At 47.4% G+C, this 57,671-nt stretch carries 53 protein-coding genes, 2 pseudogenes and 1 riboswitch (1 of these 56 running past the window's edge); of the genes and pseudogenes, 9 read left to right on the top strand and 46 right to left on the bottom strand.

Features of this window, described 5'->3' with window-relative positions; translation table 11 throughout:
• The 4 genes from topA to ylqF all read right to left on the bottom strand — a co-directional run.
• Positions 1–113: the start of a type I DNA topoisomerase gene (topA, locus tag BVJ53_RS11355; RefSeq protein WP_129302494.1), read on the bottom strand. Its footprint begins 1,972 nt before the window's first position; the window shows 113 of its 2,085 coding nt (coding positions 1–113); it begins with the start codon at positions 111–113; the stop codon falls past the left edge of the window.
• A 250-nt stretch (positions 114–363) separates the two neighbouring features.
• Entirely contained in the window at positions 364–1,179 is an 816-nt protein-coding gene (dprA, locus tag BVJ53_RS11350) for a DNA-processing protein DprA (protein ID WP_129302493.1), read from the bottom strand.
• A gap of 44 nt (positions 1,180–1,223) precedes the next feature.
• Positions 1,224–1,979 (bottom strand): ribonuclease HII, encoded by a 756-nt coding sequence (locus tag BVJ53_RS11345; RefSeq protein WP_129302492.1) that lies wholly within the window; start codon positions 1,977–1,979, stop codon positions 1,224–1,226.
• Positions 1,963–2,823: a ribosome biogenesis GTPase YlqF gene (gene ylqF, locus BVJ53_RS11340; RefSeq protein ID WP_129302501.1), complete on the bottom strand. Its 861-nt coding sequence runs from the start codon at positions 2,821–2,823 to the stop codon at positions 1,963–1,965. The genes BVJ53_RS11345 and ylqF overlap by 17 nt, the downstream gene beginning before the upstream one ends.
• Before the next feature lie 588 nt (positions 2,824–3,411).
• Here ylqF and BVJ53_RS15350 point away from each other — a divergent pair.
• Entirely contained in the window at positions 3,412–3,651 is a 240-nt protein-coding gene (locus tag BVJ53_RS15350) for a hypothetical protein (protein ID WP_238150171.1), read from the top strand.
• 72 nt (positions 3,652–3,723) lie between these two features.
• Positions 3,724–4,317, top strand: coding sequence for a hypothetical protein (locus BVJ53_RS11335; protein ID WP_238150170.1), 594 nt, complete (start codon positions 3,724–3,726; stop codon positions 4,315–4,317).
• A gap of 93 nt (positions 4,318–4,410) precedes the next feature.
• On the opposite strand, the gene BVJ53_RS11330 is transcribed toward BVJ53_RS11335, so the two are convergent.
• The 7 genes and pseudogenes from BVJ53_RS11330 to BVJ53_RS11300 all read right to left on the bottom strand — a co-directional run bounded on the left by BVJ53_RS11330 (position 4,411) and on the right by BVJ53_RS11300 (position 9,736).
• Positions 4,411–4,746: a DUF6176 family protein gene (locus tag BVJ53_RS11330; protein ID WP_129302491.1), complete on the bottom strand. Its 336-nt coding sequence runs from the start codon at positions 4,744–4,746 to the stop codon at positions 4,411–4,413.
• 91 nt (positions 4,747–4,837) lie between these two features.
• Positions 4,838–6,279 (bottom strand): annotated as a pseudogene (locus BVJ53_RS11325) (S41 family peptidase).
• A complete protein-coding gene (locus BVJ53_RS11320) occupies positions 6,248–6,490 on the bottom strand; it encodes a YozE family protein (protein WP_129302490.1) in 243 nt (80 codons plus the stop codon). The pseudogene BVJ53_RS11325 and the gene BVJ53_RS11320 overlap by 32 nt, the downstream one beginning before the upstream one ends.
• A 2-nt stretch (positions 6,491–6,492) precedes the next feature.
• Positions 6,493–7,011 carry a peptide-methionine (S)-S-oxide reductase MsrA gene (msrA, locus tag BVJ53_RS11315; protein ID WP_129302489.1) on the bottom strand — a complete coding sequence of 173 codons (519 nt, stop codon included), beginning with the start codon at positions 7,009–7,011 and terminating at the stop codon, positions 6,493–6,495.
• A 24-nt stretch (positions 7,012–7,035) separates the two neighbouring features.
• Positions 7,036–7,677 carry a YpmS family protein gene (locus tag BVJ53_RS11310; protein ID WP_129302488.1) on the bottom strand — a complete coding sequence of 214 codons (642 nt, stop codon included), beginning with the start codon at positions 7,675–7,677 and terminating at the stop codon, positions 7,036–7,038.
• Between the two features lie 5 nt (positions 7,678–7,682).
• The gene (locus BVJ53_RS11305) at positions 7,683–8,528 is read right to left on the bottom strand and encodes an SGNH/GDSL hydrolase family protein (protein ID WP_129302487.1); all 846 of its coding nucleotides are present in this window, start codon (positions 8,526–8,528) and stop codon (positions 7,683–7,685) included.
• A 365-nt stretch (positions 8,529–8,893) separates the two neighbouring features.
• The gene (locus tag BVJ53_RS11300) at positions 8,894–9,736 is read right to left on the bottom strand and encodes a DegV family protein (RefSeq protein ID WP_129302486.1); all 843 of its coding nucleotides are present in this window, start codon (positions 9,734–9,736) and stop codon (positions 8,894–8,896) included.
• Positions 9,737–9,929: 193 nt separating this feature from the next.
• On the opposite strand from BVJ53_RS11300, the gene trhA reads away from it, so the two are divergent.
• Positions 9,930–10,571, top strand: coding sequence for a PAQR family membrane homeostasis protein TrhA (trhA, locus tag BVJ53_RS11295; RefSeq protein ID WP_129302485.1), 642 nt, complete (start codon positions 9,930–9,932; stop codon positions 10,569–10,571).
• A 140-nt stretch (positions 10,572–10,711) separates the two neighbouring features.
• On the opposite strand, the gene BVJ53_RS11290 is transcribed toward trhA, so the two are convergent.
• The 5 genes from BVJ53_RS11290 to BVJ53_RS11270 all read right to left on the bottom strand — a co-directional run bounded on the left by BVJ53_RS11290 (position 10,712) and on the right by BVJ53_RS11270 (position 16,053).
• Entirely contained in the window at positions 10,712–11,203 is a 492-nt protein-coding gene (locus BVJ53_RS11290) for a dihydrofolate reductase (RefSeq protein ID WP_129302484.1), read from the bottom strand.
• A gap of 106 nt (positions 11,204–11,309) precedes the next feature.
• Positions 11,310–12,260 (bottom strand): thymidylate synthase, encoded by a 951-nt coding sequence (locus BVJ53_RS11285; protein WP_129302483.1) that lies wholly within the window; start codon positions 12,258–12,260, stop codon positions 11,310–11,312.
• A gap of 27 nt (positions 12,261–12,287) precedes the next feature.
• A complete protein-coding gene (locus BVJ53_RS11280) occupies positions 12,288–14,180 on the bottom strand; it encodes an ABC-F family ATP-binding cassette domain-containing protein (protein WP_129302482.1) in 1,893 nt (630 codons plus the stop codon).
• A 95-nt stretch (positions 14,181–14,275) separates the two neighbouring features.
• On the bottom strand, positions 14,276–14,731 hold the full coding sequence (locus BVJ53_RS11275) for a hypothetical protein (RefSeq protein ID WP_025013426.1): 456 nt from the start codon (positions 14,729–14,731) through the stop codon (positions 14,276–14,278).
• Positions 14,732–14,856: 125 nt separating this feature from the next.
• Positions 14,857–16,053 (bottom strand): CCA tRNA nucleotidyltransferase, encoded by a 1,197-nt coding sequence (locus BVJ53_RS11270; protein WP_129302481.1) that lies wholly within the window; start codon positions 16,051–16,053, stop codon positions 14,857–14,859.
• A gap of 417 nt (positions 16,054–16,470) precedes the next feature.
• On the opposite strand from BVJ53_RS11270, the gene BVJ53_RS11265 reads away from it, so the two are divergent.
• On the top strand, positions 16,471–17,349 hold the full coding sequence (locus BVJ53_RS11265; RefSeq protein WP_129302480.1) for a YitT family protein: 879 nt from the start codon (positions 16,471–16,473) through the stop codon (positions 17,347–17,349).
• A gap of 9 nt (positions 17,350–17,358) precedes the next feature.
• On the opposite strand, the gene BVJ53_RS11260 is transcribed toward BVJ53_RS11265, so the two are convergent.
• The 8 genes from BVJ53_RS11260 to BVJ53_RS11220 all read right to left on the bottom strand — a co-directional run bounded on the left by BVJ53_RS11260 (position 17,359) and on the right by BVJ53_RS11220 (position 26,235).
• Positions 17,359–18,627, bottom strand: coding sequence for a tetratricopeptide repeat protein (locus tag BVJ53_RS11260; RefSeq protein WP_129302479.1), 1,269 nt, complete (start codon positions 18,625–18,627; stop codon positions 17,359–17,361).
• 429 nt (positions 18,628–19,056) lie between these two features.
• The gene (locus tag BVJ53_RS11250; RefSeq protein ID WP_003658248.1) at positions 19,057–19,332 is read right to left on the bottom strand and encodes an HU family DNA-binding protein; all 276 of its coding nucleotides are present in this window, start codon (positions 19,330–19,332) and stop codon (positions 19,057–19,059) included.
• A 233-nt stretch (positions 19,333–19,565) separates the two neighbouring features.
• A complete protein-coding gene (gene der, locus BVJ53_RS11245) occupies positions 19,566–20,873 on the bottom strand; it encodes a ribosome biogenesis GTPase Der (RefSeq protein ID WP_129302478.1) in 1,308 nt (435 codons plus the stop codon).
• Positions 20,874–21,015: 142 nt separating this feature from the next.
• Positions 21,016–22,329: a 30S ribosomal protein S1 gene (gene rpsA, locus BVJ53_RS11240; RefSeq protein WP_129302477.1), complete on the bottom strand. Its 1,314-nt coding sequence runs from the start codon at positions 22,327–22,329 to the stop codon at positions 21,016–21,018.
• Between the two features lie 88 nt (positions 22,330–22,417).
• Positions 22,418–23,083 (bottom strand): (d)CMP kinase, encoded by a 666-nt coding sequence (gene cmk / locus BVJ53_RS11235; RefSeq protein ID WP_129302476.1) that lies wholly within the window; start codon positions 23,081–23,083, stop codon positions 22,418–22,420.
• Between the two features lie 65 nt (positions 23,084–23,148).
• Entirely contained in the window at positions 23,149–23,799 is a 651-nt protein-coding gene (locus BVJ53_RS11230; protein WP_129302475.1) for an SAG1386/EF1546 family surface-associated protein, read from the bottom strand.
• A 59-nt stretch (positions 23,800–23,858) separates the two neighbouring features.
• The gene (locus tag BVJ53_RS11225) at positions 23,859–25,268 is read right to left on the bottom strand and encodes a RecQ family ATP-dependent DNA helicase (protein ID WP_129302474.1); all 1,410 of its coding nucleotides are present in this window, start codon (positions 25,266–25,268) and stop codon (positions 23,859–23,861) included.
• The gene (locus BVJ53_RS11220) at positions 25,255–26,235 is read right to left on the bottom strand and encodes a helix-turn-helix domain-containing protein (protein WP_129302473.1); all 981 of its coding nucleotides are present in this window, start codon (positions 26,233–26,235) and stop codon (positions 25,255–25,257) included. Before BVJ53_RS11220 ends, BVJ53_RS11225 begins: the two co-directional genes overlap by 14 nt.
• An 82-nt stretch (positions 26,236–26,317) precedes the next feature.
• Here BVJ53_RS11220 and BVJ53_RS11215 point away from each other — a divergent pair, with 82 nt between their 5' ends.
• Entirely contained in the window at positions 26,318–26,575 is a 258-nt protein-coding gene (locus tag BVJ53_RS11215) for a ferredoxin (RefSeq protein WP_129302472.1), read from the top strand.
• 168 nt (positions 26,576–26,743) lie between these two features.
• On the opposite strand, the gene BVJ53_RS11210 is transcribed toward BVJ53_RS11215, so the two are convergent.
• The 11 genes from BVJ53_RS11210 to dnaE form a co-directional block, all read right to left on the bottom strand.
• Positions 26,744–27,322: an ECF transporter S component gene (locus BVJ53_RS11210; RefSeq protein ID WP_129302471.1), complete on the bottom strand. Its 579-nt coding sequence runs from the start codon at positions 27,320–27,322 to the stop codon at positions 26,744–26,746.
• A gap of 95 nt (positions 27,323–27,417) precedes the next feature.
• Positions 27,418–27,536, bottom strand: a riboswitch (FMN riboswitch).
• 76 nt (positions 27,537–27,612) lie between these two features.
• Entirely contained in the window at positions 27,613–28,359 is a 747-nt protein-coding gene (locus BVJ53_RS11205) for a pseudouridine synthase (protein WP_129302470.1), read from the bottom strand.
• A complete protein-coding gene (gene scpB / locus BVJ53_RS11200) occupies positions 28,349–28,960 on the bottom strand; it encodes an SMC-Scp complex subunit ScpB (RefSeq protein WP_129302469.1) in 612 nt (203 codons plus the stop codon). The genes BVJ53_RS11205 and scpB overlap by 11 nt, the downstream gene beginning before the upstream one ends.
• On the bottom strand, positions 28,960–29,685 hold the full coding sequence (locus tag BVJ53_RS11195; protein WP_129302468.1) for a segregation and condensation protein A: 726 nt from the start codon (positions 29,683–29,685) through the stop codon (positions 28,960–28,962). The genes scpB and BVJ53_RS11195 overlap by 1 nt, the downstream gene beginning before the upstream one ends.
• A complete protein-coding gene (locus BVJ53_RS11190) occupies positions 29,660–30,046 on the bottom strand; it encodes an N-acetyltransferase (RefSeq protein ID WP_129302467.1) in 387 nt (128 codons plus the stop codon). The genes BVJ53_RS11195 and BVJ53_RS11190 overlap by 26 nt, the downstream gene beginning before the upstream one ends.
• A gap of 66 nt (positions 30,047–30,112) precedes the next feature.
• Positions 30,113–30,994: a site-specific tyrosine recombinase XerD gene (xerD, locus tag BVJ53_RS11185; RefSeq protein ID WP_129302466.1), complete on the bottom strand. Its 882-nt coding sequence runs from the start codon at positions 30,992–30,994 to the stop codon at positions 30,113–30,115.
• A gap of 1 nt (position 30,995) precedes the next feature.
• Positions 30,996–31,880: a CvfB family protein gene (locus BVJ53_RS11180; RefSeq protein WP_129302465.1), complete on the bottom strand. Its 885-nt coding sequence runs from the start codon at positions 31,878–31,880 to the stop codon at positions 30,996–30,998.
• 53 nt (positions 31,881–31,933) lie between these two features.
• A complete protein-coding gene (locus BVJ53_RS11175; protein ID WP_129302464.1) occupies positions 31,934–32,395 on the bottom strand; it encodes a DUF441 domain-containing protein in 462 nt (153 codons plus the stop codon).
• Between the two features lie 364 nt (positions 32,396–32,759).
• Positions 32,760–34,526 (bottom strand): pyruvate kinase, encoded by a 1,767-nt coding sequence (pyk, locus tag BVJ53_RS11170; protein WP_129302463.1) that lies wholly within the window; start codon positions 34,524–34,526, stop codon positions 32,760–32,762.
• Positions 34,527–34,585: 59 nt separating this feature from the next.
• On the bottom strand, positions 34,586–35,545 hold the full coding sequence (gene pfkA / locus BVJ53_RS11165) for a 6-phosphofructokinase (protein ID WP_129302462.1): 960 nt from the start codon (positions 35,543–35,545) through the stop codon (positions 34,586–34,588).
• Positions 35,546–35,656: 111 nt separating this feature from the next.
• Positions 35,657–38,953: a DNA polymerase III subunit alpha gene (gene dnaE, locus BVJ53_RS11160; protein WP_129302461.1), complete on the bottom strand. Its 3,297-nt coding sequence runs from the start codon at positions 38,951–38,953 to the stop codon at positions 35,657–35,659.
• Between the two features lie 95 nt (positions 38,954–39,048).
• On the opposite strand from dnaE, the gene BVJ53_RS11155 reads away from it, so the two are divergent.
• Positions 39,049–39,243 carry a YjzD family protein gene (locus tag BVJ53_RS11155; protein ID WP_129302500.1) on the top strand — a complete coding sequence of 65 codons (195 nt, stop codon included), beginning with the start codon at positions 39,049–39,051 and terminating at the stop codon, positions 39,241–39,243.
• Positions 39,244–39,427: 184 nt separating this feature from the next.
• Here the strand turns inward: BVJ53_RS11155 and BVJ53_RS11150 are convergent, their stop codons facing one another.
• The 10 genes from BVJ53_RS11150 to obgE all read right to left on the bottom strand — a co-directional run bounded on the left by BVJ53_RS11150 (position 39,428) and on the right by obgE (position 51,637).
• On the bottom strand, positions 39,428–40,288 hold the full coding sequence (locus tag BVJ53_RS11150; RefSeq protein WP_129302460.1) for a hypothetical protein: 861 nt from the start codon (positions 40,286–40,288) through the stop codon (positions 39,428–39,430).
• 90 nt (positions 40,289–40,378) lie between these two features.
• Entirely contained in the window at positions 40,379–41,932 is a 1,554-nt protein-coding gene (locus tag BVJ53_RS11145; protein WP_129302459.1) for a bifunctional metallophosphatase/5'-nucleotidase, read from the bottom strand.
• Positions 41,929–42,483, bottom strand: coding sequence for a DUF1836 domain-containing protein (locus tag BVJ53_RS11140; RefSeq protein WP_129302458.1), 555 nt, complete (start codon positions 42,481–42,483; stop codon positions 41,929–41,931). The genes BVJ53_RS11145 and BVJ53_RS11140 overlap by 4 nt, the downstream gene beginning before the upstream one ends.
• Positions 42,484–42,822: 339 nt before the next feature.
• Positions 42,823–43,014, bottom strand: a complete 192-nt coding sequence (gene rpmF / locus BVJ53_RS11135; RefSeq protein WP_005686472.1) for a 50S ribosomal protein L32 — start codon at positions 43,012–43,014, stop codon at positions 42,823–42,825.
• Between the two features lie 180 nt (positions 43,015–43,194).
• On the bottom strand, positions 43,195–45,801 hold the full coding sequence (gene clpB, locus BVJ53_RS11130) for an ATP-dependent chaperone ClpB (protein ID WP_129302457.1): 2,607 nt from the start codon (positions 45,799–45,801) through the stop codon (positions 43,195–43,197).
• Between the two features lie 113 nt (positions 45,802–45,914).
• The gene (locus tag BVJ53_RS11125) at positions 45,915–46,241 is read right to left on the bottom strand and encodes a LapA family protein (RefSeq protein WP_129302456.1); all 327 of its coding nucleotides are present in this window, start codon (positions 46,239–46,241) and stop codon (positions 45,915–45,917) included.
• A 13-nt stretch (positions 46,242–46,254) separates the two neighbouring features.
• Positions 46,255–47,040 (bottom strand): SDR family NAD(P)-dependent oxidoreductase, encoded by a 786-nt coding sequence (locus BVJ53_RS11120; RefSeq protein ID WP_167470196.1) that lies wholly within the window; start codon positions 47,038–47,040, stop codon positions 46,255–46,257.
• Positions 47,041–47,151: 111 nt separating this feature from the next.
• On the bottom strand, positions 47,152–48,111 hold the full coding sequence (gene rnz / locus BVJ53_RS11115) for a ribonuclease Z (protein ID WP_129302454.1): 960 nt from the start codon (positions 48,109–48,111) through the stop codon (positions 47,152–47,154).
• 195 nt (positions 48,112–48,306) lie between these two features.
• On the bottom strand, positions 48,307–50,310 hold the full coding sequence (locus BVJ53_RS11110) for an acyltransferase family protein (protein ID WP_129302453.1): 2,004 nt from the start codon (positions 50,308–50,310) through the stop codon (positions 48,307–48,309).
• 40 nt (positions 50,311–50,350) lie between these two features.
• The gene (gene obgE, locus BVJ53_RS11105) at positions 50,351–51,637 is read right to left on the bottom strand and encodes a GTPase ObgE (RefSeq protein ID WP_129302452.1); all 1,287 of its coding nucleotides are present in this window, start codon (positions 51,635–51,637) and stop codon (positions 50,351–50,353) included.
• Positions 51,638–51,884: 247 nt separating this feature from the next.
• On the opposite strand from obgE, the pseudogene BVJ53_RS11100 reads away from it, so the two are divergent.
• From BVJ53_RS11100 to BVJ53_RS11090, 3 genes and pseudogenes are all read left to right on the top strand, one after another.
• Positions 51,885–52,624, top strand: a pseudogene (locus BVJ53_RS11100) (DeoR/GlpR family DNA-binding transcription regulator).
• Positions 52,621–53,535 (top strand): 1-phosphofructokinase, encoded by a 915-nt coding sequence (gene pfkB / locus BVJ53_RS11095; protein ID WP_129302451.1) that lies wholly within the window; start codon positions 52,621–52,623, stop codon positions 53,533–53,535. The pseudogene BVJ53_RS11100 and the gene pfkB overlap by 4 nt, the downstream one beginning before the upstream one ends.
• A gap of 9 nt (positions 53,536–53,544) precedes the next feature.
• Positions 53,545–55,515 carry a PTS fructose transporter subunit IIABC gene (locus BVJ53_RS11090; RefSeq protein ID WP_129302450.1) on the top strand — a complete coding sequence of 657 codons (1,971 nt, stop codon included), beginning with the start codon at positions 53,545–53,547 and terminating at the stop codon, positions 55,513–55,515.
• A gap of 109 nt (positions 55,516–55,624) precedes the next feature.
• On the opposite strand, the gene uvrC is transcribed toward BVJ53_RS11090, so the two are convergent.
• Positions 55,625–57,433: an excinuclease ABC subunit UvrC gene (uvrC, locus tag BVJ53_RS11085; RefSeq protein ID WP_129302449.1), complete on the bottom strand. Its 1,809-nt coding sequence runs from the start codon at positions 57,431–57,433 to the stop codon at positions 55,625–55,627.
• Positions 57,434–57,671: the final 238 nt, after the last annotated feature.

Below are 57,671 nucleotides of genomic sequence, written 5' to 3'. Positions count from 1 at the left end.
AAATCACGAATATGCCCTAAGCTAGCAACAACTTTATAGGTGCGGCCAAGATATTTTTCAATGGTCTTGGCTTTGGCTGGCGATTCAACAATGACTAACTTCTTGTCGGCCATGAACGCGCTCCTTCCGGTGGCATTGCTACAACAGCAAGCCCTGATTAATTTGTGCGGGCTGACGTGTTACCGTCAGTGCTTCATGATTCAGCAGGTTGCTACGATCGGTCACAATAGCGGATACACATCCATCCAAAACCATCTGATCACACCTGCTGGCTCAAAACAGTTGCTATCATAAGCTAGTCATTTTGCTCTTGTCAAATTAAAGGAAAATTTTTCTACTATAGAAAGGGCATTTTTTGGCACTTTATGGGTAATAATGCAGATTCTCGATCAACGTTTTCGGACCGGTCACAATTGCTGCGCCTGCCTGAATTAGTGCATTGGTTCCAGCGCCTAAACGCTCGCCAAAACGATTGGGCAAAGCAAAAACTTCACGATTATGCTGCAGGGCATAATTGGCCGTGATCAAACTTCCGCTTTTGATTTCCGCTTCAGTCACCATCACCCCGTGTGCCAAACCAGCAATAATCCGATTACGCGCCACAAACTGAAATCGTTGCGGAGACGTTCCAGGCGGGTACTCGCTCACAATCAACCCAACGCGGCCAATTCGTTCCTGCAACAAGCGGTGCTTAGCCGGATACACTTGATCAATGCCATTGGCGATCACCGCAATCGTCGGCAAGTCGGCTGCAAGCGCCGCCTCATGGGCCATACTGTCGGCGCCGGTTGCCAAGCCGCTTGCAATCGTTATTGCCGGCAGTTGCGGGAATAATTGCGCCAAGGCGGCCGCGGAATAACCGGTGGCCTTCCGCGAACCAACAACCCCCAGCGTCAATTGCTGAAATAACTTTATCTGACCGCGATAAAAAAGCACCAGTGGCGGCTGGGGAATTTCACGCAGCCGTGGTGGATAGGTAGCATCGACATAAGTGACGTAAGGTGACTGCCGCGCTACCGCCAATAAAGGTTCCACCGACTGAGTCATTTTCTTGTCAAGTTCACGTTGGAATGCCGTTAAATCGGCTTTTGCATGAATAGCTTCCTCCAAAGCGACCGCCAAACGCGGATTCTGATGGGTCGCCAGATGCCAAGTTAATAAAAAGTCGCGTAATGTCATGCCAGAAGTTCCTCCTGTCAATACATTACGCGACTTAACGACGATCACTTCAAACAATCACGCACTGGCCCGAAACTGCGCCGGTGAATCGGCGTAACGCCATGAACTGCCAAACCTGCCAAGTGTGCTTTCGTTCCGTAACCCATATTGTGCTTAAAATCATAGCCAGGATAAACCTGGTCATACATCACCATCAGCCGATCCCGAATCACCTTCGCAACAATGCTAGCTGAAGCAATGCTAATACTATTGGCGTCGCCTTTTATTAAGCGCTCCTGCGGCAAATCGACCGGCACATGCATCGCGTCTACCAGCAAAAACTCCGGGGCAACGCGTAAGTGACTCACCGCCTGTGCCATCGCAAGTTCAGTCGCATGGTAAATATTCTCCCGATCGATCTCGCAATTGTCGGCAATGCCAATGCCAACCGCGATGGCTTCCGTCAAAATGTGCGGGTATAACACGTTGCGTTCATGAGCCGTCAGTTGCTTTGAATCATTCACCGGCCATTGAAAATGATGCGGCAAGATGACCGCTGCTGTCACAACCGGACCAGCTAGCGGCCCTCGCCCTACTTCGTCTAACCCAGCAACATACTGATACGTTCTCCATAACTGGCGCTCATACCTACTGCGATATCGTAATGCCACCTCCTCGGCCGCGCGATGATCCTCGCGTCGTTGATAGGCTGCCAGCAGTTTACCCGCACCAATGCGACTATCATTTTTGAGCGCCGTCAAGATTGCCGGATCAACATGATCGACCTGCAACAGCGCCTTATACTCACTCAATGTCGGCATCAGTCTCACCAGGCTTTTCCAAGGTAAACCGGCCTAATTTCCCCTGCCGTGCATCGAAAATCAGCCGTTCCGCCATTCGATTGAATTCTTCTCCGAATCCCTGCGTCTTTGTCAGCTTCACCAACAAATCATGCGGTGCGGCTTGTAAGTCGGCATCTGTGAGATGGTAGGCTTTTTTCAGGGCGTCCGGATAATGTGCCATAAAATAAGTTAAGCCATACAACCCAACCACATCCTCTTGGAATACAGCGTCGGCAATCGCACCAGTAAACGCCAGACGCATCCCGATCGTCTGTGAGGCAAATTTAGGCCACAAAATCCCGGGGGTATCCAGCAACTGAAAATTATCACTCGCCTTTAGCCATTGTTGATTCTTGGTCACACCGGGTTTGTTACCGGTGACCGCAATATTGCGATGAACCAGCCGATTCAGTACAGTTGATTTGCCGACGTTGGGGATGCCAATACACATCGCCTTGATCATGGGATTGCGAATCCCTCGCGCCTTCTTCCGCGCAATTTTCTCCGCCATCAATTTGGTGGCCAACTGGGGAATCTGCTGCAGCCGTTTAGCATGTTGCGCATCAATCGCAATCGCGGCAAAGCCTTGATCTTGATAGTATTGCACCCATTCGCGTGTCAAGGTTGGATCCGCCAAATCTTGCTTATTGAGGATCACCATGCGCGGCTTTTCGCCAATGATTTCATCTAACATGGGGTTGCGCGATGACTCAGGCGTGCGCGCGTCAACGACTTCAAGAATGAGATCGACTTGTTTAATTTTTTCCTGTACCTGTTTACGGGCCTTCGCCATGTGACCCGGGAACCATTGAATTGCCAAGATTTTCAGACTCCTTATAGACAAAAAAGAGTTGCCTGTTTCTGTATCGTGCAAAGTTTGTTTAAAACTTAATGCTAAAAGATACCACTATTCATGGTACACGAGAAAACAGGTACTGCCAATGCAACTTTGCTTGACAGAGGGGGGTATTACCAGAAATTAGTCACTCCTATTATTTTTACAACCAGTCGATTTCATGATATACTTTTTCCAAGTTGAAAAGAGACCACCGAGTTGCGCCTCGACGGCCTCAAGCGCAGTTCAGAAGACTGGGTCAAAGCTAGTTCTTACGAGCCGGCTTTTTTAGTATCTGGCGAGCCTTGACGTAATTGAGATACGCCTTGGACAAGATCCAGACAGCAATGGCGAAATCAACCATCGCGAACCCTTCAGTCACTCCGATTTTGCATTGACCTCACCTCCGCCTTCAGATAAATAGTTGAGGGGTGATGTCCAGCAAAACTGCTGGGCTAGATATCTTTCGAGAGCTACCCTCGTGATGCTAGCTTATCGTTAATATAGCAAATTACTAAGACATAACATAGACTTTGCTCCAAAACTTCAATCAAACAACTAAGCGAGGAATCCAGCATGGCACAACAACCACTTAGAAGGATTGAAAGTATGATCCAGAAATTCATGGTCTCACCCATACCAGAGAAACTGTTGCCCTATATCGACGACGATACGATCGAAGGTACGTTAGAAAAGTTTGGTACGGCCATGTATATGCAGACGGGGCGGGATTGCACAGGCTGGACAGACGTCAATCGAATTTTAAGCGTGATGGAAAACCAGCTTACACCTTTTCACTCTGACTCAGTCCAGTAAGCCTGCCACTCGGCGATTATTCAGCTTTTTCTGACCTTCGTCGTACAACCTCGTTTGAAAAACCCTTCTACTTTGATCAAGGGAATTCAAACGCTTGCGCATCAACAAAACGTCACGGTTACTGATGATAATTTCGACATTGATAAATTGAAAGTAATTGCTGGTATTGATCAATCGCCAACAATCCCTGAAGTAAAGTTTGCGGCGGCGAGGGGTATTAAAATTAGTTTTGAAGGCGAATATGTTATGCGAATCGAAAGACCTGAACGATTACCGCATGCTACCCATTTAGGTAAATATGACTGGAAAAGCCTCACAGCTGAACGTACAACCACACAAGGCTTCTGGTTCGCCTTGGACTTGGTTGAACGAAAAAAGGATCTGACTGCCAAGAACGTTTATGGCATGCCACCCCCTATCTTCATTGCTTTGGTAACGACCTTTTATACCGCCATGTATGCTGACGCAATTGAAACGCCCAAACGCTGGTCCTCTCCTGCACTTGAGCTTCACATGCAAAAGACACGAAACGAGTTACCTAAATCAGCATGGAAACGCTATTGGCAGGTCGTTGATCTTGTCATCAGCAGTTTAAGAAACAACCAAACACTGGCAGCAAAACAGGCGGACGAGCTTGAAGGCGTTGTGATCAACGCGCGACCTTAGCTGACAATTTCAAAAATTAACCGCGACACATCCAAAAGCTGCGAAATTTCTCGAGAAATCAGAAACTTCACAGCTTTTGTCTTGGACATTTATTCACTCGCTAATCATATCCGGATTAACAAATTCATTTTCGAGCCGAAACTTCAAGCTTGGAACCGTTTCATCAATACATTCACGCCAAAAAGCGACATGAACCTGATCAATTGGGTTGGTACTTTCAGCAACATCAGGACTCGGTGCTGTTTGTTCAGAATACCAGCACAGATATAGCCGATCATTGAACGAAAGCGAAAAGATTCGCTCAACGGTAATGTGTTCCGGTGCCAAGGTTGCATTGACGGCATCCTGATGTTCCTTTAAAAATGCCATCCATTCCTGCGCGCGCTCAATTTTGTCGAGATACACAGCAAAGCCTTCTAACTCAATCAATGTTGTTCACTCCTATGATTATTTCCTTAACCTTACAGAAAAGCGCACGCCCAATCAAGGCATGCGCACATCTAAACAACTTCAATCTAACTTACTTCGTGACTTCCCGCACCGCAGCTTTCACCATCGGATCATCTTTCGTTAGCTGATCACTCAACTTCTGTGCAAGGGCTGCCAGTGTTTCCTGATCGGCCGTTCCGGTTGCGTTGAGTTTGTTGGCTTGCTGGAAGGATTTGACGGCAGCTTGAGTAGTATCGTCATACTGGCTGTTAACTGTGACTGAACCTACTTTCAAAGCCTTCAACATTTGCTGCAAAGACTTCACATCGCTACCTTTGTCGCCAGGCTTGAGCTGGGTCGCATTGATTAACGTGATTTTGGCCGCAGCCGGATAGTCGACCTTCACATCAGGCGTTAAGCCTTGTGGTTGATCCATGTGCCGTCTGGTGTGAGCCATTTGGCAACCGTCAGCTTGAGTTCCTTGTTGCTGCCCATTTCGCCAACGTTTTGAACGGTCCCTTTGCCAAAACTCTTTTCACCGACTAACGGGATATTGCGGTTTTGGTGCAAGGCCGCTGCCGTGATTTCGCTGGCTGAAGCCGAATTGCCGTCAATCAGCACCGCGGTTTTCTCGGTGATCTTAAAGCCGCCATCGAGTTTCTTACCAGCTTTGTAAACCTCTTTAGCGCCGTTTCGGTCTTCAACTTGCATCACGGTTTGCCCGTTCTTGCAAAACATCGAACTGATCGACAAAGCGGCCGTCATCATGCCGCCGGGATTTTGACGCAGGTCAAGCACAAATGACTTTGCGCCTTCTTTACGCAATTTCTTAACAGTTGCTTTAAATTGCTTCACAGTCGGTTCACTGAACGTGGAGATCGTGATGATACCAACCTGCTTATTTTCCGGCGCAAGCTTGCCAGTCACGGTATCAACCGTAATCTTCTTGCGCTTCATGGAAAATGTTGCCTGCTTGTTACCGCGCTTGACCGTCACTGCAACGGTGGTTCCGATTTTACCGCGAATTTTGTTGACCGCTTGCGTAACGGTTTTTTTGGCGACATCTTTCCCGTCAACTTTGAGCAGAACGTCCCCTACCTGCATGCCTGCCTTTTTGGCGGGCGTGTCTGGCAAAATGCTGGCAATCGACAGGCTGTCGTGATTTTGTTGAATCGTGGCGCCAATTCCGCCAAACGAAGCAGAGATGGTGTCGTCAAGGTCGGTTTTGTCATTGTTTTCCAGAAAGACCGAGTATGGGTCGTCAAGCGTCCCCAACATTCCCTTGATTGCCCCGTCTGCCAGCTTGGTTGTGTTCACCTTTTTGTAGTAATTATTAGTGACTGTTTCGTACGCGGAAACAACTGGCGCCAATGCTTTAGGGATGCCGGTTTTCAGCACACTTTGTTGGGCCTGCTGATACGACAAGGCATAGCCGCCTGCTGCACCGCCGCCAAGCGCAACCACAAAAATCACGATGACCGCCCACAGTGGAACCTTGTGTTTATTGATGAGAATCGCCTCCCGTACTCTCACTGGCTTGATAATCGCGGTATGTTTCGTCAAAGATTGCCATCGTTGGCAGATAATTGCCGTTTAATTCCAGGTAATCACTTAGCCGATGGTAATCTTTCTCCTGTTTCGGAAAACTTTGATCCAAAAAGGCGTTCTTGGCAAACTCGGCAATTTCACCGTGGTCGTTGGGATTCCGCAGTGTCATAAGATATTCGTAAAAAGTCCGATGCATGATTAGTCCTTCCAGTTTTTGTCAATAAAAGCCTGGCGTTGGGCATGTTCCATCGCATACCGCCGCGGATTTTTGGCGTAAAATTGCTGATGCTCCGGTTCCGCCGGATAAAAAGGCTTGGCCGGTTCAATCTGGGTCACAATCGGATCGGTGAAGCGTCCACTTGCCTCTAGCGCTGCCTTCGATGCTTCGGCAGCTTTGCGTTGCGCCTCATCTTTCACGAAAATAACCGGCCGATAATTGTCGCCACGATCCTGAAACTGTCCCATGGCATCAGTCGGATCAGTTTGTTGCCAATAGATTTCCAGCAATGCCGGATAGTCAATAACGTCTGCATCGAAAGTGATTTCAACCGCTTCGGTATGGCCGGTCGTATGCGAAGAAACCTGTTCATAAGTTGGATTAGGCACATGACCACCGGTATAGCCGGAAACCACATTTAAAATGCCAGGTTGTTCCTCGAAGGGTTCAACCATGCACCAAAAACACCCGCCGGCAAAAATAGCAGTTTCTTTTTTCATGTTTCATCAACCTCTTTCTAATGGTTACGACTCATCAGGCAGATAAACCGCAAATTCAAGATCGTCATTGGTGAGATCCAATTTGGTGGCCTTTAACGTCATCCCATTTTGGAGTTTAAATTGGCTCAATTTTAGCACAACAGTTCCGGCCTTACTATTCAGACTTACCCAGCGCGGGATTTTATAGCTATTACCGATATAGCTCATAACAAAACTGATCGGCACTGGTAACGCACCAACATTCAGATCCTTCGCTTTAAGAAGCACATCGCCGTTTTTCAGAACTAATGGGTCAAACGTTAACTGAAATTTAACTGAGTTACCAAGAAATTTGAACTTACCGCTTAGTGCTGCTTCGTTCGTACCTAACGTCACCGTATATTTGACATTGCTGTCACGCAAGTAATCTTTTAAGTAGTGGGCCATAATGCGATTGGCACTGGCTTTGGTGAGCTTGACGGTAAAAACCGACTCATGTGTAGTTGTAACGGTTCTAGCGGTTGTGTTGATGTTCACTGGTGTCAAAATTGTTTTTGCGAACCAGATACCGGTTCCCAACATCAACCCGACTAACACAAGCAATAACCATTTCCACCAATTAATGCCGGTCTTAATTTTTTTCTGTTGCGTCGTGTTCCGCTGACGTGATCGTTTCTTTGCTTCCATCCTGATTACTCCCACTCTTTCTTTGTTGCCTGTATTTGTTTCATGAGCTGCTTCGTCATCTGGGCATAACCGGCATTATTGGGGTGAAAGTGATCCTGAGAGAAAATAAGCGGATTACCTTCACCGGAAGTTGCTTCTTTAAGCGCCTCTTTAGCCGAAGACTTGTTTGCCGCAGTGTCTCCGCTTGACAAAACACTGTCAATATCTACGTAGTAAACGTCCTTAAACTGATGCAAGGTTTTTTGAGTGGCCTGATTCCATGCAGTGACGCTATTGGTCATGGCCGTCATTTTTGGAAAATAAACGTAAAATGGGTTATAAATGCCGAAAACGTAAATCGGCGCGGATGGGTTTTCCTTGCGAATCGTGGTAAGCAGCGTTGTCAGACGTTTTTGAAACGCGACACTTCCGGCAGTAATTTGCTTTTCGGACAACGTCAAAAAATGCTTTTGGAGGACATGCATTAAATCATTTCCACCGACAGTCATGGTAATGATATTGGCGCGTTTCAGGTCAGCACGAATCTTGGGTTGTTTATTGATACGGTTAAGAATTTGCGTGCTAGTGTCACCGCTAACCCCGTAATTTTTCGTGGTCACCTGGTACTGGCCCGATGCTTCTAAATCGCTTTTTGTTAACCCGACATAACCACCATTATTGGTTGCATCACCGACACCATAAGTTAACGAATCGCCAACCGCCGTCAGCTGGATATGCTTAGGCGTGCTCGAGGCAACTTTAACCTCACTGGGATTGGTTGCCGGTCCAAACAGCTGCCACCCGCCAAACGCCAGCAGGCAGGCAACAAGCACAACGCTACAAGCTATAAAAATATTTTTTAATTTAGCCATATTGCCTCCCATGAACGCATGTTTTGTTAGTCATAATAGATTATTGTACTTGACCGTGGGTGAATAAACAAAGGTGAATGCTTTTTGATAGATTCTTATGGTATCGGTACCAGTTGTTTGGCAGGTTTTGATGGTAGGGTTGGGTTAGCGGTGTTCAATTGCGGGCAAATGTGTATTGGGCTTTCGCTTTCTATAACGCACTCACAGGCGCAGGAGCCTACACATAAGGACCTCAAGCCTAAATGGCCAAAGATCAGCCATTTAGCTTGAGGCCACTTAGGCTCCGGCTCCTAACCGCACCGGTTCACGCTCACAATAAAAAAGGCCGACGCCTCTGCGCCAACCGATTGAAGTTTATTTTAAATTTAATCAACGTAATAAATGATCGCAATGGCACCGGGACCAGTATGGGTTGCAATGACCGGATCAGTTGGCCGCACCAGAACCGGAACGCTTGGTAAGACTTCCGCAATGCGCTTGCCAACGTCCTCACCTAACTCGGTTGCGCCTGCCGTTGAAATGCCGACACTTTTAATATTCGGCATTTTAGCCATTTGACTGATCGTTTCAGTAATAAAGTTATTAATGGTCTTCATGCCTCGGCCTTTGCGTAGCGCTGACAGCTCACCTTCTTTCAATTGCAAAACAACTTTGATATTCAAGAAAGATGAAATCAAACCGGAAACGCGACTAATCCGTCCGCCTTTAACCAAGTTATCCAGACTCGTTACGCCTAAAACCAACGTTGTGTTGTCGCGGATTTGCTTGATTTTGTCAAGAATTGCCTGCAGATCCTTACCGGCCTTTGCCATTTCCGCAGCTGCCAAAACCTGAAAGGCAAGCCCCCGATCCGTCGATAGCGAATCGACGACCGTCACCTTGCCCTTTGCAAGCTGCGCCGCCTGCCGTGCAGAATTCACTGTTCCGCTAATGGTCTCCGTCATATGAATCGCCAGCACCTGGCTCCCATCAGCAGTCAATTTATCGAAAACATCCGTAAAGGTGCCGATTGCCGGTTGGGAAGTTTTGGGCAGGTTCTGCGCCGCTGCCATTTCATCCATAAAGTCTTCCCGAGTGATCGTTTCACCGTCAATGTAAACCGTATTGTCAATCATAATAGTCAACGGGACAACCGTAATATGGTACTTGCTAATCTCTTCTGGGGTCAGTTGAACGGAAGAGTCCGTGACGATCTTGATATTTGCCATGTCTGAGCCACGCTTTCTGTTAGGTTCGTCTACTTTCACATTATAGCAAACTCCCCAATCAATGTCAGTATACATTACCTAGTTATCATAACTACATTGTGTTGTGTTGTAAACCGCAACATGGTAGAATTTGATACGAAGCAGTGATGGTCGCATTCAAAAATTTACGCGGCCGTCATCAAGGAGGTTGGCAATGCGCGTGTCAAAATCAAGCCATTACGAATTTAACAATGAAATGTTTAGTGCCATCACCCATGCGTTTGCACTCGGCTTGGCCGTGATGGGAACTGTCCTTTTGGGCGTTAAAGGGGTACATAGTGGTAATCGGATCGAATTGCTCAGCCTCATTGGGTTCGGCATTTCGCTGATGTTGCTTTACACCGCTTCAACTGCTTTTCATGGTTTTTATTTTAGCAAGGCCCGCCATGTTTTGCAGGTGTTAGATCATTCCGGCGTCTTCATTTTAATCGCTGGTTCCTACCTGCCTTACTGTTTGGTAGCTATTGGCGGAAAACTGGGGACCGGTCTTTTGATCGCCATCTGGGCCTTATGTCTCGGGGGAATTGGCTATAAGCTCTTTTTTCTGAACCGCTTTAAACATTTGGAAACCATGATTTACGTGGTGTTAGGTTGGCTCTGCGTGATCGGCATGGTCCCGCTTTGGCATCACCTTGGTCCGGTTGGATTTGGTCTATTAGTGGCTGGTGGTCTGGCTTACACTGGCGGCGCTATGCTCTACTTGCAAAAAGGCATCCCATACATCCACGTTATCTGGCATCTCTTCGTCATCCTTGGCAGCTTGTGCATGTACTTATCAATTTACTTTTATCTGTAAATCGAAAACAGCCACGCAAAAACGTCTCTTCCACAATGATGGAGAGACGTTTTTGCGTGGCTATTGTTGCCGTGATTTTTTCCTCGGCACGTTTTGCTGGCAAATCATACATCAAGAGTTACCGAACTTACCGCATTAAATTAAGCTTTCTTTTTCCAAACTTCATACGTGTGGGTCAAGTCTGGGTTGGCGTCTTCAACGGTACGGCTGGATACTTTAGTGAAGGCATCCCAGTCCAACGGGATCATTTTTGTATCACCATCAAAACTTCCGTCCAATCGCGTGACCAACAAGGTATCAACGTCATCTTTAAAGGCCGTAAAGATTTGCGCGCCGCCTGCGATGACAAGATCCTGGTCAGGGTGCTGCTTAGCGTAAGCAAAAACCTCAGAGACATCGTGCAGCACCACGGCTCCTGGCGCCTGATAATTGGCTTGATAGGTCAAAACAACATTCGTGCGCTCAGGCAGCGGCCGCTTCGGAAAGCTTTCGTAAGTACGCCGCCCCACAACCATGATTTTTCCCACTGTTTGTGCCCGAAAATAATGTAAATCATCTGGCAGATGCCAAGGTAAACGGCCGTCCTTACCGATAACGCCATTGCGATCCTGTGCCCATAAAAATTCGGTCATATACAACTCCTCCTTGATCGTTGAAAAATCCCCAAGTCCCTAGATAAGCAACTTTGCTATCAATGGTCAAACCGGACCCTACCCTACGAATCTCCTTACAAGCCAGTCAAACCGCGACGGGCGCTTTGATGGCCGGGTAAGGATCATAGTTCAGCAGTTTGATATCTTTCATCTCAAAATCAAAAATATCGTGCTTATCTGGATTTAAAAACAATTTTGGTGCCGGACGCGGGGTGCGTGTCAGTTGTTCTTTAATTTGATCAATGTGATTGACATACAGATGTGCATCGCCGAATGTATGAACGAACTCGCCGACTTTTAGCCCGCACTGATGCGCGACTAAATGCGTCAATAGCGCATATGAGGCAATGTTAAAAGGGACACCCAGAAAAATATCGCCTGACCGTTGGTAAAGTTGCAAAGACAACTTACCATCATTAACATAAAACTGATAAAGCGTGTGGCAAGGCGGCAATGCCATGGTCGGAACATCCTCGGGATTCCAAGCTGACACAATCAAGCGCCGCGAGTATGGATGGTTCTTGATCTGCTCGATAACATCCCCTAGCTGGTCGATGGTTTGCCCGGTACTAGTGCGCCAGGCACGCCACTGGGAACCATAAACCAAGCCTAGATCGCCATATTTCGCAGCGAAGTCATCATCAGTTAACACCTTTTCATCGAATTTGGCCATTTCTTCCTGATAAACTTTTGCAAACTCAGGATCTTTTACCCGGCGATGACCAAAATCCGTCATATCCGGCCCATGGTACTCCGGGCTGCCAACCCACTTTTCAAACGCCCATTCATCCCAAATGTGGTTTTTGTGTTGCAGTAAGAACCGAATGTTGGTGTCGCCACGCAAGAACCATAATAGTTCACTTTTAATCAAACCAAACGGCACTTTTTTAGTCGTCAGCAACGGAAATCCCTTGCTGAGATTAAAGCGCATTTGATGCCCAAAAATACTGTAAGTTCCGGTGTGGGTCCGATCGGGTTTGAAATGTCCTTCATCCAGGACTTTTTTTGCAAGATCGAGATATGGCTGCTCTAACATCGTCTTTCCCCTTCTATCGTTCATTGCTCATACATATTGATCCAGCTCGGCGAATCGGTCGAACTTCTGGTCAATCGTCTGGTTGATTTTGTCAATTTTTGCCTGAAGATCACCTAATTTAACGTAATCTTCGCCGTTGACATCCGCCATTTCCGCCTTCACTTTGGCCAAGCGCTCATCTAGTTCATCAAGTTCTTGTTGGAGTTTATCATACTCTATTTTTTCAGCGTATGTGAGCTTCGACTTCGCTTTCGGCGCAACTTTTTCCGGTGCCGGTTTGGATGTGGCAAGCTTAGGCTTTGGTGTTGCCGATTGCGCGGCTTGTTTGGCCAGGTAATCGGAAAATTCACCCACGGCACTGTCAATCTGGCCATTACCAATGAAGATCAGCAACTGGTCGGCCACTTTATCAAGAAAATAGCGATCATGCGATACGGTGATCACGGTGCCGGGAAAATGATCCAGATAGTCTTCCAAAACAGTTAACGTTGCAATATCCAAATCATTCGTCGGTTCATCCAACAGCAAAACATTCGGTTGTCGCATGAGCACCTGCAACAAATACAACCGCCGCTTTTCACCACCGGAAAGTCGCCCGATTAACGTGCCATGCATACTGCGCGGAAACAGAAACTGTTCCAGCATCTGGGTCACTGATACCCGCTGACCATCTGCTTGCACAACTTCTTCGCCGACTTCCTGTAGATAGGTAATGATCCGTTTATTTGGATCGAGATCGGTATTCATCTGGGTGTAATATCCCAACTGAACCGTTTCACCTAACGAAATCGTGCCGCTATCCAGTTTCTGCTTGCCAGCAATAATATTGAGTAAAGTGGACTTGCCGGCGCCGTTTTGTCCGGTAATACCAATACGGGTTCCCGGCTGCACCAACCAGTTAAAATCATTTAATATGACCTGATGACCGAAACTCAGGTTGGCGTGATGCATTTCGATGACTTTTTTGCCAAGGCGTGTACTGGCAATCTGGATCGAGTCCAATTGTTGATCAGGCGCAGGGGCATCCTCTTTAGCCGCTTGCAGCTCTTTGAATCGATTGATCCGCGCCTGTTGCTTGGTTGACCGTGCTTGGGCGCCTGCGTGCATCCAAGCCAATTCCTGACGATAAAGTTGCATCTGTTTGTGATTAGCTGATTTCTCGGCTTCCAGTTGATCAGCCTTTTTGGCAACATATGCCTGATAGTTGCCTTGATACTGGAAAAGTTGGCCGCGATCCAGCTCAAAAATGCGGTTGGTTACGCGATCCAAAAAGTAGCGATCATGAGTGACCACGATTAAGGCGCCGCGATAATTGCTTAAATATTTTTCGAGCCAGGCAATGGAATCAAAGTCGAGATGGTTCGTCGGCTCATCCAACAGCAAAAGATCAGGTGATTCAATTAAAACCTGCGCCAGACCAACCCGCTTTTGCTGCCCGCCGGAGAGATTGCCGACACGGGCCGACAAGTCGTCAATATGCAACTGTGTCAGAATCGTCTTAATATCGGTTTCAGCCGACCATGCGTCTTCCTGGGTCATGCGGGCGTCGGCTTTGGTGTAGGCATCGGTTTTCGCTTGATTCAGCGGATCCTTGGTGTAAGCCGCCAATGCCCGTTCATATTGCCGAATAGCTTGAAAAACCGGCGAATCTCCGCGATAGATGGCATCCATAATCGGCAAATTAGGATCAAGATCAGGCACTTGGGCCAAATAGCTGATGCGGTAATTCTTCGGCGTTTTAACCGTGCCGGCATCTAATGCTTCCAGCCCGGCTAAGGCGCGAATCAACGTAGTCTTTCCGGTACCGTTCACCCCGATCAATCCGATCCGTTCGCCTTCATTGACTAGAAAATCAATTTGTTTGAATAATTGTTTGTCACCGTATGCCTTACTCAGGCCCTCTGCTGTTAGCGTCTGCATGTTGTCCCTCATTTCCTTTGTATCGTTGTCCATCTTAGCAAGAAGCAAAGCACAAGAAAAGGCCGACTCACTTGTCGACCTGCCTGTTTGCTGCCTTAAATCCGCGGATATTCATCGTCCACGGTATGTTGGGCATCGATAACGATGTAAAGATGGCCATTCTTGGCGAGCTTGCTGGTTTGATACTCATTATCAAGCCCGCTCGGATCTTTTTGCTTAAACGGGAAGTATATTTGAACCTGCTTTTTGGCTTCAGCGTCGAATACCAAGTCCATTTTTTCAATGTCCTGATATTTCGTAGCGCGGCCAAACATCCCCATTTCAAGTGAACCGGTATTGATATCGCTTGATTTGACATGATCGGCTTCCGGTAAAATCTCAACCTTAAAGCTCTTGCAAGGATGAATTTCCTGAATCTGGCCGCCGTGAATCCGCCCATAACTGGTGGTCACCCGGCTGATCCAGACATCGGCCAGCTCATCATGCTGGACCGTCCATTCATCACCATTACGAAAATGAAAAACCAATTGTTCAAAAACATGTTCTGCCATTAGAAATCCCCCTTCACGATCACATCAGCATCAAGGTTGGTCAGAAACTTTTGGGAAGCCTTGCGACCACCCATTAATCCTGACGTGACGTTGTTGTATGTGCTTACATGCCCATCATAACACACTCACTGCCGTTCTCGAGACATTTCAATTGCTGCAGACAACAACTTTTTGGGATCGTTAGGCAAAACACCAGCTACAACTTGTGATTCAACTTGATGAAGCAGCTTTCCCATCATTGGTCCTGGGCGAACGCCAGCAGCAATGAGGTCACGGCCGGTCAGTGCGAGCTCTTTTTTGGCGTGAATTGGCAGCTGGGCATACGCAGCTGCCAGTGCCTGCTGATCAAAGTCCGGTTTCAGCAAGACTGCTACTTCACCAGCAACTGCCACGGCACGGGAGCCGGCAGTATACAAATCCCAGGCTGTCGGCGTCGGCATTTTAGCCAATAGTGTCACTGTTTGGCTAACCACGGCAATTAAGTCGTTAGATTGCTTCCAGGCTTTTAAGGTCGCTTCCGGATTTAACTTAAGCATAAAAAGTAGCGCGCTCCAACCACTGGCAATGCCGCTAAAAGTGGTGTCCGGCAACTCGCTAAAGTGCCATAAAGCCGTTCGCTGGCCAGCCAGTGCCGGGGCATACGCAAACAAGCCGGTCGTCACAAAGTCTTGAATACCAAACCGTCGATCAATCCCTATCAAAAGCCGATTAAATTCCGCCGCAATCCGTTCTACCGAAATATGCTTTAGCAGCGGAGCATTAGCTGTAATCGCTTCTTTGGTTGCCGGCTCAATGTGAAAACCCAGCTGACTTTCAAACCGGACGGCACGCATCATCCGCAGTGCATCCTCATGAAAACGCTCGTGCGGATCGCCAACTGCTCGCAACTGGTGGTTTTTCAAATCGGTCAATCCATCGAATAAATCAATAATCGTGCCGTCATGGCGAACTGCCAAGGCATTAATCGTAAAGTCTCGGCGTTTGAGATCTTCTGCCAATGACCGGACAAATGTCACGTGATCGGGCCGCCGAAAATCCTGATACCGCGACTCGGTTCGAAATGTGGTAACTTCATATCCTGTCCCATGGTCCAACACCATCACAGTTCCATGCTCGATACCGGTATCGACGGTGCGCTTAAAAATGCGCTTAATCTCCTCCGGGTAAGCTGAACTGGCAATGTCGACATCATGGATCGGCAGCCCTAACAACGCATCGCGCACACTACCGCCCACAAAATAGGCTTCATAACCGGCTGCTTCGATTTTTTTTAAAATAGGAATTGCAGCTTGAAAATCAGGCTGCTTTAAATCTAACTGCATTTACCCTACTGCTATATAAAACGTGGAAGAATGTCTCTTTGACACCAATAAAAGTTTTATATATTTCCTTTCTTGATTGACAATCCTACATTTCATTTAATCCTGTCAACAACGGTATTCCCACTCAGAAATAATTCAGCATGACAGTGACCGCCTCCTGAATTTTAAGGGTATAGCCTACATACAGTACCGATTCAGGCTCTTGTCAATACATTTCGCCAGTTAACTTGGTTTGAACACGCGGACAGCTTCCACTTAATTATTCTGTCCATGTTGTACCGCTTGATTCCATATTATTCGTCATATTTGAGTGCTGTTAACAAACTCCTCTTGTCTTGGTGTTGACCTTACCTCAAAAATACCGCAAGATAAGATTTCTGTTAAAATGAGCTTAAATTCTTTTTTGGGAGGCACCTTATGTCACGCAACATGCGGGTATGTCTGGATCTTTTGATGATCGTTATCGGTTGTGCTTTATACGGATTTGGCTTAGTCTATATTAACATCGCCAACCACCTGGCAGAAGGCGGTGTCACGGGGATTACACTGCTGATTCGTTACTGGTGGCATGTAGATCCGGCTTATAGCACGGTACTGCTTAATATCCCGCTTCTCATCGTCGGTTATAAGTTTCTGGGAAAACGGGCGTTGGCGTATACGATTTTCGGAACGTTGATGTTGTCGGCATGGCTGTGGATCTGGCAACGGGTTCCACTGAGCATCGACATTCATCATGATTTATTCATTTCCGGGGTACTGGCGGGTCTTTTTGGCGGTTTTGGCAGCGGCTTGATTTATCGTCATGGTGGCACAACTGGCGGCACCGATGTTGTGGCCAGAATTGTCGAACAACAAACCGGGGTGCCGATGGGTCGAACGTTGCTCATTTTTGATGCGATCGTTTTGACCATTTCACTGACTTACTTGAATCTTGAATTGATGATGTACACACTGCTGGGTGCCTACGTATTTTCCCGCATCGTCAACTTTACGTTGGATGGGGCGTATGCAGCCAAAGGTGTGCTGATCGTCTCGGATCACAGTCAGGCCATTGCCACGGCGATCATGAATGATCTCGAGCGCGGCACTACCTTTTTGCATGCGGAAGGTGGCTTTGCGCATGACCGCAAGCAAGTCGTTTACGCGGTTGTCGCCTCAACAGAAATCGCCTATACGAAACGGTTAATTGAAGCCATCGATCCCCACGCTTTCATCAGCATTCTTGACGTCCACGAAGCATTAGGCGAAGGCTTCACTTACCAAAAGAAACGGCGACGGCTTCTGTTCGGCCACTAATCACGCGCTTTAATCCGCCTCATCATTGAGTTCATCTAAACGCATTTGCATGTCATCATCGGTCGGTACCAATTTCAGGTAACGAACCAAAGCAGCTTTGAGTTCAGCCCGAGCACCGGTTGACTGGAAGAAATCAATCAAATCATGAAGAAAGTCTGGTGAATCCTGGAAGCGATTAAACGCCAACAGGTAATTCTCCCGGGCTTTTTTTACGTCATCCATCCGATCGTAACTTTTCGCCATATTCCAGTAAATCTGTGGATCAACATCACCGCTGCGATCAATCTGACTGAGAAAATCAATATTTTCCTGATCGCGTTCCTGCTGAACCAAGAAGTTACTCCATGCCAACATATTGCCTTGATCTTCCGGATCTATTTTCAGTGCTTTTTTTAAATAATTCTCGGCTAAATCGGGATTATCTTCACTAAGCGCTAATTTGCCGCCTAACGCGTATAGGTCTGGATTCGTATTATCGACCATGACGCCGGCTTGAACGATGTCTAGGGCCTTGTCAGGCTGATTTTGGGCCTCATACGCACGTGCAAGCGGTAAATAAGCATTTGCATAGCTGGGGTCGGTATCAATCACCGCCTGCAAGTTGGTAATTGCTTTAGCCGGATCGTCCAGTTGCAAATACAAACCACCAAGTTCAAACCGGTCATTTAGATCCAACGCGTCCACCCCAACGTCTTCATAAGCAGCTACTGCGTCTTCATACTGGCCGGTTTGTGCCAGACTGGCCGCTAGCCGCGCTTCAATACTCACCCCGGCAAGTTCCTTGGTTCCGGCGGCAAGAAGCTCGTTATAGGCCGCAATCGCCTGAGGGAAATGTCCCCAGTCAAAATAAAACTCACCAAGCGCAAATGTTACGACCGGCTCTTTCGGTGCTAACTTCTTGGCTTCCAATAACTTCCGCTCGCTGACTTCATACAACCCCAGTGTCTGATAAACATCGGCGGCGCTTACCAGACTTTGGACATAAGCCGGATCACCTGACTGAATGCGACTCAGATAATTCAGCGCAGCATCTGTATCGCCGTCAGAGACCGCAATGTCGGCTAAGGCAGTGGCCAAATCGCCTTGATCCGGATAACGACCTAACAGGCCTTGATACAGCCGCTTAGCCTGACCATTGAAACCCATGGCGTAAAGTTCTTCAGCGAGATTATATTGGGTTTCGTCGTCATCATGTTTCAAAACCTGCGTAAAAAGTTGACGCGCCGTCTCCATCTGACCTGCTTCAAGTGCATCGAGCATTTTTTGTGCGTAACTCATAGCTGCCTCCGTATCTGAAAAGTCAAAACAAATTCATTACACTTAAGTTTAACATGCGTGAGCGTGAACCGGCGCGCTTAGAAGTCGGAGTGTAAGCGGCCTTAGGCGTGATGGCCCGGGCTTAGGCCATTGCGACTATGGCCCTTACACGCAGACTTCTGCGCCGGTGAACGCGTTAATATGAGCGTGAACCGGCGCGCTTAGAAGTCGGAGTGTAAGCGGCCTTAGGCGTGATGGCCCGGGCTTAGGCCATTGCGACTATGGCCCTTACACTCCGACTTCTGCGCCGGTGAAAGCGTTAATATGAGCGTCCTCCGATATTCGAGCCAGCGAACACATCATGACTTATCTCTATCAAAACGCGCAAAAACCGAGTCCACTAAGACTCGGTTTCTGGTGATACTTTAACAGCTGACTCAATTGAACCGTTTATTTAACGGCATCCTTGAGTGCTTTACCAGGCTTGAATGCTGGTACTTTAGATGCTGGGATCTTGATCTCGGCACCGGTTTGTGGGTTGCGACCCTTACGAGCAGCACGCTCACGAACTTCGAAGTTGCCAAAGCCGATTAATTGAACCTTGTCACCCTTTGAAAGGGAATCCTGGATGGAACCGAAAACTGCATCAACAGCTGCGGTTGCGTCCTTCTTGGTCAAACCGGTTGCAGTCGCAACGCTTTCGATCAATTCTGCTTTGTTTGCCATGAACATTTCACCTCCATAGTTGATTAGATGCGTGAACACCTAAACATGTTCATTCCTGACCGCTCAGGAATGAAGAAACAATGATAATTATGTATCACCATTTCAGGTTTAAACATAGCATAGCAAGCCCGCCGTGACAAGGTTTTTGCCAAAATTTTTGTCCGATAATCGCGGATTGGTTATCGAAAATCTCGATTTATTGAATGAAAAGTCATTATCCAACATTGTAAAATTTATTTACGTTGACGGGCAATAACGTGAATCGGCGTCCCACTAAAATCAAATGCTTGACGCAACTGGTTTATGAGAAAACGCTCGTAAGAAAAGTGCAATAAATCAGGATCATTCACGAAAACTACGAAAGTTGGCGGTTTGACGGCCACTTGCGTCATATAATAAATTCGCAAGCGTTTCCCATTAACTGTTGGTGTTGGTGTGACAGTAATGGCATCCATCAACACATCATTCAACACGCTACTCTGAATTCGCCGCGTTTGATTTTCTGAAACTTCAACGATCATTGACGGTAAGCTCTGTAAACGTTGTTTGGTCTTGGCTGAAACAAAAATAATCGGTGCATAATCCAGATATTGGAATTCCTGACGAATCAAATTCTCAAAATCTTTCATGGTGTGATTATCCTTTTCAACCGTATCCCATTTATTCACCACGATAATAATGCCGCGCCCGGCCTCGTGAGCATAGCCGGCGACTTTCTTATCCTGCTCGCGGATGCCTTCTTCCGCATTAAGGACAACCAAAACGACATCCGACCGGTCAATCGCACGTAAGGCTCGTAGCACGGCGTATTTTTCCGTATTTTCGTAAACCTTGCCGCGTTTACGAATCCCTGCCGTATCGATCATGGTAAATGTTTCGTCATCAGCTTCAAACTTGGTGTCAATCGCATCACGAGTTGTGCCTTCAATGGGACTCACAATGACGCGATTTTCGCCCAGAATGGCATTGACAAGCGATGACTTCCCGACATTCGGGCGTCCAATCAGACTGAACTTGATACTATCATCTTCAACTGAATTAGCTTGTTTAGGGAATGCCGCCAAGACAGCATCTAAAACATCGCCCAAACCAATACCATGAGTGCCGGAAAGCGGGAACGGTTCACCGAAGCCTAATGAATAAAAGTCATAAATATCCTGTCGGCGTTCTGGATTATCGACTTTGTTGACGGCTAAAACAACCGGCTTTTTAGCGCGATAAAGTATCTGCGCCACCCGTTCATCAGCGTCAGTGACACCCGCTTCGACACTGGTCAGAAACAGAATGACATCGGCTTCATCAATGGCAATTTCAGCCTGATCTTTTATTTGGGACAAAAACGGTTCGTCGCCGAGATCAATCCCGCCAGTATCAATAACCGCAAATTCTTTGCCTAGCCACTCGCTTTTACCGTAAATCCGGTCGCGTGTGACGCCTGGCGTATCTTCAACAATCGAAACCCGTTCACCGAGAATTCGATTAAAAATAGTCGATTTACCGACGTTAGGCCGGCCGACAATAGCAAGTGTTGGTAAAACCATGCAGTGGCCTTCTTTCTTTCCTGAGGTCTTTCATCAGCGCCTTTAAAATGTGTCGCAACCGATCCGCTGATTGTTACGTGCGGCGAACCGTTAGCCATAAAAAAAGTTGAGCCAAGGCTCAACTTTTTAAAGGACGGACCAATTACTTGTTGTCATCCTGATCATCGTTCTTACCTTTAGCAGCGTCTTTCAACGCATCGCCCAAGATATCGCCGAGTGAGAAGCCAGAATCGTCTTGCTGATACTCAGCAGGAATTGATGTCGACTGGTGACGATCGTTGCCACGACGCGGACGTGATGGGCGGCGACGTTCGTTGTTGCCATTGTTATTACTACCTTCGTGTGCTGGTGTTTCGCTGGCGCCTTCCGGACGATCCTGTAATGCTTTGATCGACAATGCCAAGCGGTGTGCGTCAGGGTCAACTGACAGCACTTTAACCTTCACTTCTTGGCCCTCCTTCAAAACATCTGCGGGCGTTGCGACATGCTCATGTGAAATCTGGGAAATATGAACAAGGCCTTCGACACCAGGGAATACTTCAACGAACGCACCAAACGTCGTCAAACGCTTAACCGTTCCGGTCAAAACCGAACCGGCCGGTGCTTTTTCTTCAATGTTATCCCATGGCTGTGGCAAGGTTGCCTTGATGGACAAGGAAATGCGATTACGATCAGGATCAACATTCAAAACCTTAACCTTAATCTCTTGTCCTACTTTCAGGACATCACTTGGCTTGTCAACATGATCGAATGAAATTTCAGACACATGAACCAAACCATCCACACCGCCGAGGTCAACAAAGGCACCAAAGTTGGTCAAACGAGCAACCTTACCTTCAACGACATCGCCCGGTTGAATCTTAGCAAAAATTTCTTTGCGTGCTTCGGCTTTGCTTGCTTCAACTATAGCTCGATGAGAGAGAATCAAGCGGTTTTCACTAGGTTCGATTTCAATAATCTTAAATTCGAGTTCTTTGCCTTTATATTGATTGAGATCTTCGACAAAGTGATCTTCAACCATCGATGCCGGGACAAAGCCACGAACGCCGGCATTAACAACTAGGCCGCCTTTAACAACACTAGTGACAGGTGCCGTGATAGTTTCGCCGGCTTCATACTTAGCTTGGATTTCTTTCCAAACCTTTTGTGCTTCTAGGCGGCGCTTGGACAGTAGGAACTGACCATTTTCTTTATCTTTGCCAACCGTTGAAAGCACAACTAAATCAAGTTTGTCGCCGACCTTGGCAACATCGTGAATGTCATCGATTGGCTGAGTTGATAACTCCTTGATCGGGACCACGCCTTCGACGCCTGTTCCTTCGATCCCAACGATCAATTGTTTATCTTCAACAGCAAGGACATCTGCCTTGACAGTGTCACCAATCTTTACTGTAGTGACACTCTTAAGGGCGTCCGCCATTGTTTCGGTGTTCTCATTAACGTTATTATCACTCATGCCAAAAAATCCTCCTATGCAGCTGTATACTGGGTCTATTGTACTTGAAAACGAAACAAATTACCAGCGCTTATTTCGCTCTGGTCAACTAGCGCGTTTTCGTTTCTGCCACTAAATCAAGAATCCGCGCCACGACCTCGTCAATTGACATATCGGTCGTATCGATGCGAATAGCGTCAGGAGCCTGCCGTAAAGGCGATACTGCCCGGTGGGAATCTTTACGGTCACGCTCGGCAATTTCAGCTTCTAGTGTTGCAAGTGGCGTTGTAATCCCTTTTTGCATATTCTCTTTATAGCGCCGCTTAGCACGCTCCTTAACTGACGCTACCATGAAAATTTTCAAAGCAGCGTTTGGCAAAACGGTTGTCCCGATATCGCGACCATCCATCACAATATCATGAGTCGCTGCAATGTCACGCTGCCGTTTGACCAATTCGGTTCGCACGCGCGGCAACGCCGAAACCTGGGACACATTATTCGTCACATCAGGTTCACGGATGGCCAATGTTACGTCTTCGTCATTCATGAAAACCCGTTGTTCCGTCTCACCAGGGGCAAACCGAATCACCATCTTGGCGAGATGCTGCATAATGGCTATTTCATCGTCCAGCGGTAATTGATCCTTAAGAGCCATGTACGTGACGGTACGATACATCGCACCAGTATCGCAATAAATAAAGCCCAATTTCTTGGCGACAAGTTTTGCAATGGTACTTTTGCCGGCGCTTGCCGGGCCGTCGATCGCAATCTGCATGAATTTCCTCCACAACACACGCCCCTGTTCATCACGTAAATGTTTCGAACAGAGGCGCGTTACATTTATTTCACTTTTAAAACGGTTCCGGGTGTCAGGGTGGAATTGGCGCTAAGGCCGTTTAACTGCAAAAGTTCATCCAACGACATACCGTGGTTAGCCGCAATTCGGTAAAGGTTATCCCCTCTAACCACCGTGTACGAATTCGCTGCGGTACTTGCTTGACTCGGTTTTGCAGTAGACGCTGCACTAGGCTGTGTTTGTGTAGAGGCGCTGCTAGGTATCCTTGCCTGACTCGGCTCATGTCGAGTCGACGTCTGCTGCGCCGATTGCTGATTGTTTACTTCTTTTGTAGAAGCTGAAGAAACCTTTGCAGCTTTAGAAGATTTTTCGGATTTTTTTACCTTTGATCGATGGCTAGATTCCTTGGCGCTTTGAATCACCACTTTATCATTTGACAAATTTGAGCCACTGCTCCCTTGGCTTCCCCAAACCTTGAAATAAATAATTGGCGATAAAACCAGCAAAATCAAAATAATTGCCAAAATCCATGTAAATTTTGAGCTGACTTGGCGCTTTTTACGGGTGGCCAATCGACTTAAGTTGCCTTGGTCATCACGATCATCATCGAAAAGGGTCTCCCAAGGCTTGTTTTGATCGTCACTCTTATGTTCTTGATCCGCATTGTCATGTTGGTGTTTATCTTTTTCGGCCATCACGAACCTCCTCACTACATGGATTTATTGTATCATATCGCGGCAAATCAGGTCGCCGCTTATCTAAAGATTTGCCTAAAAACGGCTTGCCAGTGTTTCGGCGGAGTTTGCTGGTGACCTTTTTCTGTGGCAAACGTTTGTAAAACGTCCGGCGTCACTGGTCCGCAGCAAAATGAACCGTGTTCTGGAGCTGGTGAATCAAAGTGTTTAAGTAATAACGCTCGCCGACAGCCGGATGCGTTGACAAAAGCTGCCATCGCCGTAAAACTATTCTGTTTTTCCGCAAGCCGCTTTTCAAGTTGCTGTTGCGTTTGAAGCAGTGAAAAGCCGGCCGTAATATACGCTTCAATCAAGCTGACTTGCGCGTCATCGAAATTACGGTAAATTTCTGGATGGGCGAAAATTGTCTGAATCATTGTTTGGTCGGGCAGCACTCCTGCCAGCGACTGACTATGTTTCAGGTCATTCTGAGTCACCACCATCGCAGCCAAACTAAGCGCTCCATCACGCCCGGCGCGACCAATTGCCTGGTAATAAGCTTCAAGCGATTCTGGTACATACAAATGAACGACAAGCCGTACATTTGACTTATCGATGCCCATGCCAAAAGCGCTTGTGGCGCAAATCACCCGAAGCTGATCAGATTGAAACTGCCGCTGAATCAAATCACGCTGATGCCGGTCCAATCCAGCATGGTAAAAGGCAGCTGCAGTTCCGACTTTTTGCAATTCGTCGGCTAGATTTTCAGATGCTGATCGGGTCGGACAGTACACAATCGTTGGCCCAACGTTCGCTGCCATAATACGTTGAAGTAGTTGCTGCTTTGTTTCCTCATTAGGGCAGACATCAACCCCAAGAAAAATATTCGGGCGATCAACCGAACCAGCAATGGTGACTGGGTTTTGCATGCCCAATTGCGTCAAAATATCGGTTCGGACCCGTTCCGGAGCGGTTGCCGTGAGCGCCAAAACGGCATCAACGTGTAATTGGCTTCGAACTTGCCCCAACTGTAAATAAGCTGGGCGAAAATCCGGGCCCCACTGGGAAATACAATGGGCTTCATCAACCACAAACAAGCCTAAATCAAGTTGCTTGAGTGCTGCCAACACATCCGTACGCTGCAACATTTCTGGAGAGATAAAAAGATAGCGATACTGGCCCAGATTTCGCAAAACCACAGGAAACACATTTGGGGCAATTTGTCCCGACAAAGCCAAGACCCGTTTCTCACCAGCTGCCTGCAACCGCCCTACCTGATCATGCATCAAAGCAATTAAAGGCTCGATAATCAAGGTCGGCTTGGCTTTGACGATTGTTGGCAACTGATAGCAAAGCGACTTGCCACTCCCGGTTGGCAGAATTCCCAAAGTATCGTGCCCAGCCAAGGTTGCCTGAATAATTGCCTTTTGTCCGGGCCGAAAATATTCAAAGCCGAAATGGTCGGCCAATAAAGTTTCAAGTTGCGACACGCGGCCATCTCCCTTGCATTTTTAGAATCTGAAATAAACGAATCTGGAAAAACTCACTGTCCGGAATCGTCGCCAGCAATGCCTGATGATCCTGCCATTGATCCACCCGATCTAAAGCATGACGCACTGCTGGCGGAATCAGTTTGATTATCGGAACATCCTGGCCCATGATAGCGGCTAATAAGAGATGTTCTTTGACAGTACTCATTTTGCGATGACTTTGTGCTGCAATTGTTGACAAATCAACGCCTGCTTGAACTTGCTTCAAGGTGGCTTGAGCCGGGCGCGTCACCAACTCCTGGGGGCCACCCCACAAGGCATACCACTGATTTTTGGTCGCAGCAATTTTCTGGATCAATGCAGCTAACGCATTCACACTGGCAAAATGTGCCTGTAATGTTGCCGGTTGGTGCTGACCTGCGTAATTGTGTCCGATCAGGTTGGCGGCGAGCACATCAGCAAGTGGCTCCGATAACCGATCAAAAAGATTGGTTAATTCATCAACTGCAGTCTGAACACGTATTTGTCGATACCAACGTTTCACAGCTTGCTGGGTCACCCAATCAGTACTGATCGGTCGGTAAGCTTGCGAATGATAGCTAGCTTCGGATAAAACCTGAACCGCTAAAAAGAAGCGTGGTGCGAACCTGTCAACTCGCATCCACGGTTGGTAGTAAGCAGGAAGTGACACCTTCTGAGCTGCTTGGATTTGACGCTTTTGACCGGTTCCCGTTAGTACCAATCCAGTTTCCGTGGCCGCTAAACATTTTTGGGCTTCTAACCTCGCCACGGCAGCCAAAAAAGCTTCTTTTGATAATCCCGGATAAAGTCGAAGCCACTGCAACTGATGATGACTCAAAGCCGCATAGAGAATAGAAATGGTTTGTTTGCCTGTTAACAGTCCAAACACAGACCGTTCGCGGCGCGGTTGGGTATTAAAAAATTGAATCACCAAGTCTGGTAGCAAAATAAGCACCTCTTTTCCCGGTTGTTATTGTACAATGACAAATAGTTAAGATCATGACAAAAGATTGAAGGCGGATATAATAATGGCTTTATACGGCAGGGTAGAACGCCCTGAATGTATCGCGTGCGGCTTATGTCAGATGCTGGCACCAGACTTATTTGACTACGATCAGGCAGGCATCGCCTATTATAAGCCTGATCGCAATACCGGTACAAAAGCGCTTGATGGCCAGGCAACGATTCATTTTCGTTTAGCATATAAACGGTGCCCGACACACGCAATCAAACGCAGTGACCATGCCTTTGACGCTGATCCTTATACACCAACCAAAATAGAATAAAACTGACTGCCTCCCGCTCACATCGATTAACAGTCTATTCATACACTACGCAATTTTCAGATGATGCCTGCTTGTAGCCAGTCACAAAAAAACTTCCGCCAAGTTGACGGAAGTTTTTGTTTGCAAATCTACAATTGTCAACAGTTCGCAAAACACCCAGCAAAGCGACTAGTGGCTCATCTGCATTTCCTGACGAGCAAGCCAAGGTGCCAGTGCCTTAGCAATCGCGAAGAAGGCAACTGAAATAACGCCGCCCTTTATCAAATTGAATGGCACAACCCCAATCAGCACGTAACGGGTTAACGACATGCCTAAGTTGAAATTAAACACCGCCATGTACATCGGCGTAATGACCAGCCAGTTTAGAATACTCATCACCAAAGTAAGGCTTAAAGTACCCAAAACCAGGCCTTCAACTTGGCGCCATAAACTGTGCTTACCGCGAACGGTGTAAACCACCGGCAGTAAGAATCCGACACTGGCAATAAAGGCAGCCAAATCGCCGATGAGGTTCACAACGCCGCCTCCTGTCAAGGCAAAATGAACCAGACTCCGGATAAAGGCAACACCGATGCCGCCAGCCGGTCCATAAAGCAGTCCCCCTAGCAACACGACCAAGTCAGATAAATCCAACTTCAAAAACGGAAACGCCGGAATAATCGGAAACGAGAACATCATCAATACGTAACCGATTGCCGCTAAAAGTGCGATACCCACCAAACGATGAACTTTAGAACGACTTGCCATAACGCATAACCTCCATGAGGCCGTCTTCCGGAACTTAAAAGACCTATTCCTCCTTCAGGGGGAATAGGTCTCGATTGAATATAGATTCAAAAAAGCCCCATCTTCTTCCATCTAGACTATCACTATCGGTACCGGAGTCACACCGGTTCCACCGCAAACACGGGTCGCGGACTATACCGCCGGTCGGGAATTACACCCTGCCCTGAAGACGAACCAATTATTTAATTACAAACACACTCTATCAGACGTGGGAGCCAAATTCAAGTGTTTCGATTGAAAACGCTAACAGTTTAATGCTTTTCATCATGATCACCGGTAAGTTGGCGCAAATCATGCAATTCCTGCGGCTTAATCTCACGATGTTCTCCCGGCTGTAAACCAGCTAGTGTCAGATTGCCATAAGCTTCACGGGAAAGCTTGGTCACCGGGAAACCAATCGCTTTGAACATCTTCTTCACCTGATGGTTCATGCCTTGATGAATGGTGAGTGCCACAATCGCTGTTTTCTTTGCTTTATCCGTCGACAGAATCTCAAATTTTGCTGGTGCCGTCATTTTACCGTCAATAACGACGCCGGTTTTAAGCGGTGCCAAGGCAGACCGATTCGGAATTCCTTCCACTTTGGCGACATACTTTTTCTCAAGTGCATAGCGCGGATGCATGAGGTGGTTAGCTAACTCGCCATCATTGGTCATCACTAACAAACCGCTGGTGTCATAATCTAGGCGGCCAACCGGGTAAAGTCGTTCGCGAATATCTTCAAAGTAATCAGTTACGACTTTCCGGCCTTTGTTATCCTCGACTGCGCTAATCACACCACGCGGTTTATAAAACAGAAAATACCGTTTAGCCTCTTTACCGATCGGAACACCGTCTACTTCAACATCATCATGTGGACCGACTTTAATGCCCATTTCAGTTTCAACTTGGCCATTGACTTTCACATGTCCGGTGGCGATAAGTGTCTCTGCATGACGGCGTGAGGCGATGCCGGCATTGGCAATGACTTTTTGCAGTCGTTCAGTTTTAGTTGTCATCTGTTTGGTTTTGCTCCATTTTCTTGTCGTCTTCAGCCTGTTGCGACTGACCATCATCACGGAATGCTGTAAAAAGATCGACTTCACCGGTGTCTTTAGGTGCATCGGCCAGTGGCGGCAGATCTGCTAACTGATTGAGGCCAAAGTAATCAAGGAAAAACTGGGTGGTCGCATACAGAATCGGCCGTCCCGGTGCTTCTTTACGGCCGGCTTCTTTAATCAATTGCCGGGATGCCAATGTTGTCAGCGCACCGGAACTTTGAACACCACGAATTTCATCGATTTCAATTCGCGTAATCGGTTGCTGATAAGCAATGATGGCCAAAACTTCCAGTGCTGCCTGTGATAAACCGGCGGCAGGCGGACCCGCAAAATACTTTTTGATCGCAGCTGCAAAAGCCGGTTTGGTTAATAAATAGTAACGGTCAGCAAATTGTTGGATCTGTAAGCCCCGCTGCTCGTCACTAGCCAGCTTTTCCTGATATACCTCCAACTGTTGGCGCATCGCACTTTCGCTGATTTCCAAAATCCCCGCAAGTTCACCGAGGGTTACGCCGCTTTCACCTGCTGTATACAGAATAGCTTCCAATACTGCCTCCATTAAGCGGCCTCCTTCAATGTCACTGTGATCGGATCAAACGGCGCATCTTGTTCGCAAATCACCTGATCGCTTTTCATCAGTTCCAACAAGGCCAAAAATGTCGTAACCACCTGCTCAACCGAATGAACCGCTAATAAATCGGCAAATAAGCATTGACCATCTTTTTGCAACGTCTTCAGAACTTCTCCGATGCGTTTTTCGACCGACACTGGCTCCGTTTCAATATGCGCAATCGTCTGGCGAGCCGCCTGCTGCGCCTTCATGACCCGGGCCATCGCTGCCTGAAGGTCAATCAATTTGACAGTTCCCGGGGCGAGCGGCACGGCCATCTTCTCGTCTGGTAACGTCGTCGGCTTGGCAAAAGATTGTGCCCGTTCAGCCTCCCGCTGTTTTAAATCCTTAGCTGCTTCTTGGTAAACCTGATAAGTCAACAATTGAGCCACCAAATCTGCCCGCGGATCGGTTGGCTCCTCTGGCTCAGTGGTTTCCGGTTCCGGTTGCGGTAACAAAAGCCGACTTTTTAAAACCATTAAATTAGCAGCCATGACAAAATAATCGCCGGCTACATCCAGCGCCAGATCCTGCATCTGGTGCAGGTAATCAAGGTACTGGGTGGTAATCTCGGCGATTGGAATATCGTAAATGTCCACTTCGTTTGTCCGAATCAAATGCCACAGCAAATCCAACGGTCCGGAGAAATCATTCAGCACGAGTGTCAGTGCCATGGTCATCCTCTTTTCGAAACTTGTTAAAGGCAGCTATCAGTGACGCATGCTCTAAAGCACCCATCAGTTTCTTATCAGGGAAGAGCTGCGTCAATTCTGTCAGCGCAGCAAACGCCGTCGCCTGATCACGGAAATTCGGTGAAAAGCTCAAATGCCGCACCAAAACAAAATCATCACTTAACTCGATACCGATCACACCGACAAAGTCATGCCCCTGCTTATACAAATACAGCGCATGCGAATCGTCTTCGGTGTACATCTTAAGTTCGGTCTTCAAGTGTCCGACATCTTTGAGATCGGGAATAAAAGACAAAAGTCCCATAGCGATCTTCTCGTAGTCGTTTTTGTATTTAACCAGCATATTTGCCTCCAAGAGATACTCTCGTAACACTCTATCATACAAACCGCTTCGGGGCAACGTACTCCCTCAACCGCGCGGATGCGTCTTATGATAGACCGCAACCAGATGCTGATTACTAAGATGTGTGTATATTTGCGTCGTACTAATGTCACTATGCCCCAATAATTCCTGAACAACCCGTAAATCTGCCCCATTTTCAAGCAGTCGCGTTGCAAAACTGTGCCGCAGCGTATGTGGCGTGACATCTTTTTGTATGCCGACACTGGCAATATAAGCCTTTAAATTCTTCCAAATTGCCTGCCGTGTAAGTGCATGCCCGTGAAAATTGACGAAAACGACTTTGGGTTCTTGGCGCTTAATCAACCGCGGTCGTGCTTCACGCAAATAGCGGTTAACCCAATCCGTTGCTTGGGGACTGATAGGCACGAGGCGTTCTTTATCACCCTTACCGGTCACCTGCAACAAGTTCATGGCCAAATGCAGTTGATCCATGCGTAACCCGACGAGTTCCGATACCCGCAAACCGGTTGCATACATCAATTCAAAAATGGCGCGATCACGCAGGCCAAGTGGTTTCGTGATATCCGGTTTGGCCATCAGCGCATCAATTTCCGTTCCTGATAACGTCGCTGGCAAGCGCTGTGCTTTTTTTGGCGTATCAATTTTAGTCATCGGATCGGTTTTAACCGCACCTTCTCGCAACAAAAATCGATAGAATTTGCGCAGAGCCGAAATCATCCGACTGACCGATGCAGGTGCCTTAGTGTCGTTTTGTTTTTTCAAAAATGCCTGAATGACAACAAAATCTTCCGGAAAGGTGCTTCGTTTTTGCGATGTCAGCCAAGCCTGAAAAGTTGTTAAGTCTTGTTGATAGCTTATTTGCGTCGTAGGTGCCAATCCACGCTCAACATTTAAATAATGAATAAAATCCGCAATCAACCCGTGCATATTATGTCTCCTGAGAGGCGTTACCGTTTGTCTTTAACAAAATCGTATAACCTGCTTCTTCTTTAATCAATCCGGCCTTCAGTAAGTGGCCCAGTGCCCGCTTAAACGCGCCTTTACTAATGCCAAAGACCTGTTTGATCGCATCTGGGTCGCTTTTGTCGGTATAGGCGATCTTGCCAGCAGGATCATGTTGTAACACCGCCAAAATCATGGCAGCATCGTCACCAATAGCCTCATAGGCTCGCGGTTTCAGCGACAAGTTTAATTCACCTTGGTCACTGATGCCAATCACTCGGGCGTGCAACACCTGACCCAGTCGTGGCTCAACATCGCGCTGACTTGGATGAATAAAGCCAAGGTAAAAGTCATCTGTCAACACTCGCGTTCCCGCCATCTTCAGGCGATAAGCCGTTGCGGTCACATCAGCATTCATTTGGTCAGGCTTGGCACGATTAGCCACTGCCTGAATAATCGTTTCATCGGCAAGATTGCCCCACAAACGGTCTTTTTTATCAGTTGTCAAAGCAATCATCAATCGATCTCCACGTTGAGGCCAAAGTCGGTTGAGTTCAGGCAGTTGGTCCTCACTCACCGCAATGTCTTTATCCGGTAAGCCGATATCGACAAAAACGCCTAAATCACGCCGCACTTCAACAACCGGTGCAAATGCGTAGTGATCACGACCCACCTTAGGCAGTCTGGTCGTTAACCGTGCCTCGCCATGCTTATTCTCATAAGCAAAGCCTGCCAGTTCACTACCGACTTCAGGCAAAGCATGCAATTCCTGCCGATCGATGGCCAAGGTAACACCGTCATACTGGGCAAATACTTCTTTCTCATTGTGATCCGTCACGTGAGCGGTGACGATTTGACCATTAAATTTCATCTTAATTATCTTGTCCCCTTGTTAACTGTATCCGACTTACCTTACTCTTTCCCTTATCGACCAGGCAGGATATTGAATGCAGTTAAAATAACGTAAGTAATACCACTGGCAATAACCGGCCCAGCAGCGATACCTTTTAAGAATACAACACCTAAAATCGTGCCAAAAACCAAGGCAACTGTCATCTCAGGACTCATTGCCAATAAGCCGACGCCCTTTGCCGATAGTACTGCCACTAAAACACCACAACCAATAGCAATCCAGCCAGCCGGACTTTTAATCACGTGCAGTAACTCTTTTACCCCGATTTCACCCGTCGCAATCGGCACCATGATGGCAGCTGAAATAACAGTGACTCCCCAATTAATGCCTTGACTTTGTAACAACTTCATCAAATGTTGCGTTTGCGGCAACAATTTTAGCACCATTACGACAGCAACGCCGATCACAAGACTCTTATTTTTTCCAACTAGCGCAATGATCAAAATGGCCAGTAAAAATAACCAACTTTCCACAGTTGCTAACAACCTCCAATCTTTTGCCGATCAGGATCATCGGCTGCCTGCTGTTTATCTCGTCAATTCACGCTGCTCTTTATTATAAGCTACCGAATCATTGCTGACGAGTCCTCAAGCATCTTTGTTTAGACACTGGCATAAAAAGGACATAAGTTGATGATTGATGACACACTTTACCATAACGCGCTCCCCGTCGCAGGAGCCTGCATGTAAGAGTCTTGGTCGCAATGAGCTAAAATGGTCCACTACCGCCCAAGCCCGCTAACCCTCCGGCTCCTATCGCACCGGCTCGCGCTTCAAAAAAAAACTCCTGAGTTTCCTCAGGAGTTTCTGAAAACCATTGTTAAGCTGATTGCCCGGATTAAAGAGCGTTAGTAGCGCCTTTGTAAACAATCCCACGACGAGAATCAACAGTAATGATCTGGCCGTCAGAGATAACGCTGGTAGCATTTTCAGCACCAACAACAACTGGAATACCCATGGCAATACCGACAACGGCAGCGTGACTGGTCAAACCGCCATTTTCAACAACCAAGGCAGCCGCTTTTTCGATTGCTGGCAGGTAATCCTTATCGGTTGTCTTAACAACCAGAATATCACCCTTTTGCATCTTCGCAGCAGCTTCTTGCGCATTGCTTGCAATGACCGCTTTACCAATCGTGGATTCATCACCGACACCAGAACCTTGAACCAGCTTGGAGCCGATAAGTTGAACCTTCATAACGTTGGTTGTGCCAGATTCACCAACAGGAACGCCAGCAGTGATCAGAATCAGATCGCCTTCCTTAGCAAAGCCGAGATCTTGCGCCTTCTTGGTCGCCAAGTCAAACATAGCATCGGTGTTAGCAGGCTTGTCGGCAATGATTGGGTAAACACCCCAGTTAACCATCAATCCGCGCTGGGTCTTCTCGTTAAAGGTGATGGCAAGAATGTCAGCCTTCGGACGATACTTGGAGATCATCCGTGCCGTGTAACCGGATTGGGTCGCAGCAACAATCGTCTTAACGCCGAGGTTGCGAGCCGTGTGTGCAACACTTTGACCGACAGCTTCAGTAACGTTTTTGTTGCTGTATTCCTTCAAGGCAAATGCGTCTTGATCCATCATCGCTGCTTCGGTGTATTCGTCAATCCGTGCCATTGCGGCAACAGATTCGACAGGATAATCACCATTAGCAGATTCACCGGAAAGCATCGTTGCATCGGTACCGTCAAAAACAGCGTTAGCAACATCATTTACTTCGGCACGGGTAGGACGAGGGTTTTCCTGCATGGAGTCAAGCATTTGCGTAGCCGTAATAACTGGCTTGCCCAAAGCATTGCACTTCTTGATCAACCGCTTTTGAACGATCGGCACATGTTCAAACGGAATTTCAACGCCCATGTCACCACGAGCAACCATCAAGCCATCAGAAACTTTCAAGATGTCATCGATGTTATCGATACCTTCTTGAGATTCAATCTTAGGGAAGATTTGAACATTAAGTGCATTCTTTTCTTCAAGGAGTTCACGAATGTCCAAAACATCCTGAGGCTTACGAACAAAGGATGCAGCGATGAAGTTGATCCCGTGATCCAAACCGAAACGAATATCATTGGAGTCTTTTTCAGTGATACCAGGTAAATTAATGGCAACGCCCGGAGCATTGACACCTTTCTTACCGCCAAGCACACCGTCGTTTTGCACAACAGTGACAAGTTCGCGATTCTTCTCGTCTTTTTCAGTGATCTTCATGTCGATCAAGCCATCATCAAACAAAACGTGGCCACCAACATGTGTGTCATCGTAAAGACCAGGATAAGTAACAGCAACCTTTTCCTTAGTACCCTTCAAACTGGCATCCATGGAGATGCGAACTTTATCACCCGTGTGGAATTCGATCGTGCCATCAGGGGTATCCTCAAGCGTGGTCCGAATTTCGGCACCTTTCGTATCAAGCATGATACCAACGGTCTTGCCCGTGATCTTTTCAGCCTCGTGAACCATTTTCATCCGTGCCAAGTGCTCTTCATGATCACCATGGGAAAAGTTGAAACGGAAAACGTTGGCGCCTGCTTCAATCAACTTAACGATGATGTCAGTGGTGTTGCTAGCAGGTCCAAGTGTGCTGACGATCTTGGTTTTTTTCATAAGTGAAATCGCTCCTTGCAATTATTTAAACAGACGTTAATGTCGTTTGTTTACAGAAATTAAAATGTTAACTCTTCCGCCAAGGTGTAGAGCGAAAGTTCGGCGTGATGTTTAGCATCAAACAAGGTTCGAACGTCATGCGCCGTGATCTTGTTATTTTCAATGCCAACAGCCAATGCACCTTTGCCTTGCAGCAAAAGTTCAACCGCGTAAGCACCCATTTGTGAAGCCAATACGCGATCACGAGCTGATGGTGCACCGCCCCGGACAATGTGACCCAGAACCGTTGCACGTAATTGGAAGTCACCGTAAGCCGCTAATTCTTTGGCAAACTGGTCGGCATGCATCACGCCTTCAGCAAGCAAAATAACCGCATGCTTCTGACCGCGTTCACGAGAACTCTGTAACTTCGACGCAATTTTCTTCACATCAAAGTCATGTTCCGGAATAATCACATCTTCGGCGCCACCGGCCACACCGGACCAAAGTGCAATGTCACCAGCCTCACGACCCATGACCTCAACAACAAAGGTCCGTTCATGGGAAGCCGCGGTGTCACGTAACCGGTCAACCGCCTCAACCACGGTATTTACCGCCGTGTCAAAGCCGATTGTGAAGTCAGTGTACGGGATATCGTTATCGATCGTTCCCGGCAAACCGATTGTATTGAAACCATGACGGGTCAGAGCCAAAGCACCGTGATAAGAACCGTCGCCACCAATGACAACCAATGCTTCAATTCCGAACTTGTTCAGTTGTTCAACCCCACGCAACTGACCTTCTTCTTGAGCGAATTGCGGATAGCGAGCCGAATACAGCATGGTCCCGCCACGCTGAATCTTATCGCCGACAGTTGACTCGCTCATTTTAAAAATATCACCGGCCACTAATCCAGCAAAGCCATAATTGATGCCGTATACCTCAAGTCCTTCATGCATCGCCTTGCGGGCAACAGCACGGACCGCAGCGTTCATGCCTGGTGCATCGCCGCCACTGGTCAAAATACCAATGCGTTTCATTATTTCACCTCATGCATATTCTTTTGCGATATGTCCTACCACAAATACTCATTGAGTTTACCACTTTTCTGAAACAAAGTCCCTGAAAATGAGAACATTTTACAATTTTCTCTAGGACTCTTTTCGTTTTCTCAAGACAACATTATCAGCGCCAAACTCTGACTTCAAGGCTTCGAGCAGTGTTTCTTCAGCTTTGACCCAATACTGCTTGTCCAATAAGACAGTTTCGCGCGTTGCACTGTCGACGGTAATAACGGGCGTTGTCCCGTGAGTAGCTTGCAATTTTTTCAGTAAACCAGTGCGCAAAGTCGGATCCTTGGCGTCAAGCCGAATGAAAAGCTCGGCTGTTGGCAAGTTAGCCAGCAACGGTTGCGCATCCTGAATCCTGTTCACAATCAACTGTAAGTCGTCATTACGTTTCTCCACCCGACCGTTGACCAACACCACCATATCCGTGGTTAAATTTTCGATTGTGGGATATAAGTTGGGGAAAACAGTTAGTGACACATTGCCCGTCGCATCCTGACCGTCCACAAAGGCCATTGGCTTACCTGTTTTGGTTCGAATTCGTTTGATGTGCCGAACCAACAGCAAAATGTTCACTGTCTGTCCTTCCTCCAGATCATTGGCGCTCACCAAGGTATATTGGGTTTTCAACGGTGCATATTTATCAACTGGATGTCCGGAAAGATAAACTCCCAGAACCTCCGCTTCGGCTTCAAGCCGCTCACTGGCGGGCATTTCTGGCACTTTAATTGTTTTAGGCGCCAACATCGAGAAAAGTCCGACGTCTTTGCCTGCCAATTTAACGGAATTAATCAACTCGTCCAAATTGGCTAGCGCTTGCGCCCGATTCGCATCAAACGTATCGAATGCTCCGGCAAGAATCAACGATTTAAAGTTGTCAGCTTTCAACCATTTGGGATCCAGTCGTTGTAAAAGATCGCGCAGGTTTTTAAACGGACCATTTTGACGCGCGCTAAAAATGGCTTCGCTAAAGTCGCGGCGCATCCCTTTGACGGACAACAGCCCAAAACGAATTTTCCCTTGACTTAATTTAAAACCGCCGTTGCTAGTATTAATATCAGGACCCAGCAGTCCGACTTTCCGTGCCTTGGCTTCTTGAACGTAAGTACGCAATTTTGGCAAATTGTTCATGCTGGCATTCATCAAGGCGGCAAAAAACGCCGCTGGATAATGAACTTTTAAATAAGCCAGCCAAAAGGCAACCTTACTATACGCAACAGCATGGGAACGATTGAAGCCATAATTTGCAAACCGATCAATGTAGGCGTAAACAGTCTTGGCCGTTTCTTCAGGGAACCCCTGTTTAACGGCGCCTTCGATAAATTTGTCCTGTTCGGCAGCCAAGACGGCAGACTTTTTCTTACTCATCGCCCGTCGTAGCAAGTCCGCTTCGCCAAGACTGAAGCCGCCCATAACGTTGGCAACTTGCATGACCTGCTCCTGATAAACGAGAACGCCATAGGTCGGTTTGAGAATCTTGGTCAGTGCCGGATCCGGGTAAGCAATCGGCTCCTGGCCGTTTTTACGGGCAATGAAGGTGTCAATATTTTCCATTGGTCCAGGACGATACAACGCGTTAACGGCAACGACGTCTTCAAACGCAGTCGGGTGCAATTTTCGCAAAACATTTTTGATGCCAGAAGACTCGAACTGGAAAACCCCATTGGTATCGCCTCGCGCAAACAAGTTTAGCGTCGGTTTATCGTTCAGCGGAATGGTCTTGGGATCAAACGGCTTGCCGGCATCCCGTGCCACAAAATGGCTGGCAGCCGCTAGAATATTAAGGTTTTTCAGTCCCAGAAAATCCATTTTCAACAAGCCTAATGCTTCAACGTCGTCCTTTGGCACCTGGGTCTGTTCAAGTCCGTCACCACTGGGCTGCAGTGCCACCGTATCGGTCAATGGCTCTTCCGAGAGTACAATACCCGCTGCATGCGTCGAATAATGTCGCGGTAGTCCTTCTAAAGCTAGCGCAGTTTGAAAAAGCATTCGGTTTTTTGGTGAGTCAGCAACCAAATTCTTGAGCGGCTGGCTTTGCTCGTAGGCTGTCTTCAAGTCGATGTGAAACAAATTGGGAATTGCCTTACTCCAGGTGTTGCTTTCAAACTGACTTAAGCCAAATACCCGCGCAACATCACGAATCGCCTGTTTGGCCCCAAATGTTCCAAAAGTAATGATCTGAGCCATGTGATTTTTGCCATACTTGTCGTGTACATACTGAATCAACTCGCCGCGCCGATTATCGGGAATATCCAGATCAATATCCGGCATCTGCGCCCGTGCCGGATTTAAAAACCGTTCGAATAACAGATTATATTCGATCGGATCCACCTCGGTGATGGCTAGCGAATAACTCACCAATGAGCCAGCCGCCGACCCGCGCCCGGCGCCGGTCATGATGTTCACCTTATGCGCGTAATTCATTACATCCCAAACCACCAGAAAATAATCGGCAAAGCCCATTTCGATAATGACATGTAGCTCATACTGCAGGCGTTTTTGGTAAGCATCTGGAATGGGCTGGCCATGAAAACGGGCGGCAAGTCCAGACTCTGCCAACTTGGTCAAATAGTCTTTCGACGGTATTTGATCCGGCGTCTGATAATGCGGCAGCTGAGGTTGCTTAAAGTCAATGGTGACATCAGCACGGGTGGCAATGTCAGCGGTATGATCCACTGCCGCCTGTAATCCAGCCGCCGCAAAAGGTGCAGCAGCGTCTGCGGGCGGCTTTAACCAGTCCTCACCGGCATCAGTTAAAACTGGATCACGAAAATTCATTTGGCTGCCTTCATCAATAGCAACCATCACTTTTTGTGTAAAGGCATCGGTCGGGTCACGATAAAGAACATTGCCTAATGCAAGCGGTTCGAGTTGATGTGCTGCGATAAACGCCGGAATGGGACCGTCAAGATGTGCCTCATCCACGCCGATATAAACCGAAATCGGCTGCTTAGCTTTTAAAGCCGTTAAAAAAGCCATCGCTTGGTCATCTTGATGGGCCGTAACCGCCTCTGCAAATGACGAGTCTGGCAGCGTAATGGCGGCCAGCCCAGTCAACGGTAATAAATCGGCAAACTTAACCGGTGTCTTTGCCAGCATGATTTGTGTTGATAATTTCAAGAGCTGGTGATAGCCTGCATTGTTTTCGGCAATAACTAACAAACGGGCATCGTCGATATCAATTTCCATGCCTAGCAATGGCTTTAGCTCTGCAGCTTTTGCCTGACGATAAAACTCGACCAAACCGTAAACCACATTGGTATCAGTTAAGGCAATGGCCGTGTAGCCCCTGGTCTTGGCCGCATGAATCAAATCAGGCAGTGCCAATGGGCTGTGTAATAGGGTATAATTGCTATGAACCTGTAATTGGGTAAACGTCATCTTGCCACCTCACCCCTATTATACTGGAAATTGTCATAATTTCAGTTGATTTCATCAAGAGTCGTGGTAAGATGACGAAAGAAAAGAGGGATTTCATGCGGTATCTACCTACCATTGTTTGGGGTGTGATCCTCGGCCAAGTTGTTGGCTTCTTGATTGGCGCCTTGAACGGCAGCAGTTACGATCCTAAAACAAGTGCGATCGTTAGCGTTATTTTTGTCGTGATTTTATTTTTCTTCCCGCCGGTTATGCAGCACTTTGCCAAATCAACAGGAAAACCGGAACATTAACTTACAACGTGCCAATTAAACACGCTTGATAGATCGCCATCCTTAAAAATAGCACCTGAAGACCGCCTTCGCCTTGGCTGCCTTCAGGTGCTATTTTCATGATCGCTAAATTTCGATGTTCAATTAAATCCCAAACTACATGATCAGTGTGAGTGAAACCAGCCATTCAACGGTTTCGGTTGGACTACTTTGTGACGTAAAGGTACAAAGCGGTGGTTGAGTAGCCGACGTCAAAATGCACACCGTTGCTCTTAATCGTACTAATCGTCGTAGCGTTGTTCTTAGATTTGGCATCTTTTGTCAGTTTCTTGAAGTGCGAGAAAACTGTTTTGGCATTGGCACCAACCGCCGTACTTAGGAGCCCGAAATCAGTTGCGAAGGCTTGCATCTTCTTGTTGTTTTTGAGAACCGATAACGGCACAATCACAGCAAACCCCATTGCTTTGCCATGCGCAACACTCGCGCGATAATTGATATCAGCGGTTTTTAAGATTGACTGAATGCCAGTTTTGACCGTTGTCGGCAGTTGATTTTCCTTTGTATTGGCCGTTGCCTGTGCCATCAGCTTCTTAAGTGTCTGAGCCTGTTGACCAGCTGCCATTTTTTCTGCAAGGGTCATGCCAGCAGCATTTTTTTGTAGCGCAGACGCCGCTGCCTGACCCTGTTTCAGTTTAGCTTGATCAGCTTTTGAAAGACTTGAAACTGCCAGCATTTGATTAAATTTGGTTGCAATATCGGCGTAATTTCCTAATGATTTGCCTGCTTTGACAGTCACATCGGTTTTGAGCGAACCCGCCTTGAGGTTAACCTTTTGTGCCTTATCGGTGATCGGTACATCGATGACAAACGTGCCACTGTTAACCGGCACGCTTCCTTTACCAGCGTCACTGGTGTAACTGACACGTTTGACGCCGCTGGCATTTCCCTTGACCGTTGCAACCAGACCATCGCGACCGTAAGTTGCTTTTGTGGTGCTTAACTGTTGCCCGCAGCCTACCAACAATAATGCCAATAGACCAATCAGACCGTATTTCCAAAACTTCATGACGGAACATTCCCTTCACTTGATCTCATTGATGACGTCCATCAGCATAAGCGTTCACAGCGCACTTGACAAGTACAATATGACTCAGTGTCACATTGACGGCAAGACGCTAAAATTATGATCTGCCTCTGCTTCTAAAACAGGATGAGCCTTCAAATAGTCAGCAATCAACTCGGTCATATCTTTTTGATTTTCGCGAATGATCTTCTCCGGCCCAAACATCGCAAAGTTACCACCACCGGCTGCCCGGTATTGGTTAACGGCAACATCATAAGTTTGCTCTTCTGTCACCGGCTGCCCGTGGTAGGCTAGGTTGGTTACCCGTTGCCCGACCGGCTGCCGAATGTCCAACGTATAATCGATGCCTTGATACATATCGTAGTTATAGTGTTGCGGTTTAGGTCGCTCAAAACGTGGTGTAACCGTCAACTGACCATCAGCAGTCAGTGAAAAATACGTTGCACACTGTTCTAATGCGGCTTTAAGATCCGCACCGGTCAATCGCAAGACAGCCAGTGTATTAGGATAAATATAATTGGTCACGACATCGCGCATCGTAATGGTCGCGCCAAAACCACGGCCTTCGTTATTAAACAAGGCGGTACCGGAAATATCGGCGCCAGTACTGGCCATTTGCACCCGTTGAATAAACTCGATATAAGGTGTTTCATACACCCGCGCCGCAAACGGATCCCGAATTCGCATGTCACCTTTGACGCTTGCCAGCGGTTGATCAAGCCAAGTCTCGACAACTTGGTTGAGTGGCTGGGCAATGTTCACAATGGCTTCACTGGCAGTCGACGCGCCGGTTTTAACCAGAACCGCCTTACCATCTGCTACCCGATAGCCGGTTGCAGTTGGCGTCAGGGTTAAAGTGATTTTACCGACTGCTTCGCCGCGATAACCTGGTTGCGTGATCGGAACCCCATTTACCGTCGCGGCCAATTGCCGGTGCTGATGCCCAGTGATCAACGCATCAATTCCTGGGATTTGAGTCAAAGCATAACCCACATTTTCACCGGTCAAGCGCTCGGTGGGCTGCCCTGTTTTTAAATCCCGTTCAAAACCGCCATGATAAGCCACAATGACAACATCCGCTTTTTGGCGGAGACGAGATACATAATACTTCGCCGTTGCGATAACATCTTGAAACTGAAGCCCAGCAATATTTTTAGGTGACTCCCAGTGCGGGATATAGGAAGTTGTCAAGCCGAGAACAGCAATTTTGACCCCGTCCCGTTCAAAAATTTGATAAGGAGCACCAAAAGTCGGTTTACCATCGCGGGTAATATTCGCATTCAACGTTGGATAATTAAGTGTTGTCAACGCTTGCCGCAAATAGTCCGCACCATAATTAAATTCGTGGTTGCCGATAATGCCGGCATCATAACCAACCGCATTGTAAATGCGCGTCAATTGTTCTGGCTGTTGACTCACTTTGGCGACATAATAGGCTAACGGTGATCCTTGCAGCCAGTCGCCATTTTCAATGGTCAAAATTGGACCTTCAGCAGAAGCTTTTTGAGCATCCAAAACCGTCTTAGCCTTGGCAAGTGAAAAAGAAAGATCCTGCTGACGTTTGACATAATTAGTCGGCAAAACAAAACCATGGGTATCGCTAGTCGACAATATCGTGAGTTTCATGCCTTTTTCCCTTCCTTTGGCGCCGATGCTTCTTCGAGTTCCAGCATGTTTTCAACCATGAGCTTTTGCAAAACCGCATTAATAGCCAACGTCACCACCGCATGCCGGGTTGCCGTTGTGTCTGGCTTATTCACACGATTAATGGTCAGAGCATCGTTAAAATCGGAGTTTGCCTGCTCAATGGCACTGACAAAAGTCAAGATAAAGGTGTCATATGCTTGAGCGACTGGCCGACCTTCTTTGGCGAAGCGGATCCCCTTCGCAATCATGTCCAGCGCAAAGACCGGTTTCAACATAGCGATCACTAAAATATTCGCCAATTGTTCCGGACGATATTTTTTCTTGACGGGAGCTTTAATTACCCCTTTTTTGACATAGTTGTTCACCATGGTCGAGGTGATCTCACCAAAACCAAGCGGTGACACAATATCATTCACATATTGAATAACCTGATCCATGTATAGATCAAATTGGGGTAAATCGGCCCAGCGGGGAAACTGCGCTCCTTGAAGTTGTGCCAAGTAATCGGCAAATTTTTTATTTTCAGCCATATTGCACCTCGTTTTTAGCTACATTATATCATGACAGTTAGTTTTGATAACCAAATGTTCACCGGCTCAATAGCTGAATATCTACCAGGCTATTCGTCATATATTTATTCAGATGCTGAAGAGCTAATGATTCATAAGGTCTTATCTATGCATGTGTTCCGTTCCGTTGACTCTCTCGCTCTGTAACGCGCTACAGTCGCAGAAATCTACGTGTGAGGACCTCGGACTTAATGGCCAAAAACCGACCATCATGCCTGATGCCGCTTACACTCCGATTTCTAAGCGCTCCTATTCGCGCCCAATAAAAAAGCCAGCACAGATGATGTGTTGGCTTTTTTGTTATGCATTTGCGTTATCGTCAGACTTCTTGACCACTTGTGCACCCTTGTAATAACCCTTAGGTGAAACGTGGTGGGAAACGCGGTATTCGCCGGTTGCTGCATCGAATTGCAAGTTAGGCACATTCAACTTAATGTGACCGCGGCGCATACGCTTCTTGGTCTTTGACGTTCTGCGTGCTGGAACTGCCATGAGCGGAAAACCCCTTTTTTAGTAAGATTTCTAAACTACTTTATACGGTCGATGATCAAAATGCAAGTCCGATCATCATCACGCGTGGACAGAAACTTGTTCTGTCACAGCAACGCTAATCATACATGAAAAGCGGCGTCAAGGCAAGGGTCTTTACAGAATAATTCAGCCATTGCAAGCTTAGGCCTTGGCTGCAACTTGCTTGGCTTTAAATTGCAGCTGATTGTCGACAACGGTGATCACGACTTTCTGATCGGGTTCAATAGTGCCGCGAATGAGCTCTTTGGCCAATGGTGTTTCAACGGCACTGGTGATTAAACGCTGCAGCGGCCGTGCGCCGAATGCAGGATCGTAGCCCTTGTCTGCCAGCCAGGTCTGTGCTTCTGGCGTAATATCCAAAGTGATCTGCTGATCGGCCAACCGGGTTCCCAACTGATGCAAATCTTTAACAGCAATTTGTTTAACATCATCCAGTGAAAGCGGGTGAAACATGATAATGTCATCAATTCGGTTCAGAAATTCCGGTTTAAAGGCTTTGTTGACCAGTTGACGCACTTGATCTTTCGCCTGCTGACTGACGGTTCCATCAGCCTGAACGCCATCCAAAAGGTACTCCGAGCCCAGATTCGAGGTCATAATGATAATCGTGTTCTTAAAATCAACCGTCCGGCCTTGTCCGTCAGTTAAGCGACCATCATCTAACACCTGCAATAAAATATTGAAGACATCCGGATTGGCCTTTTCGATTTCGTCCAACAACACAATTGTGTATGGATTACGGCGAACCGCTTCCGTTAACTGACCACCCTGTTCGTAGCCGACATAACCCGGCGCGGCACCGACTAACCGTGAAACACTTGCTTTTTCCATGTATTCAGACATATCAATGCGGACCATGTGCTTTTCCGAATCGAACAAATCCTCAGCCAACGCTTTGGCAAGTTCAGTCTTCCCGACACCTGTGGGCCCTAGGAAAAGGAAACTGCCCAGCGGACGGCTTGGGTCCTGCAACCCAGCACGAGAACGCAAAACCGCATCGGAAACTGCGGTGACCGCTTCGTTCTGGCCGATAACGCGTTTGTGTAAATTATCAGCCAGATGCAGCAACTTCTGGCGATCACCTTCAACCAGTTTAGCAATTGGAATGCCGGTTTCCCGTGAAATCACTGCCGCAATTTCATTTTCAGTCACACTTTCCTGCACTAACCAGGACTGGGGCCGATCGTTATTCTCCATGGCTTGCAACTCTTTTTCAAGTTGTGGGATCGTGCCATGTTGTAAGCGGGCCGCAGTTTCCAGATCATAACGGCTTTGAGCATCTTCCAGCTCATGTTTAGCCTTGTCAATCGCTGACTTCTTCTCGTTAAGTTCCCGGATATCTTTCTTTTCTGCTTCCCACTGCGCTTTTAATTTGTTGGTTTTTTCCTTCAAGTTGGCCAACTCGGCATCGGCATTTGCCAAGCGCTTCTTACTTGCCGGATCGCTTTCATTCTTCAACGCCTGCTGCTCGATTTCCAATTGCATCTGTTTGCGCTCAGCAACATCCAGTTCAGTTGGGCGGGAATTCATTTCGACATTGATGGTGGCGCACGCTTCATCAACTAGATCGATCGCCTTATCCGGTAAAAACCGGTCCGTAATATACCGGTTCGACAAGGTTGCCGCCGCCACAAGCGCCGAGTCGTGAATCCGTACTTTGTGAAAAATTTCGAACCGTTCCTTCAGACCGCGCAAAATGCTGATTGTGTCTTCCACGGTTGGTTCCTGCACCAGAACCCGCTGAAAACGCCGCTCCAAGGCTTTATCTTTTTCAATGTTTTCCCGATATTCGTCAAGCGTTGTGGCGCCGATCAGATGCAGCTCGCCACGCGCCAGCATCGGCTTAAGCAAGTTGCCGGCATCCATGGAACCTTCAGCGCGACCGGCACCCACGATGTTATGAATTTCGTCGATAAAAAGAATGATTTGACCTTCACTCTTTTTAACTTCTTTCAATACTGCTTTTAGCCGTTCTTCAAATTCACCGCGGTATTTGGCGCCCGCAACCAAACTACCCATATCCAGAGAGATAATAGTTTTATTTTTTAAGTTGTCAGGCACATCATTTTTAACGATTCGTTGGGCCAAGCCCTCAACAATCGCGGTTTTCCCGACACCCGGTTCGCCAATCAAAACCGGATTGTTCTTGGTTTTACGACTCAGAATTCGAATCACATCGCGAATTTCCTCATCCCTACCAATAATCGGATCCATTTTCCCGCTGCGTGCTTCTTTAACAAGATCAGTGCCGTATTTCTCCAAACTCTTGTAGCTCGCTTCAGCATTCTTGCTAGTTACTTTTTCTCCGCCGCGAATCTTGTCAATCACCTGTCGCAGCTTTTTGGCATCGACTTTTGCATCGTTGAGTAAGTACTGCGTGATCGCGTTGTAACGCTGCTGATAAAGCGCGAGCAACAGCGCCTCCGTTGAAATATAAGTGTCACCGAATTCATCTTTGGTAGTGTTGGCATCTGTCAGTAACTGAGCCAGATTTTGGGACATACTCTGACCATAAGTGCTGGCACCTTCCACGACCGGCTCGGCTTCAAGCGCCGCATCAATGGCAGCGTTCAGCCCTTGGATATTCACGCCGGCTTCACGATAAATCTGCTCAGCCAACTGATTAGGCTGGACCAGACTTTTCATGACATGCGGAATGTCAATTTCTTGATGATGCCGTACTTGGGCAATTTGCTGCGCGGCGCCTAAAGCCTCAGCAACTGCTTGAGTAAAATTATCTGGATTCATCCACGTATCCCTCCATGACCATTCATTATTTTCAAATCCACTTTACGATATTGGTCAGTAAAGGTCAAACTTTATTCAAAAAAAACGCGAAATAAATCATCCGCGTTTCGTACTTATTTTTTGGGGGAATCAGCCGGCTCTTCTTTAGGTGCCTGAACCGGTTTAGGCGCCGGCTTTTCGGCCTTGTTAGTCTTTGTCAATTCAGTGACCCGTTGCTGCAGTTCACGAATCTGCTTTTTGGCATTCGCAACAGCACTGGTTGAAATTAACCAAGTAACCACAGCGCCGATTAGCACGGAAACTGCAATGATCACGATCAATGGCCACTCCAATTGAATGCCAAAAAAGTTAACCGACACACCTTGACCATTTAGTAACGCAAAAATAATCAAAATTAACGCAAGTACCAATCCGATAATAAATCGCTGTTGACCCTTCATTCAAGCCACCCCTTTATTTTTTGTTCAGCAAACCGCTCGCTAACCAATCACCAATATGTGGAAATAAAGTATACAGGTTAGCACCCAGATTCATCAGCCAAGGTGTATTGATTTCCCTTACCGGATGATTGAACGTCGCAACAATTCGGCGGGCCAGCTTATCAGGATCCAATACCAGCCATGAAACACTGGCTAAGTAATCCAATGCCCCGGCCGATTTGAAGAAGTCAGTTGCAATCGGTCCCGGGTTTACCGTTGTGACGTTGATGCCAAATGGCTTGAGCTCAAGCCGCAACCCGTTACTATAACCCAAAACCGCAAATTTTGTTGCCGAATAAATGGCTGACTTAGGCGTTGCAATTTTGCCTGCCATTGAAGATACATTAATAATGTGTCCCTGTCCACGAACCGCCATATCGCGTCCCAGTAACTTGGTTAAGTACATGGTTCCCAAAACATTCACGCGAAACATGCGTTCAACCAAGTGCATATCCGTGTCAAACGCATTCTCAAAATGACCAAATCCGGCCGCATTGACTAACACATCAACGAACCCGACTGTGGCATGAATGCGCTCAACGACGGCTTCAATGGCAACCGGATCGGCCACATCAACCGGAAAGGCAAATGCTGGTCGGCCAGAAAGTGAACTTGCCTCGGCTTGAGCCTGACGCAACTTGTCACGTCTACGTGCCAGGAAAACCACCGTTGCCCCTTTTTTGGCGGCTTCCAACCCAATTGCTTTACCCAATCCGGCTGACCCGCCAGAAATAACTACTGTTAGGTGTTGTTTCACGATGCTGCTCCCTCCTTGTACGCTTTGCTGTTCCAATTAAGCTTAAGCCACTGCCACTCTGATCCGGTATTGCTTCTCAGCTAATCACCATTGTCGTTTCCTGACAGAATCCATTTACTGAACAGATCCCGCCGATGCCAACTTGGGACTCGCAAACGGAATATTAACTTCTTCAAAATCTTTCACCACGTGCGAATTGGGAAAAATATGCCGCGCACTTTTTTCTAACATTGCAACGTTAGGGCCAAGATACCGCGCAGAAATGTGATTCAGCAACAACTTGCCGACACCGGCGCGCTTGGCTAACTCTGCAGCCTGAATATTGGTTGAATGATAGTACTGTTCGGCTAACTGGCTTTCGTCCGGGCCAAAAGTACTTTCGTGAACCAAAACATCTGCGCCAGCCGCTAACGGCAGCGAGCGGCTGCATTTTCTGGTGTCGCCAAAAATGGTCACGATCCGTCCCGGTTGCGCTGGCCCGATAAAATCATGGCCATCAAACGTCCGGCCATCAGGCAGTGTTACTTGTTTACCGGCCTTTAACTCGGCATAAACCGGTCCAGACGGAATTCTAGCGGCACGTACTTTATCAATCAACAACTCACCCGGATGTGGCTTTTCCTCAACCCGAAACCCAAAACTGGTGATGCGATGGTCAAGTCGATCGAAACTGACTTTAAAGGTCTGATCTTCAAAAATCATTCCTGGATGCCGCAACAACACAAATTTTAAGGCATAACTCAAATGACTCTGGGAAACTCTCAGACTAGTTTTAACAAAATCCTCAATCCCGGGCGGCCCGTAAATTGTGAGCGGATCAGTGCCGCCTTGGTTAGCGCGACTCGCCAAAAACCCCGGTAACCCGAAAATGTGGTCGCCATGCAAATGGGTGATGAACACCTTGGCAATCTTTCGCGGCTTAATCGCGGTTTGTAGAATCTGATGCTGAGTACCTTCACCAACATCAAATAGCCAAACCTCATTGCGTTCATCAAGCAGTTTTAGCGCCAGACTGCTGACATTGCGAACTTTGGAAGGCGAACCGGCGCCTGTACCCAAAAATTGAATTTCCATACCATACTTCCTATTCTGTCAAACTTCACTTTGTAGTCTACCACAAGTCCTGCAGAATTATCCTTGTTTAATCGCTGATAACACTGTCTAACCTTGGAAATTCATCTCACGGCAAAAGAAAAGTCCGATAAGAACGATTGGTTTTCCAACCCCTTATCGGAACTCATGTTAGCTTACGTCAACTTCAATAGGATACTAATCAGTTGACTGCTTGGTTTTATCCAAAATGGTCTTGGCGATAAAGGCCGCATACTGCGGATTCCCTGTTGGGTTCATGTGTACCATATCCTTGTAGAACCAATTAGGATGCCCATCGGATTTATGGAACCAATCAATGACCGTTAGATTCTTATATTGCTTTTGCGCAGCTTCCAACTTGTCGTTAACATCATTTTGCCATGCCCGCGTTGGCACCCGCACATTAATCCAGAAGACTTGCCGATCTGGGCCGATCGCCTGCATCATCTGAGCGAGCTGATCATCCGAAAATGGGCCGTTGGTACCTAAACCAATTAACACGATGTTCGCTAACACACCCTTTTCCGCGTAACTGCGAACCAGATCAATGCTATTGATCATTTGCCGAGACACAGCCGCATCTATCACTGCTTTAGGAAAGATCTTCTGGAGGCCATCTTCGCCGTCAAGCATGACAGAGTCGCCAATCGCGGTTAATCCCATATCCTGGGCCCGTTGTAGTTCAATCTGGGTTAATCCGTATTGTTCATATTCCTGGTTAACCGGATGTACCTTTGCTTGCGATGCATATTTCGATTCCTGTAAACGAGAGCGTGATTTTTGTTCGGTTTTATTTTTGGCTACTTTTCGCTCTTCGGCTAAACTGGAGCGCGCGGCTTCCAGACGCTTGGCCTTTTCTTCAGGCGATTCCGCACGTTTCTTAAGTTGTTTGGCCAGTGGTGAGTCGTCACCGACCGCTTTAGCTGACGGTGCCTTAGCCAGACCAACGCTGCCAATTGCCAAAATGACTAAAGCTGCATAGCTGATCCAGCGCGCTTTGCCCATGCGTTTCTTTGGATCTGCCAACCCCTTAATGAACGTCCAGGTTTTATGGTAGTCAAAATGCGCCGCTGGCTGTTCAATCCACCGATACGAGATTTCGGAGATCAACACGATTAAGATGACCTCAATCACCGGATACAAAACTGGATGATCGGCAATGTTGCGGAAACGATTCTCCCAGAAAATCATGACTGGAAATTGGTAGAGGTACAAGCCATAACTGCGGCTGCCGATATAGCTAAATAATGGATTGCTCAGTAAGCGATCAAAATGTGCTGCTGGATGGGCGACAACCGCAACCAGAATCGTCGTCAGAATTGAAAACAGCACCATACCGCCTTCATAAAGGAAACTGCTTTGGGCATCAACCGTGAAGACCATGGTCAATAAGCCAACAAAGCTTACCGTCCCCAGTAAATCGAGACTAATAACCCACTTTCGCGGTAAATGCTCCGAAAGCCGACCACTTGGCCAGATGAACGCCAAAGCGGCACCAAGCAAAATTGAAAATGCCCGTGTGTCCGTACCGTAGTATAACCGGCTCGGATCAAATGCTGCAGGTGACGTGTGCGCGACGGTCATCATATATAAGATGGCCATCCACGCGCCGCTGGCTGCCGCTAAAATCAAGACAATATTGGCGATCTGATGCCTGTTTTTGACTAACAGCAGTAAGCCTAAAACTAGAAATGGCCATACTAAATAATACTGTCCTTCAATTGAAAGCGTCCACAAATGAGTGAAAGGCGATTCACCGTTAGCATAGCGCGCAAAATAAGACTGACCGTTCAAAATCTGCCACCAGTTATAAACATACAGCAAATTGGTCAGTACCATCATGTGCAGATTGTGCAGGAGATTTTGCGAAAAGAGCGTGATATAAGCTGCTGTTCCAAACAAAACGGTAATGAGTCCCGGGTAAAGACGTTTAAACCGCCGAATGAAAAAATTCTTAAAATCAATTCGCCCATTGCGACCAAACTCAATCAATAAACCGTCCGTAATTAAATAACCGGAAACAACCATGAAGATCGGCACACCCAAGTAGCCACCCCGAAATAATTCGGGACGCAGATGATACAAGATCACACCAATGACACCAATTGTTCGTAAACCGTCAAATCCATGAATATACCGGCGCTTTTGTCTACGCGTCTGTTTCAATTGAGGCCCCACCATTCTTTAAAAAGATTACAGCTTCCAGCTGGCTCACTGGAGATTATTCCACAAACTCAAAGGTAAAATCGTCAATCGCAACTAAATCGCCACTTTGCGCCCCTGCTTGTCGCAAAGCATCGTCAACACCCATCCGCCGTAGTTGTCGGGCAAATCGCATGACGCCATCCTCATGATCAAGATTCGCCATTTTAAAAGCCCGTTCCACTTTATCACCGGTTAAGACAAAGGTACCGTCGCTATCCCGTGTCACCTTCAATGCCGGTTCTGGTGCAAACTTGTAATCCACGGTTTTAACTGGTTCCTGTTTCGGTCCAAATTGTGGTGCAGTTTTCAGCACTTTCGCGGTGCGATGCATCAGCGGCATGACGCCGTGATGTGTCAAACTGGAAATTTCAAAAATATTGGTTGGATCAATGCCGCGCTTGAGCAAGGCTGCTTTAAACTCAGCAAATCTTTCATCTGCACCCGGCAGATCCATTTTAGTTGCGACAATTAATTCCGGTCGCTTTAAGATATTCTCATCATAAACACCTAGTTCGCGGCGAATCTGGTCATAATCTTCCAGCGGTTCGCGGCCATTTTCCGGATCCATTTCAACCAGATGCAGCAAGACCCGCGTCCGCTCAACATGCCGCAAAAACTGAATGCCAAGACCGACACCGTGTGAGGCGCCTTCAATTAAGCCCGGCAAATCAGCCATAACAAAATCAGTGCCGTCATCGAGCTGCACCATACCTAAGTTCGGCACCAACGTTGTAAATTGGTACGCAGCAATCTTGGGCTTAGCCTGGGTAACTACTGACAACAAGGTTGATTTGCCGACTGACGGAAAACCGACCAAACCGACATCGGCAAGCACTTTCAACTCTAACTTAATGAAGCGATGTTGACCAGGCTCGCCATTCTCGGCAATTTCCGGTGCCGTGTTTTTGGGTGACACAAAATGAATATTACCGCGTCCGCCGCGTCCGCCTTTAGCAACAACAAGTTCCTGTCCCGGTTTCGTCAAATCACCGAGTACTTCTCCGGTATCGGCATCGGTGACCGTGGTTCCTGCCGGCACGGCAATCCGCCGATCTTCGGCTGCGCGCCCATACATAGACTTACCCTGACCATTGCCACCGGCTGGCGCTTTAAAATGCCGCTGGTAGCGAAAATCCATCAACGTTCGTAAACCTTCGTCTACGTATAAAATAATACTACCGCCGCGTCCGCCATCACCACCGGCGGGCCCGCCAAATGGCACGAATTTTTCCCGCCGAAACGCGACCATGCCGTCACCGCCTTTGCCCGCCTGAACTTCTACTTGTACTTGATCGACAAACATTGGCGATCCCCTTTCTGAAAAAACATATTTAATAATTATACCCGTTAACCGGCCATCCGCATAGCAGATCGCATGTCTTTCTTATTTTACCACGTCAGCGAGTAGGACAAGTACTTTAAGCACAACAAATGGAAAAAGTGGAAAGTCCATGAAACAAGCTCGTTTTTGACCGTTGTGAATGTTTTTAACGGTTTTAGGTTGATTTTGAACGTTTCATCGGTATAATGAAGGACGAGGTGAAACGAAAGTGCTTACAGAAGAACGGCGGCAATACATTCTCAACCAATTACAACAGCATGCTGTCGTCAAATCCAAAGCGTTAATGGCAGCCTTGGACGCTTCGGAATCAACCATTCGGCGGGATTTGGACGAACTTGAAGCAGACGGCGAACTCAAACGGATCCACGGCGGGGCCAAACGAATCAACGGCCTTGGTGATGAACCGGATGTGGCCAGCAAGTCGACTCAAAACCTGCGCGCCAAGCAGGCTATAGCCCGCGCCGCAGCTCGTCAAGTCGAACAAGATGATCTGGTTTTCCTGGACGCTGGAACGACGACGGCCCAACTCATTCCTTTTCTGGCTGACCTGGGTGTGACGGTGATCACAACCGGGGTAGACAATGCCTCTTTACTGGCGGATTATCAAATTCCGACTCTCATGCTCGGCGGTATGGTTAAATCGACAACCAAGGCGCTGATTGGTGCCACCACTGCTGAAGCACTTCATCATTATCGTTTCGATATTGCCTTTATCGGCACGAATGGCATTCTGGGAACACCACCCCTGATCCGGAAGAAGCCGTGATCAAGCGCCTGGCGATTCATCAAGCGCGCCAACCGATGATTCTCGCGGATCCAAGTAAATTTGAACAGGTCAGTTTCGTCAAGTTCGCCGATATTGGCGATGTCACGATTCTCACCAGTTCACTGCAAGGACTGCCGGCAGGTTATCAACGGTTCAAAAATATTAAGGAGGCTCATTCTTGATCTATTCAGTTACGCTCAACCCTTCGATTGACTATGTTATCGAACTGCCACAACTTGAACTCGGTGCTGTCAATCGTTTGACCCATGCGGTTAACTTGCCAGGCGGTAAAGGCATCAATGTTAGCCGAATTCTTCAGACACTTGGCTTGCCGACAACTGCTTGGGGGTTTCTCGGCGGATTCACCGGCACTTTTATCCAACAACAACTCGATGCCATCGCGATGCCTTGTGACTTCACGAAGATCAAAGGTGATACCCGAATTAACGTTAAACTCAAAGCTGAATCGGAAACCGAACTCAATGCAAGCGGGCCAACAATTACTAGCGATGAAATTGCCGACTTTAAATCAAAGTTAGCTAAACTCGCAGCTGGCGATGTTGTCGTGATGTCTGGCAGTTTGCCACAAGGACTGCCGACCACGTTTTATCGTGACTTAATCCCAGTTATCCACGAACATCAAGCCGACTTCGTTATTGATACTACCGGCCAGGCACTTTTGGATACATTGCCGGATCATCCGTTGGTGGTCAAACCTAACCATCATGAACTCGCAGCCTTGTTCAACGACGCGCCATACACCAGTCAAGACGCCATCATTAAGTCCGGTCGGCGCTTGCTGGATCTGGGAGCTCAACACGTTCTGATTTCAATGGCGGGTGCTGGCGCATTGATGATTGAGCACGACCACGCTTGGCTTGGCACGGTTCCAAAGCAGCCAGCAGTTAACTCGGTCGGCGCCGGTGATAGCATGCTAGCAGGCTTTACCGGAACATTTGCCCAAACTCATGATGCCTTGGAAAGTTTTAAGGTCGGCATTGCTTGCGGCTCTGCTACCGCTTTTTCCGAGGATCTCGCTACCGCCGATAAAATCGCTGCCGTTAAACAAACCATCAGCATTACTGAAGTTTAGGAGGACAATATGGACATTCGTGACTTACTATTAAAAAATGTCATGATCATGGATCTCAAAGGAACCACCAAAGAGGCCGTGATCAATGAAATGGTCGACAAGTATCACGCAGAAGGCATTATAACCGATGCTAACGAATATCGTCAGGATATTTTAAAACGTGAAGCTGAGTCCACCACTGGGATTGGCGAAGGCATTGCGATGCCTCACGCCAAAGACAGTGCCGTCACTCGAGCGACTGTACTTTTTGCTAAGAGTGCCAAAGGTGTTGACTTTAACGCGCTTGATGGCCAGCCGGTACACTTATTCTTCATGATTGCTGCCCCAGAAGGCGCCAATAATGAACATTTAGCCGCTCTGGCTGCGCTGTCTTCCCTTTTAATCAATCCAAAACTGGTTGCAGACTTGAAACAAGCCAAAACACCGGACGAGGTACTGGATTTATTCGGCAAAGCACAGGCCGAAAAAGTTGCTAAAGATAAGAAAGAGGCTGAAGCTGAAAAAGCACAGGAAACTAAAAGTGCTGCTGATAAACAAGCCGAATTCAAAGAAGAAAAACGAAAAGAACGACCATTTATTGTCGCCGTTACCGCTTGCCCGACCGGAATTGCTCACACGTACATGGCCGAAGCTGCGTTAAAAGAAACCGCGGAAAAGATGGGTGTCGATATTAAAGTCGAAACCAACGGCTCTGAAGGAATCAAGCACAAACTTACCGAAAGTGATATCAACCGGGCTACCGGTGTTATCGTTGCTGCTGATAAAAAGGTCGAAATGGATCGGTTTAACGGCAAGAAATTGTTGAACCGACCTGTCATCGATGGCATCAAAAAGCCGAGAGAATTAATCGAAGAAACTCTTAAAGGTGAGGGTCAGGTCTTTCACGCAAGCGGTGCAGATGCACAAAGCTCTAGTACTGAAGAAACTTCTGACGGTACCCTCTGGAATCGAATTTACAAAGACCTGATGAACGGTGTTTCCAATATGTTGCCATTCGTTGTTGGCGGCGGGATTATCATGGCAATCTCATTCATCCTTGAACAATGGCTGGGTAAGGCTTCCATGTGGTTCACCTTCACCAATCATCTGGGGACATTTGCCTTCAGCTTCCTGGTACCTGTACTAGCGGCGTATATCGCTGAATCTATCGGTGATCGACCAGCCTTGATGCCAGGGTTCGTCAGTGGTTACATGGCAACGGTCGCTTCCGCTTCATTTGTGAAAGCCCAGAATCCGGCTGGTTTCTTGGGCGGTCTGGTTGCCGGGTTTGCTGCCGGCTGGATAATCGTTGGCCTAAAGAAAGCTTTGGCAAAAATGCCGAAGTCACTGGACGGCATGCGCACCATCCTGCTGTATCCCGTAATCGGTCTGGCCATTATGGGTCTGCTGATGTTCTTCATCATCAACCCGATTTTTGCCGCGATCAACGGTGCATTAATTAGTTTTCTTGAAGGTATGGGAACTGGCAATGCCATTCTCATCGGTGTCATTTTGGCGGCCATGATGAGTATCGACATGGGCGGCCCATTCAACAAAGCGGCTTACACGTTTGCCATCGGGGTTTATCAGGCATCTGGCTTTAAGGACGGCCGCTGGATGGCTGCTGTCATGATCGGTGGGATGATTCCACCACTGGCAATTGCAGTTGCTTCCACCTTCTTCCCGAAAAAATTCACGCTGCAGGAACGCAATGCCGGCTTATCCAACTATGCACTTGGGCTGACCTTTATTACTGAAGGTGCGATTCCATTTGCCGCGACCGATCCGGTTCATATCATCGGCAGTTCAGTCGTTGGTTCCGCAATTGCCGGCGGGTTAACTCAGCTCTGGCACGTCAACGTTCCGGCACCGCATGGCGGCATTGTGGCCCTTCTGCTAACAAATCAGAAACTCGGGTTCATAATGTCACTGGTTATCGGGACTGTCATTGCCGCATTAATTCTTGGCTTCTGGCGCCCAGTTGCTAAAGAGAATCAATGATTCGTTTTAGCGCAGGCTCAACATGTAGCCTTAATTGATGCTTATTAAAAAAATCGCAGCGAGAGGCAAATCGCTGCGATTTTTTCTGTCCAATTTTTCTGAGCAAGGCTTAAACCCGGCGTGCTGGCGTTGGATCAGCCGTTAGTGATAGTTTCAACGCCTGCGCCACGCGTTTGGAAATGCCAAGCTCCTGAATGTCTTCGATCGGTGCTTCTTTGATCTTGGTAATTGTTTTAAACTTGCGTAACAACTTCAAACGCGTCTTAGGACCGACACCCTTGATACCTTCCAAACGCGATGCCAGTGAATTCTTGGCGTGCAATTGACGATGAAATGAAATTGCAAACCGGTGAACCTCATCTTGGATGCGTTCCAGTAAATAAAAGCCCTGTGACTTCGGATCCAGATTAATCATTTGGTCGGCATTACCAAACAGAAGCGCAGCGGTTTTGTGCTTATTATTCTTAACCATCCCGGCAACCGGAATATCAAGATTCAATTCATTTTCCAAAACGTCCTTGGCAGCATTCATTTCGATTTCGCCACCATCCATCAAAATCAGATCCGGCAGTGCCGCATGTTCCTTCAGCAATCGAGTATACCGCCGCCGAATGACCTCACGCGTATTTGCTGCTTCATCCGCACCATTGTGGGTTTTATCAGCATCCAACTTATATTTGCGATAGTTGTTTTTGGCTGGCTGCCCGTCAACAAATTGAACCATTGCAGAAACCGGATCAGCGCCTTGGATGTGACTGTGGTCAAAAGCTTCAACCACATGACCCATTGGCAACTTTAACGCCGCCATTAATTCCTTCATGGCCCCGATCGTTGTGCGATTATCCAATTCCATCAAGCGAAACTTATCTTCAAGCTTGATCTGGCTGTTCTTCGCCGCTAATGCCATCAAATCACGTTTCTCGCCTCGTTGCGGAGTACGCACCGGAACACCTAGAATATCGGCAAGCACCTTATTATCCAGCCCTGCCGGCACCAAAACTTCATGCGGTTTGACATTATTTTTGCGACTGTAAAACTGCAAAATGAAGGACTCAAATTCCTCCTTGGCCGTGTTGACGACCGGAAAAAGCCGAGATTCACGTTTCATTAACCGTGCCTGCCGAATAAAGAAGACCTGAATGCTGATCCAACCTTTGTCCATATAGAAATTAAACAAATCACGCGTGGTATTGTCATTCGAAATAATCTTTTGCTTTTCAACGGTCTGTTCGATGTAATACAATTGGTCGCGAATTTCTGCAGCCCGTTCGAATTGCAGATTTTTAGCTGCTCGCTCCATTTTAGCCGTCAGACTGGCCTTAGCCTTGCTAACATTGCCATTCAAGAACCGTTTGATCCGAGCAATTTGATCGGTGTATTCTTTTTCCGGTACGGTGCGAAAACATGCACCCAGACACTGACCCATGTGATAATACAGACACGGCCTTCCTTGATACCCGTTGCACCGGCGTAATGGGTACACTTTTTGAATAAAGTGCATTGTTTCCTGCGCCGCATAAACATTAGGATACGGGCCAAAGTAGTAGCCACCGTCTTTACGAATCGTTCCGGTGATTTCAATTTTCGGATCGCGCTCGTGCGTAATCTTGATATAAGGATAACCGGTCCCCTTCTTGAGCTTGATGTTGTAATACGGCTGATATTTTTGAATCAACGTGATTTCAAGCAAAAAGGCTTCTTTATCTGTCGAGGTCACAATATAGTCAAAATCAGCTACCTGCGCCACCATTGCTGCTACCTTGCCATCATGTGAACTCTTGAAGTAAGAGCGAACGCGATTCTTTAGATTCTTGGCTTTACCGACATAAATAATCTTCCCGTTAATATCTTTCATCTGGTAACTGCCGGGCAAATCCGGCAGCAACGATAATTTATGCTCAATGTGTGCAGATGCCATCGTAATCTCCTTATAAAACAAATGTTCGCTTAACATTATAAAGATTCTAAAATTAGATTGCAAGCGACGCACTTGTTGCGCGGCTGTGCATGTGAAGTTATTTTTACCAGCGTATCTTATACTCATCACCCAAACAAAAAACCCCACCCAGAAAATACCGGATAAGGTCATGAAGGTAAAAACTTATTGTGCCAAAATCTTGGACAGGAAATCCTGCGTCCGGGACTTCCTTAGGGTG

The sequence above is a fragment of the Lacticaseibacillus chiayiensis genome, from assembly GCF_004123795.1.
Taxonomy (GTDB): domain Bacteria; phylum Bacillota; class Bacilli; order Lactobacillales; family Lactobacillaceae; genus Lacticaseibacillus; species Lacticaseibacillus chiayiensis.
The sequence above is the reverse complement of the archived record's forward strand: the minus strand, read 5'-3'. Positions and strand labels throughout refer to the sequence as shown.

Excerpts from the sequence above, each read along its gene's own strand:
- BVJ53_RS11090 (WP_129302450.1), top strand. The coding sequence starts at position 53,545 with ATGGACATTCGTGACTTACTATTAAAAAATGTCATGATCATGGATCTC.
- clpB (WP_129302457.1), bottom strand. The coding sequence starts at position 45,801 with ATGAATCCAGATAATTTTACTCAAGCAGTTGCTGAGGCTTTAGGCGCC.
- BVJ53_RS11310 (WP_129302488.1), bottom strand. The coding sequence starts at position 7,677 with ATGGAAGCAAAGAAACGATCACGTCAGCGGAACACGACGCAACAGAAA.
- BVJ53_RS11190 (WP_129302467.1), bottom strand. The coding sequence starts at position 30,046 with ATGCTGGTTAAATACAAAAACGACTACGAGAAGATCGCTATGGGACTT.
- BVJ53_RS11280 (WP_129302482.1), bottom strand. The coding sequence starts at position 14,180 with ATGCAGACGCTAACAGCAGAGGGCCTGAGTAAGGCATACGGTGACAAA.
- BVJ53_RS11230 (WP_129302475.1), bottom strand. The coding sequence starts at position 23,799 with ATGGCCGAAAAAGATAAACACCAACATGACAATGCGGATCAAGAACAT.
- BVJ53_RS11110 (WP_129302453.1), bottom strand. The coding sequence starts at position 50,310 with ATGGTGGGGCCTCAATTGAAACAGACGCGTAGACAAAAGCGCCGGTAT.
- uvrC (WP_129302449.1), bottom strand. The coding sequence starts at position 57,433 with ATGGCATCTGCACACATTGAGCATAAATTATCGTTGCTGCCGGATTTG.
- BVJ53_RS11125 (WP_129302456.1), bottom strand. The coding sequence starts at position 46,241 with ATGAAGGGTCAACAGCGATTTATTATCGGATTGGTACTTGCGTTAATT.
- BVJ53_RS11215 (WP_129302472.1), top strand. The coding sequence starts at position 26,318 with ATGGCTTTATACGGCAGGGTAGAACGCCCTGAATGTATCGCGTGCGGC.
- BVJ53_RS11210 (WP_129302471.1), bottom strand. The coding sequence starts at position 27,322 with ATGGCAAGTCGTTCTAAAGTTCATCGTTTGGTGGGTATCGCACTTTTA.
- obgE (WP_129302452.1), bottom strand. The coding sequence starts at position 51,637 with ATGTTTGTCGATCAAGTACAAGTAGAAGTTCAGGCGGGCAAAGGCGGT.
- BVJ53_RS11300 (WP_129302486.1), bottom strand. The coding sequence starts at position 9,736 with ATGGCAAATATCAAGATCGTCACGGACTCTTCCGTTCAACTGACCCCA.
- rpmF (WP_005686472.1), bottom strand. The coding sequence starts at position 43,014 with ATGGCAGTTCCAGCACGCAGAACGTCAAAGACCAAGAAGCGTATGCGC.
- BVJ53_RS11270 (WP_129302481.1), bottom strand. The coding sequence starts at position 16,053 with ATGCAGTTAGATTTAAAGCAGCCTGATTTTCAAGCTGCAATTCCTATT.
- BVJ53_RS11260 (WP_129302479.1), bottom strand. The coding sequence starts at position 18,627 with ATGAGTTACGCACAAAAAATGCTCGATGCACTTGAAGCAGGTCAGATG.
- BVJ53_RS11285 (WP_129302483.1), bottom strand. The coding sequence starts at position 12,260 with ATGTTAGAGCAGCCATATCTCGATCTTGCAAAAAAAGTCCTGGATGAA.
- BVJ53_RS11345 (WP_129302492.1), bottom strand. The coding sequence starts at position 1,979 with ATGCCGACATTGAGTGAGTATAAGGCGCTGTTGCAGGTCGATCATGTT.
- BVJ53_RS11275 (WP_025013426.1), bottom strand. The coding sequence starts at position 14,731 with ATGGCAGAACATGTTTTTGAACAATTGGTTTTTCATTTTCGTAATGGT.
- BVJ53_RS11290 (WP_129302484.1), bottom strand. The coding sequence starts at position 11,203 with ATGACCGAATTTTTATGGGCACAGGATCGCAATGGCGTTATCGGTAAG.
- trhA (WP_129302485.1), top strand. The coding sequence starts at position 9,930 with ATGCGCGTGTCAAAATCAAGCCATTACGAATTTAACAATGAAATGTTT.
- BVJ53_RS11155 (WP_129302500.1), top strand. The coding sequence starts at position 39,049 with ATGCGGTATCTACCTACCATTGTTTGGGGTGTGATCCTCGGCCAAGTT.
- BVJ53_RS11250 (WP_003658248.1), bottom strand. The coding sequence starts at position 19,332 with ATGGCAAACAAAGCAGAATTGATCGAAAGCGTTGCGACTGCAACCGGT.
- BVJ53_RS11180 (WP_129302465.1), bottom strand. The coding sequence starts at position 31,880 with ATGAAATTTAATGGTCAAATCGTCACCGCTCACGTGACGGATCACAAT.
- pfkA (WP_129302462.1), bottom strand. The coding sequence starts at position 35,545 with ATGAAACGCATTGGTATTTTGACCAGTGGCGGCGATGCACCAGGCATG.
- rnz (WP_129302454.1), bottom strand. The coding sequence starts at position 48,111 with ATGGAAATTCAATTTTTGGGTACAGGCGCCGGTTCGCCTTCCAAAGTT.
- msrA (WP_129302489.1), bottom strand. The coding sequence starts at position 7,011 with ATGAAAAAAGAAACTGCTATTTTTGCCGGCGGGTGTTTTTGGTGCATG.
- scpB (WP_129302469.1), bottom strand. The coding sequence starts at position 28,960 with ATGGAGGCAGTATTGGAAGCTATTCTGTATACAGCAGGTGAAAGCGGC.
- BVJ53_RS15350 (WP_238150171.1), top strand. The coding sequence starts at position 3,412 with ATGGCACAACAACCACTTAGAAGGATTGAAAGTATGATCCAGAAATTC.
- BVJ53_RS11145 (WP_129302459.1), bottom strand. The coding sequence starts at position 41,932 with ATGAAACTCACGATATTGTCGACTAGCGATACCCATGGTTTTGTTTTG.
- BVJ53_RS11205 (WP_129302470.1), bottom strand. The coding sequence starts at position 28,359 with ATGACAACTAAAACTGAACGACTGCAAAAAGTCATTGCCAATGCCGGC.
- BVJ53_RS11305 (WP_129302487.1), bottom strand. The coding sequence starts at position 8,528 with ATGGCTAAATTAAAAAATATTTTTATAGCTTGTAGCGTTGTGCTTGTT.
- dnaE (WP_129302461.1), bottom strand. The coding sequence starts at position 38,953 with ATGACGTTTACCCAATTACAGGTTCATAGCAATTATACCCTATTACAC.
- BVJ53_RS11150 (WP_129302460.1), bottom strand. The coding sequence starts at position 40,288 with ATGAAGTTTTGGAAATACGGTCTGATTGGTCTATTGGCATTATTGTTG.
- pyk (WP_129302463.1), bottom strand. The coding sequence starts at position 34,526 with ATGAAAAAAACCAAGATCGTCAGCACACTTGGACCTGCTAGCAACACC.
- BVJ53_RS11320 (WP_129302490.1), bottom strand. The coding sequence starts at position 6,490 with ATGCATCGGACTTTTTACGAATATCTTATGACACTGCGGAATCCCAAC.
- der (WP_129302478.1), bottom strand. The coding sequence starts at position 20,873 with ATGGTTTTACCAACACTTGCTATTGTCGGCCGGCCTAACGTCGGTAAA.
- dprA (WP_129302493.1), bottom strand. The coding sequence starts at position 1,179 with ATGACATTACGCGACTTTTTATTAACTTGGCATCTGGCGACCCATCAG.
- BVJ53_RS11265 (WP_129302480.1), top strand. The coding sequence starts at position 16,471 with ATGTCACGCAACATGCGGGTATGTCTGGATCTTTTGATGATCGTTATC.
- cmk (WP_129302476.1), bottom strand. The coding sequence starts at position 23,083 with ATGCAGATTGCGATCGACGGCCCGGCAAGCGCCGGCAAAAGTACCATT.
- xerD (WP_129302466.1), bottom strand. The coding sequence starts at position 30,994 with ATGCACGGGTTGATTGCGGATTTTATTCATTATTTAAATGTTGAGCGT.
- BVJ53_RS11195 (WP_129302468.1), bottom strand. The coding sequence starts at position 29,685 with ATGGCACTGACACTCGTGCTGAATGATTTCTCCGGACCGTTGGATTTG.
- BVJ53_RS11140 (WP_129302458.1), bottom strand. The coding sequence starts at position 42,483 with ATGGCTGAAAATAAAAAATTTGCCGATTACTTGGCACAACTTCAAGGA.
- rpsA (WP_129302477.1), bottom strand. The coding sequence starts at position 22,329 with ATGAGTGATAATAACGTTAATGAGAACACCGAAACAATGGCGGACGCC.